Here is a 56961-nt window from a genome sequence, read left to right as displayed (position 1 = left end):
CCGGCGAATCCGGAAACGGTGGACGCGATGCGCGCGCTGGCGGATGCGCTGCCGGCTTAGTGAGCATCGTCAACGACGCTCGAACGCCAGCTTCACGCCCAGCCCGAGGAGGACCACACCGCTCACCCGGTGCATGCGGGTCAGGATGCGCGGATTGCGCCGGATCGACGTCGACAGCAGGCCGGCGAACAGCGCGACCGGCCCCTTGACGAGAAACGTCAGGCCGGCAAACGTCGTGCCGAGCACGAACAGCGACACCATCGGATGCGCGGCGCCCGCGGGCACGAACTGCGGCAGAAACGCAAGATAGAACAGCGCGATCTTCGGATTCGACACGTTGGACAGCGCGCCCTGCGCGAACGTGCGCAACCCGGACGCCGTCGCGTCGCGACCGCTCGCGAGCGTCAGCTCGCCGGACGAACGCAGCAGCGTGATGCCGAGGTACAGCAGGTACAGCGCGCCGATCATCTTCAATGCAGTGAACAGCCATTCGGATGCCTGAAGAAGCGCGCCCAGCCCGAGCGTCGCGAGCATCGTATGCACGAGCAGCCCGACGCTGACGCCCGCAGCGGTCACGAGGCCCGCCCGCGTGCCGCCGGATAGCGTGCGCGACATCACGAGCACCATGTCCTGGCCCGGTGTCAGAATGATCAGAAGGGAGGTGGCCATGAACGGCAACCAGGCTACGTGCGGCATCGGGATTCTCCTGAAAGCGGCACCGGGAGCGACGGACGGGAATCGCACATGCCTCCGGGGCCGGGCAGTCATCGGATTATCGGCAACTTGCCGTGGAGAATGGCTGCGAAATTGGCTACTTTCGATTTGCAAATTGGCGTTATTCTCCATCATCGACATCATTGGTAGCCAAAAATGCCAATCAAGCTGGACGCCATCGACCGGCGCATTTTGCGTGCGCTGCAACGAAACTCGAACCAGACGAATGCCGAGCTCGCGCAGCAGGCCGGCCTCTCGCCCACGCCCTGCCTGCGCCGCGTTCACCTGCTCGAGGAACAGGGCGTCATCGACGCATACGTCGCCCTGCTGAACCCGGCAGCCGTCGAGCTGCGATTCACGGCATTCGTGCGCGTCACGCTGGAACGCCAGGACAAGACCACCGTCGAACGCTTCGCGCGCGAGATGGAGCAGGCGCCCGAGGTGCTCGAATGCCACCTGATGGCCGGCAGCTACGACTATCTGCTGCGCGTCATCGCGAGGGATCTGGACGATTACCAGCGCTTTCAGATGGAGACGCTCACCCAGATCGAAGGCGTACGCAACGTCGAAACCGAGATTCCGCTGAAGCGCATCAAGCAGACGGTGCGTCTGCCGATCTAGGCATGTGGAAAGGCGACGACGTGCGTGCTGCCGTCATCGGATCGATGCGGCAGAACACTGCAATGACGTCCGTTCATACAAGATCCTGAAATGCCGTTCGCCACCCGGGGCCACACCGGTGGCTGCACCCGATTTTCTCCGGCACCTTCTTCATCGTTCTCGGCATTTCGTTCCTGGCGGCCGTCTCAGTCCTGCTTGGGATCGTTGCACTGGCGTTGCTTCCGCCTGTACGACGATCGTTTCGTGTACATCGGCGACGCTCCACCGTCGTCCTCACCGCGCTGTGCGTGATGAGCAGCTTCGTCGTCTTGATGGCGGCGATCGGGCGGCGGGCCGAGGCGAACATCAGAAAGGAAGAAGCCGCAAAGCATCCGGCGCTCGAGAAGAGCGCGCGTCTGCTGCGCATCGATATGCCACCCGGTACGCGGCTGTCGCTCTCGCGCGCCGGCGACACGAAATCGATCGAGAAAGCCGAGTTCCCGCACGCGGTCGATGTCTACGGCATTCCCGCCGTCGCAATGACGGTCGGGACGGAATTCGACGATGAAGCGCCGCACGACGAGACGCCTACCCGCATGAGCGAGCCACACCGCCTGCCCGCCGCCGCATCACGCCCTTCACCGACCGAATTTCTCCCGAAACATAGCGTTCAGACGCCGCGGCAAACATAGGCTCGGCCGAGGCCCATCAAAATGCGTCGTCGCGGCTCGAGCTTCGAGCCCCCGAAGCCCGGAAGTGGCCGCGGCCGAAGCACGTAGCTGCGATCCGTGCGCGGTTCTTGTCTCTTCAATACCGGCGAATGTCGAATTTGATTAGCAGAACTTTTGTTTTCCGGATGGACGGGCAGCACCTGTCATGAAAGAGACGCGAACGATTCGATGCGAACGTGAAATCGTGCGCAGACCGTGCAAAACACAACACGACTTTTACATTGAGCCTGGGAACACGAAATGAACAAGCATCAACGAGGGTTGGAACTTTCCGCACGACGCGCACCGAAGAAGTCGAAGGCCACGCTTGCCGTCGCGGTCGGTGCCGCCATGGTCGCATTCGCCGCTTCCGCGCCCGCGCGGGCCGACTACGTGCAGAACGGCACGTCGACAGAAACGTCGGGCGGCTGCGTCGGCAACATCGCGATCTCGGGAAGCGGCACGTATCCGGCGACCGCAACGGGTTGCGACAACGTGGCAATCGGCACCGCGGCGGTAGCGAACTCCGGTTCGTCGACCGGCGCCTATAGCGAAACCGTCGCGATCGGCCGCATGGCCGGCGCGACCGGCACGCAGGCAACTGCGGTCGGCGGCAATTCCACCGCCACCGGAGACCACGCAACGGCGCTCGGCGCGCTTACCCGCGCAACCGGTATCCAGGCGACGGCGGTCGGCGACGGCGCGATCGCCAACGGCGCCACCGCGTCGGCATTCGGTCAGGGTGCCTCGGCCGTCGACCAGGCAACGGCGGTCGGACAAGGCGCGAGCGCGACCGCGACGTTCTCGACGGCGGTCGGCAAAGGCAGCGTGGCGGCCGGCGGGACGGCCCTCGGCTTCCAGGCGAACGCCGGCGCCAACGATGCGGTCGCGCTCGGCATCGACAGCTCGGCGTCCGCAACCGGCAGCGTGGCCATCGCCCGCGCGACGGCATCCGCCGTGAACGCGGTCGCCATCGGCGAAGGCGCGAACGCCGCCGACGCGAACTCCGTCGCATTGGGCTCGAACGCAGCGACGCGCGCGTTCACGACCGTGAGCAGCGTAACGCTCGACGGCGTCAGCTACAGCGGCTTCGCGGGCACGCCGGTCGGTGTGGTCAGCGTCGGCAGCGCCGGCGCCGAGCGGCAGATCGTGAACGTCGCGGCCGGTGCAATCAGCGCAACCAGCACGGACGCCGTCAACGGTTCGCAGCTGTTCTCGATCGCAAGCCAAGTTTCGACGTTGACGACGGATCTCGCGGCGCTGACGACCACCGTCGGCAAGATCTCGTCGAGCGTCCCGAGCGGCACGGTGACGGACCCGACGGACACCGCGATTGGCACGAATACGTCGGTCACGGCGACGAACGGAACGGCGGTCGGCAACGGCTCGAACGTCTCGGGCGACAACGGTACGGCGGTCGGCGTGAATTCGACCGTCACCGCGACGAACGGCACGGCCATCGGCACGAATTCGAAGGTCACCGCCACGAACGGCACGGCCGTCGGCACCGGCTCGAATGTTTCCGGCACGGACTCCACCGCGATCGGCACGAACAGCCGCGCGAGCGCCAACAATGCCGTGGCGTTGGGCGCGAACTCGGTCGCGGATCGCGACAACACGGTCTCGATCGGCGCGCCGGGTGCAGAACGCCAGTTGACCAACGTGGCCGACGGCACTGCACCGACGGACGGTGTCAACGTGCGCCAGTTGAACGGCGCGATCAATTCGGTTCGCGAAGAAATGTCGAAGTACCGCAAGGACGCGAACGCTGGCACAGCGAGCGCGATCGCGATGGCCAACGTGCCGCAGGCCGTGCTGCCCGGCGAGAAGGTCGTTGCGCTCGGCGGCGGCACGTACGGCGGTCAAAGCGCGATGGCGGTCGGCCTGTCGGTCGCGACGACGAAATGGCTCGTCAAAGGCTCGATCACGACGGCGGTGTCGGGCCACGGCTCGTTCGGCGCCGGCGCGGGCGTCGGCTATCGCTGGTAGGCGACACCGAGCTGCGTAGCGTCGGCGGACGGCTTGCCGACGCTACGTATACAGCGACGCCTGCGGCAATTCCCCCGTCAACGCGAACCGGCCGACGTCGCGCAGCCGGTAGTCGAGCGGATCGTGCAGCGTATGCGTGCGCGCGTTGCGCCAGAAGCGGTCGAGGCCGAGCGATGCGGCCGTCGCGCGCGCGCCGCACGCATCGAACAGCGCCTCGCCGTTGTCGAGCGCCGCGCGCTGCGCGACGATCTTCGCGTCCGACACCGCGAGCGCCACTTCGGCACGTTCGTCGGCCGTCAGCGCGTCGCGCCGCGTCCATGCGCGCTGCAACGCGACGGCCGCGCGATCGGCCAGCGACGCCGCCGCAACCGCCTGCACACGCATGTCGCCGAAGCGCTGCAGCGTATAGGGATCGTCGCTCGCCTGCGCGACGCCCGAGTTAATCCACGGCCGGCCGTGCGCCAGCACGTATTCGCGCGCCTCGGCCAGCGCGCCTTCCGCAAGCCCGACGAACAGGTTCGTCAACACGAGCTGCGACACCAGCGTGCGCAGCGTCGCGCGCGGCGTCGGCGGCGTCTCGGACCGGTGCAGCACGTCGTCCGGCGCGAGCGTCACGCCGTCGAAGCGCACGCTGCCGCTGTCGGTCTGGCGCTGACCGACGGGATCCCAGTCTTCGTTGACCGTGATCCCGTCGCGATCGGTCGGCACGACGCCGAACACGGCTCGGCCCGTTTCCGGATCGTGCGCGGACACGGTCATCCGCTGCGAGCCGCGCGTGCCCGAGCAGAATCCCTTCACGCCGTCGAGCCGGTAGCCGCCGTCCGGCGTCGCGGTCGCCACCAGCCGCGTGTCGAGCGGGTTCACGGCATTGCCCCACCACCAGCGATGCGCGACCGTGCCGCGCAGATAGCGTTCGCGCTGCGCCGCACTGCCCCACACGTCGACGCTCACCACCTGCAGGACCTGGAACCCGACCAAATGCGCGAGCGCGCTGTCGACGCGCGCGATCCGCCGGATCGTGTCGTAGATCGCGGGCCACTCGGCTTCCTGTCCGCCGAATTCGCGCGGCACCGCGAGCGTCAGCAGGCCCGCGTCGGCGAGCCGCTGCTTCTCGTCGGCCGCATGACCGCCCGCGCGGTCGCGCGCCGCGGCCGTCGCACGCAGCGCGTCGATCGCACGCGCCAGCGCGTCGGCGTCGATCGCGCGTGCGTCGGAGTCCGGCGCCAGCGTCGCCGGGCCGCGAGGGTCGTTCATGCGACGGCTTCCTGTGCAACGATTGCGTGCGCAACTATATCGCTCGACAGCGGAACCAGCGCGCCGAGTCGACGGCCGGTCAGCCGCGACAGGATCTCGCGCCGCCAGTCGTCGTAGATCGCGCGGTATTCGGCGATGTCCGCACCGAACACGTGCGCGGTATGCGCGTATTCATCGTGCAGATAGCCGTCGAGCCGTTCCTGCATTTCCTCGTCGGCGGCGATCACGCGATCGATCAGCGCGTCGCGCTCGGCGGCCGGCAGCGCCTTCAACGTGTCGAACCACCACTGGACGATCTGCACGCGATGCCACTCCTCGTCCGGTCGAATCCGGTTCTCGCCGTGCTCGCGCATCGCACCGTCGGCGATGCGGCCGGTCTTGCGCTGGATCCACAGCTTCGCGAGGATGTGCAGTTCGTAATGCCATTCGAACGCGAGAAAACCCGCGACGTCGCGCACCGCGATGTCTCCAATGCGTTCCCAGTGCGCGGCGACGAGCCGCTCGACTTCCGGCAGCGGATCGCGGCCCGTCAGTTCGGTCACGCGTTCGCGACCGATCACGGCGTGCGCGCCGTCGTCGCCGAGCTGACGCGACAGGATCAGCTGGAAATGCGGGTCGTCGCGGAACAGCGTGTCGATCGCCTTCGCGACGACCTGCACGATGAACAGGTCGTGCGACGCCATCTTCGTGTAGTAGTCGGCGACGGCGGCCCGTTCATCTTCATCGCGAGGCTCGCGCGGCGGTGTCGCCAGCTTGTCCGGGAAGTCGGGGCGATGGCGTCGCGCGACATCCAGAAACAGCGCTTCCTCGAATTGTCCGTTCCATTCGCGCGGCGCGCCGATAGGTAGGGTCATGGGTATCGTTCTCTCAGGGTCTTCAATGAAAAGAGCCGGCGCTCGTGGCGCCGCTCAGGTACGCCGGGTCACGCGTCGGACCAGGCGGTCGCCCGTGATTTGCACGGCCGAAACGAGTGCGATCAGGATCACGATCACGGTCACCATCACGGTGGTGTCGAAGCGCTGGTAGCCGTAGCGGATCGCGAGATCGCCGAGCCCGCCCGCGCCGACGGCGCCGGCCATCGCGGTCGAGCCGATCAGCGCGACGACGGTGATCGTGAAGCCGCCGAGCATGCCGGGCAGCGCTTCCGGCAGCAGCACGTGCCACACGATGTGGCGACGTTTCGCGCCCATCGCGAGCGCGGCCTCGATCAGCCCGCGATCGACTTCGCGCAGGCTCACCTCGGCAATCCGCGCGAAGAACGGAATCGCGGCGATCGACAGCGGCACGACGGCCGCCCACACGCCGATGGTCGTGCCGATCAGCACGCGCGTGAACGGCAGCAGCGCGACGAGCAGGATGATGAACGGCGTCGAGCGGAACACGTTGACGAGCGCGCCGAGCACCGCGTTCACGCCGCGCCGCGCGTAGATGCCGCCCGACGCGGTCGTCACGAGGATCACCGCGAGCGGGATGCCGATCAGCGCGGCGATCGCGGCCGACGCGGCGACCATCGACAGCGTGTCGCGGATCGCGTCGAGCAGTTCGGGCCACCAGAGTTCAAACATAGCCGAGCACCTCCGCGTGGTTCGCATGGCGGCGTGCGCGTTCGAGCAGTGCCGCGACCGCGCCGCCGCGTGCCGGCGACTGCCCCGCGTCATCCGCGCGCGGCGATGCCGCGATCACGAGACGCCCCTGCGCATGGCCCTGGATCCGCTCGATCCCGCCATGCAGAAAGCGCACCGAACCACCGAGCGCCGCCGCGAGCGCGCCGACGTCCGGCTCGCCGTCGCTCTCGCCCGTATAGCGAACGTCGAGCACCACCTGCGCGCCGTCGGGCAGCGCGGCCTGCTCGGGCAACGGCCGCACGCGCGCGGCCAGTTCGGCCGGCAGGTCGTGCACGAGCGTGCTGAGCAGCGCCCGCGTCGCGCCGTGGCGCGGATCGCCGAACACGCGCCACACCGGGCCCGTTTCGACGACCTCGCCCTGCTCGATCACCGCGACCGTGTCGCAGACCGCGCGGATCACTTCCATCTCGTGCGTGATCAGCACGATCGTCAACCCGAGGCGGCGGTTGATGTCGGCGAGCAGCGAGAGGATCGATTGCGTCGTCTCGGGATCGAGCGCCGACGTCGCCTCGTCGCACAGCAGCACCTCGGGGTCGTGCACCAGCGCCCGCGCGATGCCGACGCGCTGCTTCTGGCCGCCCGACAGGCTCGCCGGATACGCGTCGCGCTTCGCGGCGAGCCCGACGAGGTCGAGCAGCGCCTCGGCCTTGCGCGTGCGCTCTGCCTTCGGCACGCCGGCGATCTTCAGCGGCAGCGCGACGTTCTCGAACACCGTCTTCGCCGACAGCAGGTTGAAATGCTGGAACACCATGCCGGTGCGACGCCGCAGCGCGACGAGCCCGTCCTCGTCGAGCGCGCCGACGTCGACGCCCTGCACGCGCACGCTGCCCGAACTCGGCCGCTCGAGGCCGTTCACGAGCCGCAGCAGCGTCGACTTGCCGGCGCCGCTGCGGCCGATGATCCCGAACACCTCGCCGCGCCGCACGTCGAGCGTCACGTCGCGCAGCGCCGCGGCCTGGCCGCGCGGCGTCGAGAACACCTTGCCGACGTGCGCGAGCGACACGGCGGCGCCGTCGGCGCGTGCGGCCGCTTCGTCAAGCGCCCCTTGTGCGTGCGCGCCTGCGCCGGCCCGCGCGGCCGAAGCCTCGATGAAACCCAGCGTATCGAACAATTGCGTCATCGCTTCGCTCCGTCACGTTCATGCATGCGCGGGATGCGCGGGTTCCGTCGCCGGCGCGGTGGTGGGCCGGTGCTGCGCGCCGGTGTGCCACGCAGGCAGCCGTGCGCCGGCGCCGAACAGCTTCTCGCGCAGCGTCGGCGCGGGATCGTAGTCTTCCTTGTAGACGCCGCGGTTCTGCAGTTCCGGCACGACCCAGTCGACGAAATCCTCGAACGACTCGGGCATCACGGTGCGCGTCAGATTGAAACCGTCGATGCCCGTCTCGTCGATCCACGACTGCAGTTCGTCCGCGACCTGCGACGGCGAACCGACGATCGGCGCATAGCGGCCGCCCAGCGACATCTGTTCGAGCATCCTGCGCACGGTCCACGTGCCGGTCGTGCTCTTGCGCGAGATCGCGTCGACGGCCGACTGGATCGAGTCGGTCTTCACGTACGAGATCGGCTCGTCGAGGCCGTACTTCGCGAAGTCGATGCCGGTCGAGCTCGCGAAATGCGCGAGGCCGGCTTCCGGGCTCGCGTAGCGCCGGTATTCGTCGAACTTCTCGCGCGCGAGACGTTCGGTCTCGGCGGTCACGACGCTCACGCCGGCGAAAATCCGGATCGATGCCGGGTCGCGCCCCTGCCGTGCGGCGGCCGCGCGAATGTCGAGCACGGCCGCGCGCGCGGCGGCCTTGCTCTGCCCGTTCACGAACACGCATTCCGCATGCCGCCCCGCGAATTCGACGCCGCGCGCCGACGAACCGGCCTGGTACAGCACCGGCGTGCGCTGCAGCGACGGCTCGCTCAGGTGGATCGCGTCGACCGAATAGAACGGCCCGTCGTGCTTCACGCGCCGCACCTTGCCCGGCTGCGCGAACACGCGCGCGTGCGCATCGCGGATCACCGCGTCGTCGTCCCAGCTCTGTTCCCACAGCTTGTAGACGACGTCCATGTAATCGTCCGCGCGTTCGTAGCGGTCGTCGTGGCCGATCTGCTGCGCGAGGCCCATCCCGCGCGCGGCGCTGTCGAGATAGCCGGTCACGATGTTCCAGCCGACGCGCCCCTTCGTCAGGTGGTCGAGCGTCGACATGCGGCGCGCGAACAGGTAAGGCGGCTCGTAGGTCAGGTTCGCGGTCACGCCGAAGCCGAGATGTTGCGTGACCTGCGCCATCGCGGGCACGAGCAGCAGCGGATCGTTGACGGGCACCTGGACCGATTCGCGCAGCGCGGCGTCCGGGCCGCCGCCGAACACGTCGTACACGCCGACGATGTCCGCGAGAAAGATCCCGTCGAACTTGCCGCGTTCGAGCGTCCGCGCGAGATCGGCCCAGTAGTCGAGATCGGTGTAGTGCGCGGAGCGGTCGCGCGGATGCGTCCACAGCCCGTGGTTGATGTGCCCGACGCAGTTCATGTTGAACGCGTTGAGCAGGATCTTCTTGCGGTTCGCCGTCGTCATGTCGCCTCCGTCACCACGCGATCGCGTACAGCGAGCCGAACGCGTTGTCGAGCGCCCGGCGCACCGCCGGCGAGTGCTGGTAGATCGCGATGAACTTGCGGATGCGCGCATCGTTCACGCTCTCCGGCCGCACGACCCACTGGATCGCGAAGTTCTTGTTCTCGGTGCCGTCGAACAGCAGCGCGCTGTTCGGGTCGGTCGTGCCGGCGAGCTTGATGAAGCTCGGGTAGCCCTGCGCGAGATCGACGTCGTCGAGCGAGCGCGCGAGCTGCGACGCTTCGAGCGGGATGATCTTCAGGTGTTTCGGATTCGACACGATGTCGTGCGTCGTCGCGCGGTAGTCGGCGCCCGGCTTCAGCGTGATGAGGCCCGCGCGCTGCAGCAGCAACAGCCCGCGCCCGCCGTTTACCGGATCGTTCGCGATCGCGACGCGCGCGCCGTCCTTCAGCTCGTCGAAGCGCTTCACCTTCTTCGAATAGAGACCGATCTTCATGATCGTGCCGGGCGCGATCGATACGAAGTTGTAGCCGCCCTGCTTCTTCGCGTTCTCGAGAAACGGGATGTGCTGGAAGTAATTGACGTCGATGTCCTTGTTCGCGAGCGCCGCGTTCGGCGTATTCCAGTCGGTGAACTCGACGATCCGCACGTCGAGGCCCTGCTCCTTCGCCTCCTTCGCGGCGATCTTCAGCGCATCGATCTGCGGGCTCGTCGAGATGCCGACCTTCAACGGCGCGGTATCGGCACGCGCGCCGTTCAGCATCACGACGCCGAGCAGCGCGGCGGCCAGCAGGCGGGTCACGCGGCCGGGGGAAAAACGGGTGGAAAAAACGGCATGCAGCATGGGAACCACTCTCCTGTCCAAAGACGGTATCGACGGATGAGCGACGCCGCGGCGAACGCGCGGGCGTTCTCCGGACGGTCGTCGTCGCATCGGAAAAGGATCAGCCGATGATAGAGAGCGTCGGGAAGGCGGTCTACGAAGCGATTGTGCGAAGAAAATCGCGTGCGGCGATATGGCGCGCAATCCGCCGCGCTGGCGGGCGCCCGGATGGCCAGTTGGCCGAAATCTCGGCCTGGCCGGCGGGCGAATTCCGAAATCTCGGCCAGCCTGCGGCTGAATCCTTTCCGCAGACGAAACAAATTCCTTATGAATCAATGCATTGCAAATATTTCGGCAGGCCGGATTTCTGGCACGGGGGTTGCGTAATAGAAGGCACACGATGCCGCGAAGCCATGCAGGCATTCCAACATCAGGAGACACGTCTTGCAGACCTCAATCCCTACCCCCACCCGTGCCGAGCCGATTGCCGAAGCCGGTCCCGCCGCGCGCGAGCGCTTCTGGCCTGAAGGCTGGTGGAAGCTGATGGAAATCCGCATCGGCATCATCCCGCTGCCGGTCTACGTGATCCTGTTCGGGCTGATCGTCGGCTTCGCGGTGACGGGCAAGGTGCCCGGCGAGATCTCGATGGCGATCGCCGTGCTCGCGTTCTTCGGCTTCACCTGCGCGGAACTCGGCAAGCGCCTGCCGCTCTTGCGCAACATCGGCGCGGCCGCGATCTTCGCGACCTTCGTGCCGTCGGCGCTCACCTATTACCACGTGCTGCCGAAGCCGGTGCTGAACCTCACCGTCGAGTTCACGAAGTCGACGAACTTCCTGTACCTGTTCATCGCGTCGATCATCGTCGGCAGCATCCTGAGCATGGACCGGCGCGTGCTGATCCAAGGCTTCGTGAAGATCTTCATTCCGCTCGCCGCCGGTTCGGTCGCGGCCGCGATCGTCGGCACGGCGGTCGGCACCGCGCTCGGCCTCGGCGCGCGCCACACGCTGCTGTACATCGTCGTGCCGATCATGGCGGGCGGCGTCGGCGAAGGCGCGATTCCGCTGTCGATCGGCTATTCGGAACTGATGCACCTGCCGCAGGGCGAGATGTTCGCGATGGTGCTGCCGCCGGTGATGCTCGGCAGCCTGACCGCGATCATCCTGTCGGGCGCGCTCGACATGCTCGGCAAGCGCCTGCCGCACCTGACCGGCAACGGCCGCCTGCAGGTCGGCGAAAGCGGCGACATGACGCCGGAAAGCGAGGAAATCCGCGGCCACGTCGACGTCACGCACATCGCGGGCGCCGGCATCACGGCGATCACGCTGTACCTCGTCGGCCTGATGGCGCACAAGCTGTTCGGCCTGCCCGCGCCGGTCGCGATGCTGTTCCTCGCGGTGCTGGTGAAGCTCGCGCGCGCGGTGTCGCCGCCGCTGCAGGAAGGCGCGTTCGTCGTCTACAAGTTCTTCTCGACCGCCGTGACGTATCCGCTGCTGTTCGCGATCGGCGTCGCGATGACGCCGTGGGACAAGCTGACCGCCGCCTTCACGATCGTCAACGTCGTCACGATCGTGTCGACCGTCGCGACGCTGATGGGCACCGGTTTCGTGGTCGGCCGCCTGCTGAAGATGTACCCTATCGACACCGCAATCGTGAACGCCTGCCACAGCGGGCAAGGCGGCACCGGCGACGTCGCGATCCTGACCGCCGCGAACCGGATGCAGCTGATGCCGTTCGCGCAGATCGCGACGCGCATCGGCGGCGCGATCGTCGTCACGGTGACGCTGATCCTGGTCGCGCACTTCGGATGACGCGCCGCTGCGCGCACCGTCGCGCAGGCTGCTTCGCACGCGCCGCCGCCGGCCCTGCCGGCGCGCGGCGCGCGTCGTTCGGGGCGTCGCTCCGAGGGCCGGTTGCGGACGACCGGTTGCGGGCTTCGATGAGGGCGAACGTGCAGAAGAGCTTCAAGGGAATCCCGTGGTGGGGGTGGGCGTCGGCCGCCGTGCTGTATGTCGGCGTGGCGGGCGCGGCCGTCGATTTCGCGTGGGAACGCGCGATCGACGCGCTCGAGGAAACCGGCGCGCATCGGCTCGACCTGTACGCGTCGAGCCTGAAGAGCGAACTCGGCCGCTTCGAGATCCTGCCCGGCCTGGTCGCCCGCCAGGACGGCGTGCGCACGCTGCTGCGCGCCGCGCCGCAAGACCGGCCCGCGCTCACGCACACCGTGAACACGTATCTCGAAGCCGTGAACCGCGACGCGGGCAGCGGTGCCGTCGACGTGATCGACCTGCAGGGCGAAGTGATCGCCGCCAGCAACTGGAACGAGACGATCAGCTTCGTCGGCACGAATGTGTCGTACCGGCCGTACTTCAAGGATGCCCTGGCACACGGCAGCGGCCGCTTCTTCGGGATCGGCACCAACACCGGCGTGCCGGGCGTCTACTTCGCGAGCGCGGTGCGCGACGACGGCGTGCCGATCGGCGCGACTGCCGTGAAGATCAGCGTCGACCCGCTCGAATCCGCATGGCGCGCGCCGGGGGTCGCCGCGATGGTGGTCGACGGCAACGGCGTGGTCGTGATCTCGACCGAGCCGGCGTGGAAATTCACCGCGCTGCGCCCGATCACCGCGCAGCAGCAGCGCGACATCCAGGCGTCGCGGCAATACGCGGGTCGCACGGTCGACGTGCTGCCGTATCGCCACATCGGCGACCGCAGCGCCGCCGCATGGTTCGGCACGTTCCCGGATCCGCGTCACGCCGGCCGCAGCACACGCTATCTCGTGATGTCGCGGCCCGCGCCGCAGGCCGGCGACTCGCTGATGGTGCTGCTCGACATCGCCGGCGCGCGGCGCCAGCAGCAAACCGCGTTCGTGTTCGTCACCGGCGCGTTCCTGATCGCCGCGCTGCTGGTCGGCTACGCGATCCAGCGCCGCCGGGCGATCGTCGCGCGGCTGAACGCGCAGGACGCGCTGCGCCGCGCGAACGACCGGCTCGAACTGACCGTCGCGCAGCGCACGGCCGCGCTGACGGCCGCGAACGAGCGCATGCAGCGCGAGATCGTCGAACGCGAACGCACCGAGCAGCGGCTGCGCGATTCGCAGCAGGAAGTCGTGCACGCGGGCAAGCTCGCGGTGCTCGGGCAGATGGCCGCGGGCCTCACGCACGAGCTGAACCAGCCGCTCGTCGCGATCCGCACGCTGTGCGACAACGCACGCACGTTCTTCGAGCGCGGCCAGCCGGCGCCGGCATACGCCAATCTCGAACGGATCGGCAAGCTGGTCGACGGCATGGCCGTGCTCACCGGCGAGCTGAAGACCTTCGCGCGCAAGCCCGATGTCGAGCGCGTCGCCGTGTCGCTGAACGAGGCCGTCGCGCACGCGCGGCTCATCTACGATGCGCGGATCCGCGACGAAGGCGTGCAGCTCGACGTGAACATCGCGCCCGGCACGACGGTATCCGCGGAATCGAGCCAGTTGCAACAGGTGATCGTGAACCTGCTCGGCAACGCGCTCGACGCGGTGCATGACGCGCCCGTGCGGCGCATCGTCATCGAAGCCGACGATGCGGATGCAGCCGGCCGCGTGCGCCTCACCGTCGCCGACAGCGGCGCCGGCATCGCGCCGGAGGTGCTGCCGCACCTGTTCGAGCCGTTCGTCACCACCAAGCCGCGCGGCCAGGGCCTCGGGCTCGGCCTCGCGATCACGTCGCGCATCGTCGAGGCGTTCGGCGCGAAGATCGCCGCGACGAACCGCGACGCCGGCGGCGCGCAGTTCACCATCGAATTCGCGGCGGTCACGCCGCAACAAAGGACAGAGCATGGAAGATGAGATTCGCGTGCTGGTCGTCGAGGACGATGAAAACGTCCGGATCGGCGTCGAGCAGGCCGTCGCGCTCGCGGGGTTCCCGGTCGACGCGTTCGCGTCGGCCGCCGACGCGCTCGCGCACGTCGCGCCCGGCGCGCCCGTCGTGATCGTGTCGGACGTGCGGATGCCGGGCATCGACGGGCTGCAGCTGCTCGAACGCGTGATGGCCGTCGATACGCAGATTCCGGTCGTGCTGATCAGCGGCCACGCCGACATTTCGACGGCCGTCGGCGCGATGCAGGACGGCGCATACGACTTCATCGAGAAGCCGTTCTCGTCGGACGTGATCGCCGGCCGCGTCGCGCGCGCGGTCGAGAAGCGCAGGCTCACGCTCGAGGTGCAGGGGCTGCGCGCGGCGCTCAACAACTGGCAGGGCATCGAGGCGTTCGTGCTCGGCAAGTCGCCCGCGATGGCCGAGGTGCGCAAGAAGATCCTGCGCCTCGCCGATACGTCGGTGTCGGTGCTCATCACCGGCGAGACGGGCACCGGCAAGGAACTGATCGCGCGCAGCCTGCACGACTTCGGCGGCCGGCGCGATGCGCATTTCGTCGCGCTGAATTGCGGCGGCCTGCCCGAGCAGGTGTTCGAGAGCGAGCTGTTCGGCCACGAGGCCGGCGCATTCACCGGCGCGATCAAGAAGCGCATCGGCAAGATCGAATGGGCGCACGGCGGCACGCTGTTCCTCGACGAGATCGAGACGATGCCGATTCCGCTGCAGATCAAGATGCTGCGCGTGCTGCAGGAACGCGTGGTGGAGCGGCTCGGCGCGAACGAGCTGATTCCGGTCGATTGCCGCGTCGTCGCCGCGTCGAAGGCCGATCTCGCCGAACTCGCGGCCGACGGGCGCTTCCGCGCGGACTTGCTGTATCGGCTCAACGTCGCGCAGATCGAGCTGCCGCCGCTGCGCGAGCGGCGCGAGGACGTGCCGCTGCTGTTCGAGCATTTCGTGCTCGCAGCCGCGCGGCGCTTCGGGCAGCCGGCGCCGGTCGTCACCGCTGCGCAGGTATCCGAACTGATGACCCATGCATGGCCCGGCAACGTGCGCGAACTGCAGAACGTGGCCGATCGCTTCGTGCTCGGGCTGACCGGCGACAGCCTGCTGTCGTCCGGCGGTGCGCCCGTCGCGGGCGACACGCTCGCGGAGCAGCTCGCATATTTCGAGCGGATGCTGATCGAGGACGCGCTGCAGCGTCACAACGGCAACGTGGCGGATGCGAGCGTCGCGCTCGGCATGCCGAAGAAGACGCTTTATCACAAGCTGCGCAACCTGCGGATTCCCGCGCGCGGCGACGCGGCGGCCGACGGCGGCGAATGACGCGAAAGGATACGCACGGCATGGATCGCATCGACATCACCGCACGCGGCCGCATCGACGGCCACCTGATCCGCGGTGTCACCCGCGCACACAAGACGTTCCGCCCGAGCGACTGGCCCGAACGACTCGCGGGCGTCATCACGCTGTTCGTCGGCGAGCGGCGGCCCGGCTATCCGTGCGCGCTGTCGCGGCTTGCGATGCCGGTCGTCGACGGCGGCGTCAAATGCCTGTTCGTGTCGGACGAATTGCGCGACGTATGCGCCGACGCGTTCGACTTCGCGATGCAGTTCGCCGCCGACAACGATCTTCCCGTCGAGCTTCAGACCGCGCCCGCGCTGGTGGTGCGGTAATGCGCGGGCCGCGTTCGGCGGCCTTCGCCGCGCTTTCATCCGCGCAATCAATCATCAGATGATTGAAAGCTTCGCCACATCCCCACGCTGCGACAAGGGTTTTCAGCCGAACCATCAATAAAATTGATCGTGACGATGAAAATTATGCGTTTTCCTTGCAGCTTGCCGTGAGGCATAGTTGCGACGTGATGACGCACCCATTGAGTTTTCAGTCATGAACATGCGAATCGAGCCGTCGGTGCTCGCGAACCCGGACCTGCAATTTGCGACGCTTTCGTCGGGCATCAGCCTGCCGTATGTCGAGCGGGGGAGCGGCGCGCCGATGGTGTTCGTGCACGGATCGTTGTGCGACTACCGTTACTGGGAGCCGCAACTCGCGTCGCTGTCGGCGCACTACCGCTGCATCGCTCCTAGCCTGAGCCACTACTGGCCGGCCGTCGAAGCCGGCATCCAGGACGAATTCAGCTGGCAGAACCATGTCGACGAACTCGCCGAATTCATCGACGCACTCGATCTCGGCCCCGTGCATCTCGTCGGCCACTCGCGTGGCGGCAGCGTCGCGTTCAACGTCGCCCGCCAGCATCCGCAACTCGTCGACACGCTGACGCTCGCCGATCCGGGCGGCCCGCTGCAGCAGCCGGGCGTGCGCGAAGCCGCGTTGCCGGCCGCCGCGATCGCACTGCGCACGAAGGCCGTGAACCTGATCGGGGAAGGCGAAGTGGAAGCCGGCCTCGAGATGTTCGTCGATTCGGTGAGCCTGCCCGGCGCCTGGAAGAAGAGCACGTCGCGCTTTCGCACGATGGCGATCGACAACGCGAGCACGCTGCCGAAGCAGCTTCAGGATCCGCTGCCCGCGTATTCGCAGCACTCGGCGTCGGACATCGCGTGCCGCACGCTGCTGATCGACGGCCAGCGCAGCCCGAAGATGTTCCGCAACAACGTCGACACGCTGTCGCAATGGATCGGCGATGCGCAACGGCAGACCGTCGCCGGTGCGTCGCACGGGATGAACGCGGCGAGCCCCGCAGTGTTCAACCGTTACGTGCACGAGTTCGTCGCCGCGTAACGCTCGCGGGCGGCATTCGCGCCGCCCGTTGCTTACTCCCCTTTCTCATTCGAAGCGCTGCGATGCGGGTTGCCTGCATCGCAGCGCTTCGTTCGCGTTCGCGTCACATGATCGGTTCGGGCTTGCGCGTCACCGCATCCGGCAACCCGAACACGCTGTCGAACGACCAGTTGTACGCGAACGTGAAGATCGGGAAGAACACGATCAGCACTGCGTCGTACAGGAACGCCTGCACCAGCGACACGTGGAGCCACCACGCGATCAGCGGGATCAGGAACGTCACGAGCGCGACCTGAAAACCGATCGCATGCACGACGCGCCGCGCGACGGTGCGCGTCGTTTCCGCGCGGCGCCGCTCCCACGCCTCGAACCCGAGGTTGTACAGAAAATTGACGATGACGCCCGTCGTCGAGATCATCACGCCGAGCAGGCCGCTCGTCGTCGCGCTCGCGCCGCTCAGCATGCCGAGCACCGACGATGCGACGAGGATGCCGAGCACTTCGAACATCACGACGTAGACTATGCGTCTCTTCCATCCTTGCATGACTCACCACCTTCATATCGAACGAGGTGGCGAGACTACAGCGGGCACTTCGCCCGCAAAAGTCAGGTCCTTTCAATTTTTCTGACAGGAGGCCGCCGATGCTGACCAGCGACCACATCGACATGCTGCTGACCGTCATCGACAAAGGCTCGTTCTCGGCGGCCGCGCGCGCGCTCGGCCGCACGCCGTCGGCGGTCAGCATGGCGATCGCGAACCTCGAGGCCGAGCTGGACCTCGTGCTGTTCGATCGCGGCACGCGCGAGCCCACGCCGACCGCCGCGATGGCCGCGCTGCTGCCCGATGCGCGGTCGATCGCCGAACGGTTGCAGGCGTTGCGCGCGCATGCGCAGCACTTGTCGGAAGGCGTCGAGGACACGCTGCGGCTCGGCCTCGCGGCGGAGCTCGACGGCGCGCCCGTTGCGCGCGCACTGACCGCCGTCGCCGCGAAATATCCGGCGCTCGCGATCAGCATCGTCACCGCGCCGCAGGACGCGATCGTCGACGCATTGCATCGCGGCGCGATCGATCTCTGCGTCGCGTACGGCGGGCTCGATCTTCATCCGCAGGAGCAGATCCACGCGCTGTGGACCGAGACGCTGATCGCCGTCGCCGCGCCCGGTCATCCGTCGATTGCCGAAGCCGCGCATCCCGAGGCGATCGAACGGCTGTCGGGGTTTCGGCAGATCGTTATCGCGGACCCAGAACGGCCGCTCACCGACGTGCGTCCCGTGATCGGCAACCGCACGTGGAAGGTGACCGACATGGCCACCGCGATCGCGCTCGTGAAGGCCGGACACGGCTGGGCGAACCTGCCCGAATCGCTGATCGGCCGGTATGTCGAAGACGGCGAACTGGCGCCGCTCGTGTTCGCAAACATCCGCAACGGGCTGCCGCTGCCCGTGTACCTGCGCCGGCCGAAGTACACGGGGCTCGGCAAGGCGGCCAGCGAACTGGTGCGGGCGCTGCGGGCGGAAAGCGACAGCAGGTAAGCGGTGCGGCGGCGAATGCCGCCGCAGCGTTGGTCAACGCCCGACGGCTCGACCGTTAGTTGCAGTTGCTTCGCGTCTTCCGGCAATCCCCCAATCCGACGTGGGACCTGCAACCGGAGCGACGCACCTGCGGCACCGCGACAAAAGGCCAACAAAAAAACCCGATCCGCGTTACCACGGATCGGGTTCTTCGATCGACCGCCCGTTACGGCAGCCCGTCGCCGGCCGGCATATCAACGCACGGCGACTTCCTGCTTGCCCGTCGCCGCATCGCCGACCGCCGTCGTCGCCGCGCCCCACCCGCCGCCCAGCGCGCGGATCAGGTTGACGGTCGACACGGCCTGCGCACCGGTCAGCTGGTTCGCCTGCAATTGCGACTGCAGCACCGACCGCTCGCTGTCGATCACGTCGAGATAGGCGACCTCACCTTCCTGATACTGCGTACGCGACAGCGTCGCCGCACGGCGCGACGCATTGACGGCCGCATCCTGCGCGCGAATCTGGTCGTCGAGCAGACGCAGATCGGCGAGATTGTCCTCGACCTCGCGGAACGCGACGAGCACCTGCTGCCGGTAGTTCGCGACCTGCTCGTCATACTGCGCGCGCGCCTGCTGCACGCCGGCCGCACGGCGCCCGCCGTCGAACAGCGGCAGCGTCAGCGCGGTGCCGGCGAACGGCCCGAGCAGGAACGTGCGGCTCGACCACAGGAACAGGTTGCCGAGCGTCGACGCTTCATAACCGAACGCACCCGTGATATCGAGCTTCGGGAAATACGCCGACTTCGCGAGGCCGATCCGCGCGTTCGCGGCCGCCATCGCGCGCTCGGCCGCCGACACGTCCGGGCGGCGTTCGAGCAGCGCGGACGGCAGGCCGGCGGGCACCTTCACCGCGACCGGCACGATCGGCGTCTCCTTGAACGCGAAGTCCGCGGGCGCCTTGCCGAGCAGGATCGCGAGCGCATGCTCGGACGCCGCGCGCCGGCGCGCGACGCCGACCGCATCGGCCTGCGCGGTCGCCAGTTCGTTCTTCGCGCGCGACACGTCGAGCTCGCTGATGTCGCCCTCGTTGAAGCGGCGCTGCACGAGCTTGAGCGCCTGGTCGCGCAGTTCGACCGTGCGACGGTACAGGTCCTGATCCGAGTCGAGCTGGCGCAGTTCGAAGTAGTTCTGCGCGACGTCCGCCTGCAGCGCGAGCTGCACCGAACGGAACAGCGCTTCGCTCTGCGCCTGGTCGGCGCGCGACGCCTCGACGTTGCGGCTCACGCGGCCGAACAGGTCTGCCTCGTACGACACCGTGCCCTGCGCGCGCCACAGCGTCGCCGTGGTCGGGCCCGTGCCCTGCGGCTGGAACTGCGACGCCGACGACAGCCCTTCGCGCGTCGGCCCGAATCCGGCGCCGACCTGCGGGAACCACTGCGAGCGCGCGGTGCGGGTCGCCGCACGCGCTTCCTCGACGCGCGCCGCCGCGGCCTTCAGGTTCTGGTTCGCGGCGAGCGCCTGCGATTCGAGCGAGTCGAGCACCGGATCGCCGAACACCTTCCACCATTCGCCGCGATGCTCGCCGTCCGCCGGTTCGGCGGTCTTCCACGTGCCGGCCTGTTCGCCGGCCGCGAGCGTCGGCGCTTCCTTGAACGCCGCGGGCGTCGACACGTCCGGGCGCTTGTAGTCGGGCCCCACCGCGCACGCGGCGAGCAGCGTCGCGAGCAAGGTGCTCGCGGCCGCCACCTTCGCGAAGCGCATCAGGCCATTCGAGTTGTGCATGTTGTCCATCTTTTTATCCTCAAGCATCCGAAGCCGGCACGCCTTGGCCCGGCACGCCATAGCCGGCGGAGTCCTTGCCGGCGACGTGGATCTTGCCGCCCGCCAGCGTGCGCAGCACGACGTAGAACACCGGCGTCAACATCAGCCCGAACAGCGTCACGCCGAGCATCCCGAAGAACACCGCGATACCCATCGCATGTCGCATCTCGGAGCCCGCGCCCGTCGACATGACGAGCGGCACGACGCCCATGATGAACGCGATCGACGTCATCAGGATCGGGCGCAGCCGCAGCCGGCTCGCCTCGATCGCGGCCTCGAGCGGCGTCCTGCCGTCGTGCTCCAGTTCGCGTGCGAATTCGACGATCAGGATCGCGTTCTTCGCCGACAACCCCACCAGCACCATCAAGCCGATCTGCGTGAAGATGTTGTTGTCGCCCTGCGTGAGCCACACGCCCGTCAGCGCCGACAGAATGCTCATCGGCACGATCAGGATCACCGCGAGCGGCAGCGTCAGGCTTTCATACAGCGCGGCGAGCACGAGGAACACGAGCAGCACGCTGATCGGGAACACCCACATCGCCGAATCGCCCGCGAGGATCTGCTGGTACGTGAGGTCGGTCCATTCGAACCGCACGCCGCGCGGCAGCGTTTCATGCGCGATGCGCTCGATCGCGGCCTGTGCCTGGCCCGACGAGAAGCCCGGCGCCGGGCCGCCGTTGATGTCGGCCGCCGTATAGCCGTTGTAGCGCACGACCATTTCCGGGCCGAACGTCGGCGTTACCGTGACGAGCGACGACAGCGGCACCATCTCGCCACGGTCGTTGCGCGTCTTCAGCTGCAGGATGTCGTCCGCGCGCTGACGGAACGGCGCATCGGCCTGCACGCGCACCTGGTACACGCGTCCGAAGCGGTTGAAGTCGTTCACGTACAGCGAGCCGAGATACACCTGCATCGTGTTGAATACGTCGGTGACCGGCACGCCGAGCTGCTTCGCCTTCACGCGGTCGAGATCGACGTTGAGCTGCGGCACATTGATCTGGTAGCTCGTGAACAACGGGCCGAGTTCCGGCGCCTGCTGCGCGCGCTTGATGAAGTCGTTGGTTGCATCCGACAGCTTCGCGTAGCCGACCGCACCGCGATCCTCGATCTGCATCTTGAACCCGCCGAGCGTGCCGAGGCCGAGCACCGGCGGCGGCGGAAACACCGCGACGAACGAGTCCTTGATCGCGCCGTACTGCTGGTTCAGCGCACCGGCGATCGCACCGGCCGACAGCGCCTTGCCGTGCCGCTCCGAGAACGGCTTGAGCGTGACGAACACGATGCCCGCGCTCGAGCTGTTGGTGAAGCCGTTCACCGACAGCCCCGGGAACGCGACCGCGCTTTCGACGCCCGGCTGCTTCAGCGCGATCGAGCCCATGTCGCGAATCACCTTCTCGGTGCGATCGAGCGACGCGCCGTTCGGCAACTGCGCGAACGCGATCAGGTATTCCTTGTCCTGCGCGGGCACGAAGCCGCCCGGCACGATCTTCGACACGAGCACGGTCGCGCCGACCAGCACGAGGTACACGCCGAGCATCAGCGTCTTGCGCGACAGCACGCCGCGCACGCCGCGGCCGTAGTTCTCCGCGCCGCGATGGAACACCTTGTTGAAGCGCCTGAAGAAGCCGCCGAGCACGCGGTTCATCGCGCGCGTGAGCCAGTCCTCCTTGTCGCCGTGGCCCTTCAGCAGGATCGCGGACAGCGCCGGCGACAGCGTCAGCGAGTTGAACGCCGAGATCACCGTCGAGATCGCGATCGTCATCGCGAACTGCTTGTAGAACTGGCCGGTCAGGCCCGACATGAACGCGAGCGGCACGAACACGGCGACGAGCGTCAGCGCGATCGCGATGATCGGCCCGCTCACTTCCTGCATCGCCTTGTAGGTCGCCTGCCGCGCGTTCATCCCGCTTTCGATGTTGCGCTCGACGTTCTCGACGACCACGATCGCATCGTCGACCACGATACCGATCGCGAGCACCATCCCGAACAGCGACAGCGCGTTGATCGAATAACCGAAGCCGAGCAGCAGCGAGAACGTGCCGATGATCGACACCGGCACCGCGATCAGCGGAATCAGCGATGCGCGCCAGGTCTGCAGGAACACGATCACGACGATCACGACCAGCGCGATCGCTTCGAGCAGCGTGTGCACCACGGCCTTGATCGACGAGCGCACGAACTGCGTCGGGTCATAGACGATCTTGTAGTCGACGCCGGCCGGCATGTCCTGCTTCAGCTCGGCCATCGTCTTGCGCACTTCGTCGGAGATCTGCAGCGAGTTCGCGCCCGGCGACTGGTTGATCGCCATCGCGACGGCGGGCTTGTTGTCGAGCAGCGAGCGCAGCCCGTATTCGGACGCATCCAGTTCGATGCGCGCGATGTCGCGCAGGTGCGTGACGCCGCCGTCCGGCGTCGTCTTCACGACGATGTCGCCGAACTCGTCTTCCGTCTGCAGACGGCCGCGCGCGTTCACCGACAACTGCAGCGGCGTGCCGGGCAGCGACGGCGACGCGCCGATCACGCCGGCCGCGACCTGCACGTTCTGCTCGCGGATCGCCTGCACGACGTCCTCGGCGGACAGCCCGCGCTGCGCGACCTTCTGCGGATCGAGCCACACGCGCATCGCATAGTCGCCCGAGCCCCACAGCTGCACCTGACCGACGCCCTGGATCCGCGACAGGCGATCCTTCACGTTGATCAGCGCGTAGTTGCGCAGGTAGGTCATGTCGTAGCGGTTGTCCGGCGAGATCAGGTGGACCACCATCGTCAGCGTCGGCGAGCTCTTCACCGTGGTGATGCCGAGCCGCTGCACGTCTTCCGGCAAACGCGGCAGCGCCTGGTTCACGCGGTTCTGCACGAGCTGCGTGGCCTTGTCCGGATCGGTGCCCAGCTTGAACGTGACGGTGATCGTCATGTTGCCGTCGCTGTTCGCCTGCGACTGCATGTAGAGCATGTCCTCGACGCCGTTGATCTGCTCCTCGAGCGGCGACGCGACCGTCTCGGCGATCACTTTCGGGTTGGCGCCGGGGTACTGCGCCTTCACGATCACGGAAGGCGGCACGACTTCCGGATACTCCGAAATCGGCAGCAGGAACATCGCGATCACCCCGCCGAGCAGGATGATCACCGATAGGACTCCTGCAAAGATCGGCCGGTCGATAAAGAATTTTGAAATGTTCATGTCTGGCTCTGTCTGGTTGAACGCGTAAACCGTAGCGGCGGGCCGCTTACGATTCCGCCTTCGCCGGTGCGGCCGGCTTCGCGTTATCCGCGAGCGGCGCGGACGGCGCATCGCCGCCCGTCATCGGGACCATGTGCGGCTTCACCTGCTCGCCCGGGCGCACGCGCTGCGTGCCGTTCACGATCACGCGATCGCCGGCGGACAGGCCGCTCACGATCACGCGCCGGTTGCCGTGCTGCAGGCCCTGCTGCACTTCGCGATACGACACGCGGCCCTGCTGGTCGACGACGAACACGAACTTCTTGTCCTGGTCGGTGTTGATCGCCGCGTCGTCGACGAGCAGCGCCTGGTGCGGCGCGCTGCCGCCCACCTTCACGCGTGCGTAGAGACCCGGGACGAGCGCGCCGTCCGCGTTGTCGAAACGCGCGCGCACGCGGATCGTGCCGGACGACGTGTCGAGCCGGTTGTCGACCGAGTCGATCTCGCCGCTGCGCGAGTAGCCGGTTTCATTCGCGAGACCCAGCTCGACCGGCACCTTGCGGCCGTTGCGCGCGCCGTTGATGTATTGCAGGTAGGTCTGCTCGTCCGCGTCGAACGATGCGTAGATCGGCGACACCGATACCAGCGTCGTCAGCGGCGCGGCCGACGCACCGGCCGACACGACGTTGCCGAGCGTGATTTCCGCGCGCGACACGCGGCCCGACACGGGGGCGGTGATGCGCGTGTAGCCGAGATTGATGCGCGCCGTTTCCAGCGCGGCTTCGGCGGCCTTCAGGTTCGCGCTCGCCTCGCGCGCGGCGTTCTGCTTCTCGTCGTAGTCGCGCTTCGCGATCGCGTTGTCGCCGATCAGCCGCTGCGCGCGCTGCCAGTCGCTCTGCGCGTAGCCGTTGCGGGCCTGCGCGGCGGCGAGCTGCGCGGCCGCGCGGTCGGTTTCGGCCTGATACGGGCGCGGGTCGATCACGAACAGCACGTCGCCCTTCTTCACGAGCGCACCGTCCTTGAAGTTCACCGCGACGATCGTGCCCGACACCTGCGGGCGCACGTCGACTTTCTCGACCGCCTCGAGGCGGCCCGAATAGCTTTGCCAATCGGTGACGGTCTGCGGCACGACAGTCGCGACGTCGACTTCCGGCAGCGGCGCCGCCGCTTTCTCGGGTGCGTTCGCGTTCACGCGCATCGCGCCGAACGTGCCGAGGCCGACGACGGCAAGCGTCACGATCGCCGCGGTCGCGATTCGGGAGCGGGAGGTGCGTAGGATGGCCATGTGGATCTCCAATAAGCGTGGATTGGTCTGGTTATTCGGAACGGTTCGGCTGGCGCGCCTGGAAGCGGCACTGGAAGAAGCGCACGGCCTCCTCGAGCGCGGCTTCGTGCGTCGCGAGCGACGCGTGCGTGACGTCCGGGTAGCGGATCACCTGCGTGAGCACGCCCGATGAAATCAGGCAGCTCGCATATTTCTCCGCTTCGACGTGCAGCACGTCGTTCTGCGCGGTGACGACGAGCGTCGGCGGCAGGCCCGCGAGGCGCACCGATTCGAGCGGCGCGGCATACGGGTGCATGCGCTGCGCCGCCTGCGGCAGATAGGCGCGATAACAGGCCGCGCATTCGCGCGCGGTGATGTCCGATGAAAGGCGTTCGGCGTCGCCGATGCGCGTCATGCTCGGGTCGAGCATCGGCCCGAACAGCGCCTGCGCGGCGATCGACACTTCACCGCGATCGCGCGCGATGAACGCGAGACAGTTCGCGAGCTGGCCGCCCGCGTCGTGCCCCGCGACGCCGATCTTCTTCGGATTGCCGCCGAACGCGCGGGCGCGCGTCGCGGCCCATACGGCGGCGCGATACGCATCCTCCGGCGCGGCCGGAAAAGGAAAGGCCGGCGCGAGCGAATAATCGACCGACACTACGAGAGCTGGTAAGCGTTCTGCTAAAAAGCGCGCGGCGAAGTCGGCGTCGTCGAGCGTGCCGCGCACGAAACCGCCGCCGTGGAAGTAAAGCACTACCGGCAGTCCGGTCTTGTCCGCACGCCGATAGAGGCGCAGCACGATGTCCTGCGCGTAGCCGGGAATTTCCACTTCCGCGACCGTCAATGCCGCGCCGGCTCTGGCTTCGGCGGGCAATGCGGCTTTCAGGAATTTGCTGAATTCAGAAGCGTCCATGACGATGCAGCATCCATTTCGAGATGGAACGAATTCTGGGTCCGGCAGACATTGGGATAAATGCCTATAATCCGGCAACACAATTCAACACCCCCGAACAATCCCAGGCTGCGCCGCCTACAAAGCGGCGCAGCCTTCTTGTTCCGGCGGCAAATTAGATTGCGGAGGTTGTGATGGACCGGCTTCAGGCCATGCAGGTGTTTACTCGCGTCGTCGATACAAGCAGCTTCACCAAGGCAGCAGAAACGCTCAGCCTGCCGCGGGCATCCGTCACGACGATCATCCAGAATCTCGAAGCATTTCTCGGCGTGCGCCTGATGCACCGGACCACGCGCCGCTTGTCGCTGACGCCTGACGGCGCCGCGTACTACGAACGCTGCGTGCGGATCCTCGCCGATGTCGAGGAAACCGAAGCAAGCTTCCAGAACAACAACCGGAAGCCGCACGGAAAGTTGCGTATCGACATGCCGGGCTCGATCGGGCGGCTGCTCGTGATTCCGTCGCTGTGCGAATTCCACACGCGCTATCCGGACATCGACCTGCAACTCGGCCTGTCCGACCGACCGGTCGACCTGCTGCAGGAAGGCGTCGACTGCGTGATCCGCGTCGGTGCGCTGCAGGACTCGTCGCTCGTCGCGCGCCGCGTCGGCCTGTTCGAATGCGTGTCGGTGGCGTCGCCCGCGTATCTCGAGAAGCACGGCGAGCCGCACGCGATCGAGGACCTGGGCGACCACCGGGCCGTCAACTACTTCTCGAGCCGCACGGGCCGCACGATCGACTGGACCTTCCTCACGGACGGCAAGGAAGTCGAGGTCAAGATGAACGCGATCGTGTCGGTCAACGACGCCGATGCGTACGTGACCTGCGGGCTCGAAGGCTTCGGCCTGATCCAGCCGCCGTTGTTCATGGTGCTGCCGCACCTGCGCGACGGCCGGCTCAAGGAAGTGCTGCCCGGCCTGAAACCGCTGCCGATGCCGATCTCGGTCGTGTATCCGCACAGCCGGCACCTGTCGCCAAAGGTGCGCGTGTTCGTCGACTGGATCGCCGAAGTGTTCGACCGCTGCCCGCTGCTGAGCGGCAAGGGCAGCCTCGACGCGACGTGCAGCAAGCGCACGTTCGAGGAAGCCGAGCGCGCGCCGGCGCTCGACACGCCGGTCATCAACGAGTGGGTCGCGTAATCGTCTGAACCGCGGCGCGCGGGCTGTCCGGCTCGCGCGCCGTCCCGCCTTCGTGCCGCTGCGGTGTCGCCTTCGTGCCACCTTCCTCGCCGCGCACCTCGCCTTTTCCGAATCCGCATCACACCTTTTCGCCGCGTGTGGCAATGGTCCGCGCACGTCATTGCGCGAGCAGTGGTACACCGCCGCGAGGCCCGCTGCAGGCGGCTGCGGGCGATTTCGACATCCCCCTGACGACGTTGCGAATCGCGATTGTTCCTCGATCACGACAAATCAATTCGCGTCTGCCGCATTTATCGCGTCGGGACAGATACCTAGAGTAAACCCTGTCGCGCACCTCGTTGCGCATCGAACAGCCCCGTTTGACGGGACCGGAGCGAGCGCTCAGGCGCCAACTCCGACTAACACAGGAGTTACGTCATGAACCGCCGCCATCTTCTCTCCGCCGTCGCCCTCGCACTCGCCGTGTCCGCACCGGCCTTCGCCGATACGACCACCGCGCACGCCGGCGACTACGGCAACACGTCGTGGTACACGCAGCACAACGGCCCGCGCACGCGCGCCGAAGTCAGCGCCGAAGTCGAACAGGCACGCCGCGACGGCACGCTGGCCTGGCTGCGCAAGGCGAATTCGTATCCGCAAGGGCTCGAACTCGCGCAAGGCCCGTATCGCTCGATGCCGGAAAGCAACCAGCTCGCAGGCGGGGCCCGCTGAACGTCGGTAAACGCGCAACGCCGCGCAGCGGATGATCCACCGCGCGGCGTCGCGATACCGCCGTCCAACATTCGATTAGTCAGTTAGTTGCAGGAGTCTGTGATGAACGACCACCTTCCTTCGCCGCTCGATCATTGGGACGACACCACGCCGGTGTGGACGCCGTTCCGTTCCGCGCCGCAATCGCATTGACTACTTCGCGCCGACGTCTCGTCGACAGCGTGCGCCCGTCAACGGCGCGGCACGCCGTCGCGCCATTCGCCCCAGTGCGTGACGATGTCCTGCACGAGCGGGTTGCCGGCGCGATACAGGTTTTCGGTCGCCGGCGCGAAACCGCCTTGATCCGCGTAGTTCAGCAGGTTGTCCGCGCTCGTCTGCCCCGCATACGGCCGGTCGAAATCGGAGCCCGTGCGCAGCACCGCGACGCGCGACAGGTCGACCCGCTTCACGCTCGCCGCGCGCTTGAGCGCTTCGTACGTCGCGTTGTCTTCCTGCGCAGTCATGCAGTAGGTGCCCTTGCCGTCGGTGAGGATCTTCGTCCACTGACGCGCGCGCTCGCCGATCAGCGTGCCCGAGAACCACGTATTGCCCGATGACGTGTCGCACTGGATCACCGTCGGCGGCCGGTTCGCCGGCGCATACGTGAACTTCGCGCGCGCGGCTTGGGCCTGCGCGCTGTCGGCGAGCACGACGTTGCGCGAGAGCGCATACGCCGCGTCCGTCAGCTGCGGGTTGAGCTGGAATACTTCGGTGCGGTAGTCGAGCGGCGGCTTGTCGTTCGGGCTCTTCGTATTGATACCGAGAAAGCCGGTGTTCCAGCCGGCCGGAATCTCGCGCGCATCGAGTTCCCACTGCAGGCTGAAGTCGACCAGATATTTCGACCAGGCGGCGGAACCGACCGTGCCTTGCGCGGGGTCGACGCCCGCGATGCCCGACACGAGGAAGTACGTGCGACGCAGGTCGAAGCGCTGCGAGAACGTGAGCGCCATGATCGTCGCGGAGGCGTTCGCGTAGCCCATGCCGGTCGTCACCACGCACACGTCCTGCTTGTTGCAGTGAACGGCCGGATAGTCGGGCGACAGGCCGGGCACGGTGATGTCGCGCCACGGGCCGAGCCGGTCGAGCCATGCCTGGCCCTCCGGACCGAACATCGTGATGATCATGACCTTGACCGGGCGGCCCTGTGCACCGGTCTCGGCGAATGCAGCATTGCCCGCATCGTTGCCCTGGTGATCCTGCGCGATCGACGGCGCGGTCGCACAGGCGGCAAGCGAGAATGCAGCGGCGGAAAGGATGGAGCGAGTCAGCATCGGCGTTCCTTGTTTCGGTGATGTTGGGTGAGAACGGCTCTCGGAGACTGCGCGAGGGAGTATAGAACGCGCGTGCGCGATGCGGAACCCGGCTACGAAACGGCCCGCGGCGTTCGATCACGCGGTTCGTGTGCGCGTGGTTCGAACGATATCCGACAAAAAATCAGGAATGCCATTCGATTGGGCGACGCGACATCGCCGCTATCGATCGTGACCGGCGACGGCATCCGATTCGCTAAACGCGCAGCATCCCCGCGACGCCATAACCGAGCACGACGAGCGCCGCCAGCACATGGCTTGCCACGAGCCATCGGGGCGACTTCACGATGCGCCCGATCGCGCTGCCGCCGAACGCGAACACGAGTTGTCCGGCGAGACTGCCGGCAAACACGCACGCGGCGCCGAGCAGCCAGTGCCGGTGCGCGCCGGCAGCGGCGGTGGCGGTGGCATAGCCATAAAACAGCAGGATGGTCAGCGGATTCGCGAGCGTGACGACGAACATCGACGTGAACGGGCGCGTGCCCGGCGGCGGGGCGGCGCCATCCAGCGTGCGGCGCCGATCCTTCAGCGCCTGCCACAGCATGCGTGCGCCCATGGCGAGCAACACGAGCGCGCCGACGAAGCGGAACAGCGGCAGGTACGACGCGAGCGTGCTCGCGAGCATCGCGCCGAGCGTGAACGCGACGAGCGCATAGCAGCCGTCGGCCGACGCCACGCCGACCGCCGCGCGCACGCCGCTCGCGGTGCCGGCGCGCATCCCGTGGTTCGCGATCATCAGCGCGACGGGCCCGACCGACAGCGCGATCGTCAGCCCGAACAGGAAATCGTTCATCGGTCGTCGATGCCTTCGAGAGAAGGCATCGATTCTAGCGACCGACAGTGATCCGCGATAAGGAAACGCGTCAGGCGACGTCGACGCGCGCGGGGCCGTCCACCATCTCGCCGATCACGGCCGCGCGATCGAAACCGTCGGCGCGGAAGCACGCGAGCACGTCGTCGACCGCGTCCGGCGCGCACGCGACCAGCAGGCCGCCGGATGTCTGCGGATCGGTCAGCAGCGCCTGCGCGACCGTCGGCAGCCCGTCGGCGAGCCGCACGTCGGCGCCATACGCCGCCCAGTTGCGGCCCGATGCGCCGGTGAACACGCCGTCGGCGACGAACGCCTCGACGCCCGCCAGCCACGGCAGCGACGCGTAATGCACGCGTGCGGTGAGATTCGCGCCGCGCGCGAGTTCGAGCGTGTGGCCGAGCAGCCCGAAGCCCGTGACGTCGGTCAACGCATGCACGCCCGGCAGCGCGGCGAGTTCGGCACCCGGCCGGTTCAGCTTGGTGGTCGTCGCAACCATCTGTGCGTAGCCTGCGTCGTCGAGCTGATTCTTCTTCAGCGCGGCCGACAGCACGCCGACGCCGAGCGGCTTGCCGAGCACGAGCACGTCGCCCGCGCGCGCGGCCGCGTTGCGCTTCACGCGCGACGGATGCACGACGCCGATCGCCGCGAGCCCGTAGATCGGCTCGACCGAATCGATCGAGTGGCCGCCCGCGACCGGAATGCCGGCATCCGCGCACACCGATTCGCCGCCGCGCAGCACGGCCGCGATCGTCTCGTGCGGCAGCACGTTGATCGGCATCCCGACCAGCGCGAGTGCGAGAATCGGCTTGCCGCCCATCGCGTAGACGTCGGACAGCGCGTTCGTTGCCGCGATGCGGCCGAAGTCGAACGGATCGTCGACGATCGGCATGAAGAAGTCCGTGGTCGCGACGATCGCCTGCTCGTCGTTCAGCCGGTAGACGGCCGCGTCGTCGGAGGTCTCGGTGCCGACCAGCAGGTCCGGGAACAGCGCCGGCGGCGTGGCCCGCTTCAGCAGTTCGGACAGCACGCCCGGCGCGATCTTGCAGCCGCAGCCGCCGCCGTGGGACAGGCTCGTGAGGCGCGGAACGGCGGGCGGGGTGAGGGGGGCTTCGGTCATCGTCGGCATCCGGTGAATAACAACGCTCCATTATCGACAATTCCGCGCGAGCGCGCCGGATACCCACATAATTGACGGCGCTCGCCGCTCCCCTTCCCGTCCGCGCCTTCGTTCATGGATCACCTGTTCATCGGTCTCGTGCTGTGCTCCGCGTTGCTGCACGCGATCTGGAATGCCTTCCTCCATGTCAGCGAAGACCGGCTCGTCCAGCTCGGCACGATGTCGCTGCCGTATCTCGCGTTCGGCATCGCCGGCGCCGTGCTGCTGCCCGCGCCGGCGCCCGCCGCCTGGCCATATGTCGCGGCGTCGGCGGTGCTCGAGGTCGCGTACTGCTTCACGCTGGCGCGCGCGTACCGCAACGGCGAGTTCGGGCAGATCTATCCGATCGCGCGCGGGATTTCGCCGCTGCTCGTGTCGGTGCTGGCGCTCGCGATGCTGCATGAGCGGCCGACGCCGTTCGGCTTCGCGGGCATCGCGCTCGTGTCGTTCGGCATCATGTCGCTCGCGCTGCGACGCGGCTTCCGGTTCTCCGGCGAAGGCGTGCCGTATGCGCTGCTCACGGGCGTGTTCATCGCCGCGTATTCGATCTGCGACGGAATCGGCTCGCGCGTGTCCGGCAGCGCGCTCGGCTACATCGCTTGGGTGTATCTGCTGTGGAGCGTGCCGCAGCTCGTGCTCGTCTGCGTGCTGCGCGGCGGCCCGCGCGCGGTGCTCGCGTCGCGCACCGCGCTCGCGCAGGGCGCGATCGCCGGCACGATCTCGCTCGCCGCATACGGGATCGTGATCCTCGCGTATCGATACCTGCCTGTTGCGACGGTGTCGGCGCTGCGCGAGACGAGCTCGATCTTCGCGGTCGCGATCGGCTGGTTCGTGATGCGCGAGCGGCCCGGCGCGCAGCGGCTCGCCGCGTGTGTGCTGGTGGTCGCGGGCGCGGTGTTGATTCGGCTGTAGCGCATGCCGACGATCGGTTCGCACCTCGGAGGCGATCGTTGGCTCACCTGTCGACGGCCCGCCCCGCAGCGCGCGCATGCCGCCGTGCCGTTCCCGTCAGACCGTCGCGACGACCCGGTCGAACGCCCGCTCGTCGATCGCCTCGGCCAGCGTCGCAAACGCCGTCGCGATCTCATCCTCCGGCACACACGCATAACCGAGCAGCAAGCCCGATGCCGCACGTTCGCGCTGCGCGTAATAGCCGGACAACGGCCGCACGACGATGTTGCGTTCGAGCGCGGCCTGCGCGACCGCGCGATCGTCGACACCGTCCGGCAGCCGCGTGACGAGATGCAGCCCCGCATCGCTGCCGAGCGCCTGCAGCGTGTCGCCGTAGCGGCGCGCGACCGCGTCGAGCAGCACCTCGCGGCGCTGCCCGTACAGCGTGCGCATCTTGCGGATATGCGACACGAAGTGCCCTTCCGCGATGAACTCCGCGAGCACCGCCTGCTGCAACAACTGACCTTCGCGATACAGCTCGGCGCTCGCGGTCGCGAAGCTCTCCGCGAGCGGCTCCGGCGCGACGAGATACCCGACCCGCAGCCCCGGGAACAGCGTCTTGCCGAAGCTGCCGACGTAGATCACCTGCCCGGCCGTATCGAGCCCCTGCAGCGACGCGAGCGGCCGGCTGCCGTAACGGAATTCGCTGTCGTAGTCGTCCTCGATGATCCAGCAGCCGTGCTGGCGCGCGTATTCGAGCAGCATCCGCCGCCGCGCGAGGCTCATCACCATCCCGAGCGGATACTGATGCGACGGCGTGACGAGCATCAGCTTCGGCGGCTCGGCGAGATCGGCGGCCGACGGCGCGATCCCTTCGTCGTCGACCGGAATCGGCCGCGTGGTGAGCCCCGACACGTTCAGCACGCTGCGCACGCCCCAGTAGCACGGATCCTCGGTCCAGATCGCGTCGCCCGGATCGGTCAGCAGCCGCACCGCGAGGTCGATCGACTGGTGGATCCCGGTCGTGATCACGATCTGCTCGGGCGTGCAGCGCACCGAGCGCGACGTGCGCAGATAGTCGGCCAGCGCCTCGCGCAACAGCGCGAGCCCGCCGCCCGGCGCGTAGGTCAGCAGGTCCGGACGCAGGCGCCGCCAATACTTGTTGTGCAGCCGCGTCCACACGCGCGCCGGAAATCGCGACACATCGGGCACGCCCGGCATGAACGCGCCGCCCTGGCGCTTCGACACGCCCGCGCCTTCGACGAGCCGCGTGCCGCGCGAGGACAGCCGCCGCGCGGAAGCAGGCACCACCGCCGGCCCGGCGCCCGCGTCGGCCGGCGCGCCGACGATCTCGTCCGGCGCGCTGTCGGCGACGAACGTGCCGCGCCCCGTCGCCGAGTTCACGTAGCCTTCGAGCGCAAGCTGTTCGTAAACCTGCGTGACCGTGTTGCGGGCGATCCCGAGCTCCGCCGCCAGCAGCCGCGACGACGGCACGCGCGTGCCGGCCGGCAGTTCGCGCGACAGGATCGCCTGCTGCAGCAGGCGGTGCAGCTGCCGGTAGATCGGCTGTTCGCCGCCGCGCACGAGGCGCTGCGCCAGCCAGTCCGACAACACGCTTGCGCGCATGATTGGCTCCTGAATATTTATTGAAATGGCTCTGATTGCCAGAGCCAAATGTGATTATAGTCGCCTCCATGGGCTGCCAACGCGGCCGATTTTTATCCCACCGGGCAAAACATCAAGGAGATGACCGTGAAGAATGCCGACCTGCAGGCCCGCAAGAACGCCGCCACCCCGCGCGGCGTCGGCGTAATGTGTGATTTCTACGCAGCCCGCGCCGAGAACGCGGAGCTGTGGGATGTCGAAGGCCGTCGCTTCATCGATTTCGCCGCCGGCATCGCGGTGCTGAACACGGGCCACCGCCACCCGAAGATCGTCAAGGCGATCGCGGATCAGCTGAACAGCTTCACGCACACCGCTTACCAGATCGTCCCGTACGCGTCGTACGTCGAGCTGGCCGAAAAGATCAACGAACGCGCGCCGGGCGACTTCCCGAAGAAGACCGCGTTCTTCACGACCGGCGCCGAAGCCGTCGAAAACGCGATCAAGATCGCGCGCGCGGCAACCGGCCGTCCGGGCGTCATCGCGTTCTCGGGCGGCTTCCACGGCCGCACGATGATGGGCATGGCGCTGACCGGCAAGGTCGCCCCGTACAAGCTGAACTTCGGCCCGTTCCCGGGCGACGTGTTCCACGCACCGTACCCGAACGCGCTGCACGGCGTGACGACGGCCGACTCGATCAAGGCGATCGAGATGCTGTTCAAGGCCGACATCGATCCGAAGCGCGTCGCCGCGATCATCTTCGAACCGGTCCAGGGCGAAGGCGGCTTCAATCCGGCGCCGGCCGAATTCGTGCGCGCGCTGCGCAAGATCTGTAACGAGCACGGCATCCTGCTGATCGCCGACGAGGTGCAGACGGGCTTCGCGCGTACCGGCAAGCTGTTCGCGATGCAGCACTACGACGTGCTGGCCGACCTGATCACGATGGCGAAGAGCCTCGCGGGCGGCATGCCGCTGTCGGGCGTCGTCGGCCGTGCCGACGTGATGGACGCGGCTGCCCCCGGCGGCCTCGGCGGCACGTACGCGGGCAACCCGCTGGCCGTCGCATCGGCGCACGCGGTGCTCGACATCATCGACGAAGAGAAGCTGTGCGAACGCGCGACGCAGCTCGGCGACGTGCTGAAGGCGAAGCTGAATTCGCTGCAGGCCGACGTGCCGCAGATCGCCGACGTGCGCGGCCCGGGCGCGATGATCGCGGTCGAGTTCCTGAAGCCGGGTTCGGGCGAGCCGGACGCGGAATTCACGAAGCGCGTGCAGGCGCGTGCGCTCGAGCGCGGGCTGCTGCTGCTCGTGTGCGGCGTGTACTCGAACGTCGTGCGCTTCCTGTTCCCGCTGACGATCCCGCAGGCCGTGTTCGACGAAGCGCTCGTGATCCTCGAGGAAGTGCTGAAGGAAACGGTCGGCGTGCCGGCCTGAGTTCCCGTCCGCTTCAATTGAATGCGCCGCCGCCGTCTTCGTGACGGCGGTGGCCGTTTCATCCGTCCATTTCAAAGCAGGCGATTCATATGAGCACTGTTCAGGAAACCCTGGCACTGAAAGATCCGTCGCTGTTCCGCCAGCAGGCGTACGTCAACGGCGAATGGCAAGGCGCGGCGAACGGCGAGTCGTTCGAAGTCCGCAACCCGGCAACCGGCGGCCTGCTCGGCACCGTGCCGGCGATGGGCACGGCCGAGACGCGTCACGCGATCGAAGCCGCGAACGCCGCATGGCCGGCGTGGCGCAAGAAGACCGCGAAGGAACGCGCGGCGATCCTGCGCAAGTGGCACGACCTGATGATGGAAAACGCCGACGACCTCGCGCTGATCCTGACCACCGAGCAGGGCAAGTCGCTGGCCGAGGCGAAGGGCGAGATCGGCTACGCGGCGTCGTTCCTCGAGTGGTTCGCGGAGGAAGGCAAGCGCGTGTACGGCGACACGATCCCGACGCCGGCGAGCGACAAGCGCATCGTCGTGACGAAGGAAGCGATCGGCGTGTGCGCGGCGATCACGCCGTGGAACTTCCCGGCGGCGATGATCACCCGCAAGGTCGGCCCGGCGCTCGCGGCAGGCTGCCCGATCGTCGTGAAGCCGGCTGAAGCGACGCCGTTCTCGGCCCTCGCGATGGCCGTGATGGCCGAGCGCGCGGGCGTGCCGGCCGGCGTGTTCAGCGTCGTCACGGGCGACCCGAAGGCGATCGGCGGCGAACTGACGTCGAACCCGATCGTGCGCAAGCTGTCGTTTACCGGCTCGACGCCGGTCGGCCGCCTGCTGATGTCGCAATGCGCGGCGACGGTCAAGAAAGTGTCGCTGGAGCTCGGCGGCAACGCGCCGTTCATCGTGTTCGACGACGCCGATCTCGATGCGGCCGTGCAGGGCGCGATCGCGTCGAAGTACCGCAACAGCGGCCAGACGTGCGTGTGCACGAACCGCTTCTACGTGCACGAAGCCGTGTACGACCAGTTCGCGCAGAAGCTCGCGGCGGCGGTCGGCCAGCTGAAGGTCGGTCGCGGCACGGAGCCGGGCGTCACGCAAGGCCCGCTGATCAACGAAGCGGCCGTGCTGAAGGTCGAGGCGCACATCGAGGACGCGCTCGCGAAGGGCGCGACCGTCGTGACGGGCGGCAAGCGCCACGCGCTCGGCCACGGCTTCTTCGAGCCGACCGTGCTGACGGGCGTCACGCCGGCGATGAAGGTCGCGAAGGAAGAGACGTTCGGGCCGCTCGCGCCGCTGTTCAAGTTCGGCAGCGACGACGAGGTGATCCGCCTCGCGAACGACACCGAGTTCGGTCTCGCCGCGTATTTCTACAGCCGCGACATCGGTCGCGTGTGGAAGGTCGCCGAGGCGCTCGAATACGGGATGGTCGGCGTCAACACGGGCCTGATCTCGAACGAAGTCGCGCCGTTCGGCGGCGTCAAGCAGTCGGGCCTCGGCCGCGAAGGCTCGCACTACGGCATCGACGATTACGTCGTGATCAAGTACCTCTGTCTCGCCGTCTGACGGTTCGGGGCCTGTCGCGTCCGTGACAGGCCCTGACCGCCCGGCCGGAACCGGGCGGTCCCGACGCGGGCCGGTGCCCCTCTCCGCCGCGCCCGCGTCACCTCCCTCCGCCGCCTTCAACGAAACACGTTCACCGCATCGACGAGCCGCGTCGCCTGCTGCTTCAGGCTTTCCGACGCCGCCGCGCTCTGCTCGACCAGCGCCGCGTTCTGCTGCGTGATGTTGTCCAGATGCACGACTGCCTGGTCGACCTGCGCGACGCCCGTGCTCTGTTCCGCCGTCGACGAGCTGATCTCCGCGATCAGGTCTGACACGCGCTTCACCTGCGTGACGATGTCCTCCATCGTCTTGCCCGCGCCGTCGACGATCCGTGCGCCCGACTCGACCCGCTCGACGCTCGCGCCGATCAGCGTCTTGATTTCCTTCGCCGCGTTCGCGCTGCGCTGCGCGAGCGCCCGCACTTCACCGGCGACGACCGCGAACCCGCGCCCCTGATCGCCCGCGCGCGCCGCCTCGACCGCCGCGTTCAGCGCGAGGATGTTGGTCTGGAACGCGATGCCGTCGATCACGCCGATGATGTCGGAAATCTTGCGCGAACTCGCCGTGATGTCGTTCATCGTCGTCACGACCTCGCTCACCGCCTGCCCGCCGCGCTCGGCCGCCTCGCTCGCGGAAACCGACAATTGGTTCGCCTGCAGCGCCGTCTCCGCATTGCTCGACACCGTGGCCGTCATCTCGGCCATCGACGCGGCCGTCTGCTGCACGCTGGTCGACGCCTGCTCGGTGCGCGCGCTCAGGTCGTTGTTGCCTTGCGCGATCTCGTTGCTCGCGCGCTGCACGTTGTGCACCTGCTCGCTGACGTCGTCGACGAGCCAGCGGAACATCAGTCCGAGCTGGTTGATCGTGCGCAGCGTCATGCCGATCTCGTCGACGCGGTTCATCGCCACGCCGGTGCGGCTCTCGCCGGTCGCGACGCGCAACGCCTGGTCACGCAGCTGCATCAGCGGCCGCGCGATCTGCGCATCGAGCCACAGGCCGGCGGCCACCGACACGCCGGCCGTCGCGGCGCCGAACGCCGCGAGCCCGCCGCCGGCCAGCCCGCATGCCCAGCCCGCGCCGACGACGGCCGGCGCCAGCACGCACAGCGTCGAATGCAGCCGCGCGCGCACCGACATCGTCTGAAACAGCGACGCGACGCGCATCAGCCCGGTCCGGACGATCAATCCCTTGTGGAAACGGCGATTGCCGGCCTTGCCTTCGCGGAACGCGCGATACAGCGCGTCGGCCGCCGCGATCTCGTCGCGCGTCGCCTTCGTGCGCACCGACATGTAGCCGGTCGGCTGCCCGTTGCGCATCACCGGCACCGTATTCGAACGGACCCAGTAGTGGTCGCCGTTCTTGCGGCGATTCTTTACCAGTGCGGTCCATGGTTCGCCGTTCTTCAGCGTCGCCCACATGTCGGCGAACGCCTCCTTCGGCATATCCGGATGCCGCACGATGTTGTGCGGCTGACCTTCGATTTCCTCGGGGGAAAATCCGCTCACCTGAATGAACGCGGCATTCGCGTATTTGATGTAACTGTCCGCGTCGGTGGTCGACATCAGCGTCGCGTCATCGGGGAATTCGAATTCGCGTTGCGTGACAGGCTGGTTATTGCGCATGGTGTGGAGTTCCCGGTTGCGAATCTTGTGTCCGCTTGTGGATTGGATCGAGACCGTACGCATCGCGGCTGTCCCGCATGCGTTCGGTCACACTTCTGCGCTTTCGGCAAATCCGGCGAAAACATTATGCCGGCTGCGGGTAAATATGCATTAATTTCGCATCATCTTGATTCAGCCGAAAACTTTGTTTATACGTGAATCAAAAACCCCGTTTTATCAAATACTTGGCCGTCAATTGTCAGATCAATGTAAACATATCCTCCGCCCGGATTAGTGAATAAATCCGGGTTCGGAAATGAGAATCCCTCTCGTTCGATACATTCGAATCGAATCGGAAAGCCGGGATTTAACTGGCTCGCCGCGACGGAACGCGCAGACGCCCGCGCCCCCCGCCGATTACCGAAACACGTTTACCGCATCGACGAGCCGCGTCGCCTGCTGCTTCAGGCTTTCCGACGCCGCCGCGCTCTGCTCGACCAGCGCTGCGTTCTGCTGCGTGATGTTGTCCAGATGCACGACCGCCTGGTCGACCTGCGCGACGCCAGTGCTCTGTTCCACCGTCGACGAGCTGATCTCCGCGATCAGGTCCGACACGCGTTTCACCTGCGTGACGATGTCCTCCATCGTTCTGCCCGCATCGTCGACCCGGCGCGCGCCCGACTCGACCCGCTCGACGCTCGCGCCGATCAGCGTCTTGATTTCCTTCGCCGCGTTCGCGCTGCGCTGCGCGAGCGCCCGCACTTCCCCGGCGACCACCGCGAAGCCTCGCCCCTGTTCGCCCGCGCGCGCCGCCTCGACCGCCGCGTTCAGCGCAAGGATGTTGGTCTGAAACGCGATGCCGTCGATCACGCCGATGATGTCGGAAATCTTGCGCGAACTCGCCGTGATGTCGTCCATCGTCGTGACGACCTCGCTCACCGCCTGCCCGCCGCGCTCGGCCGCTTCGCTCGCGGACACGGCGAGCCGGTTGGCCTGCAGCGCGGTCTCGGCATTGCTGTCGACGGTGGCCGTCATTTCGGCCATCGACGCGGCGGTTTCCTGCACGCTCGACGCGGCCTGTTCGGTGCGCGCGCTCAGGTCGTTGTTGCCTTGCGCGATCTCGTTGCTCGCGCGCTGCACGTTGTGCACCTGCTCGCTGACGTCGTCGACGAGCCAGCGGAACATCAGCCCGAGCTGGTTGATCGTGCGCAGCGTCATGCCGATCTCGTCGACGCGGTTCATCCGCACGCCGCGGCGGTTTTCGCCGGTCGCGACGTTCAGTGCCTGGTCGTGCAGCCGTTTCAGCGGACGCACGATCTGCGCATCGAGCCACAGGCCGGCCGCCACCGACACGCCGGCCGTCGCGGCGGCGAACGCCGCGAGCCCGCCGCCGGCCAGCCCGCATGCCCAGCCTGCACCGACGACGGCCGGCGCCAGCACGCACAGCGCCGAATGCACGCGCGCGCGCACCGACATCGTCTGCGGCAGCGACGCGATCCGCAACAGCCCGGTCCGGACGATCAACCCCTTGTGGAACCGGCGCTGGCCGGCCTTGCCTTCGCGGAACGCGCGATACAGCGCGTCGGTGGCCGCGATCTCGTCGCGCGGCGCCTTGGTGCGCACCGACAGGTAACCGTGCGGCACGCCGTCGCGCATCACCGGCACCGCGTTCGCGCGCACCCAGTAATGATCGCCGTTCCGGCGACGGTTCTTCACGAGCGCGGTCCACGGCTCACCGCTCTTCAACGTCGCCCACATGTCGGCGAACGCCTCCTTCGGCATATCGGGGTGCCGCACGACGTTGTGCGGCTGACCGACGAGTTCGTCGTTCGAGAAGCCGCTCACGTATTCGAACGTCGTGTTCGCGTACGTGATGATGCTGTCGGCATCGGTGGTCGACATCAGCGTGACGTCGTCGGGAAATTCGAATTCTTGTTGGGTGACAGGTTGGTTGTTGCGCATGCAAGGCTCCGAAAGGCGGATCCGTCTGCGGGATCCGCGCGGCGCGAAAATCACGCTCAGTAGCCGAAAAACGGTTTATCGCTTTACGACGGTCTTGTCCTTACTGTCGGCAATCACCGGGAAATCCTGAGTCCGAAAGCGCCGGAAAATTTGAATTCCGTCGTCGACATGATTTCGATCAAGTAATGCCGCGATAATTGCATCCAGCGCTTTGCGGATACGGCCCGATGCTTTGCTGGATTACGTCAGGCGACGCATCGGTTCACATAACCATTGCGCACAGCGAAACGATTCAGCCTGCTCGGCTCCATTCGACCGGCATTTGAATTCGATGAAAAAATCCAGCAATCAATGGAATCGGAATCGGTCGTGCCGGAATGCGGCGGCGGACATGCCGCTCGGCGCGAGATCCTCCGTCATCCGTACGCGCGCGAACGCAACCCGCGCGTAGAATTTCCGCTCGCTCAACACCGCCTGCTCGGAGAACGACATTGCAGAACGCGTCGCAGCCGCCGGCCTCGCCGAAGATCCTCGTCAGCATGTGCGTGCTCGGTCACCCCGTCCGTTACAACGGCTCGGCGAAGACCGCCGCGCATGAAACGCTCGCACGATGGCAGCGCGAAGGGCGCCTGGTGCCCGTGTGTCCGGAACTGGCAGGGGGATTGAGCGTGCCGCGTCCGCCCGCCGAAATCGCGGACGGGGAATCAGGGCAACGCGTTCTGTCGGGCGTCGCGCGCATCGTCGACGTGCACGGCACCGACGTGACGGCGCCGTTCATCAATGGCGCGCGCACTGCGCTCGCGCTGGCACGCGCGCACGACTGCCGCTACGCGATCCTGGCGGACGGCAGCCCCTCGTGCGGAAGCAGTTTCATTTACGACGGGAGTTTTGCGGGCCGACGGCATGCCGGCGCCGGCGTGACGGCGGCGCTGCTGCGCCAGCATGGCGTCGAGGTGTTCGCGGACACCGAAATCGACGCGCTCGTCGCACGCCTCGCGCAACGATCGCAGGCCGAATGACGATGTGGCCGGCACCATGATCGCGTGCCAGCCACATGTTTTGCGAGGGAAACCGGTGAAGCGGCGTGAACCTCGCCGCTCCCCCGGATGACGCGATCAGACGCGCTCGATCGCGATCGCGATGCCCTGGCCGACGCCGATGCACATCGTGCACAGCGCGAAGCGGCCGTTGGTGCGATGCAGCTGATACATCGCGGTCGTCACGAGGCGCGCGCCCGACGCGCCGAGCGGATGGCCGAGCGCGATCGCGCCGCCGTTCGGGTTCACGCGAGGATCGTCGTCGGCGACGCCCAGCATGCGCAGCACCGCGAGGCCCTGCGACGCGAACGCTTCGTTCAGCTCGATCACGTCGAACTGGTCGATCGTCATGCCGAGCCGGGCGAGCAGCTTCTGCGTGGCCGGCGCGGGGCCGATGCCCATCACGCGCGGCGCGACGCCGGCCGTCGCGATGCCGAGCACGCGCGCGCGCGGCGTCAGGCCGAAGCGCTTCGCCGTGGCTTCGTTCGCGAGCAGCAGCGCGGCAGCGCCGTCGTTGACGCCCGACGCATTGCCGGCCGTCACCGAGCCGTCCGGACGCACGACGCCCTTCAGCTTCGCGAGCGTCTCGAGCGACGTTTCGCGCGGATGCTCGTCACGCGAAAAGACAACCGGATCGCCCTTCTTCTGCGGAATCGTGACCGGCACGATTTCCTCGGCGAGCGTGCCGTCCTGCTGCGCACGCGCGGCCTTCTGCTGGCTGCGCAGCGCGAACAGGTCCTGGTCGGCGCGGCTGATGTTGTAGTCGACCGCGACGTTCTCGGCCGTTTCCGGCATCGAATCGACGCCATGCAGCTGTTTCATCAGCGGATTGACGAAGCGCCAGCCGATCGTCGTGTCGTAGATGTCGGCCTGGCGCGCGAACGCGCTGGCGGCCTTGCCCATCACGAACGGCGCGCGCGTCATGCTTTCGACGCCGCCGGCCACCATCAGCGCGGCCTCGCCCGACTTGATCGCGCGCGCGGCCACGCCGACCGCATCCATCCCGGAACCGCACAGGCGGTTGATCGTCGAACCCGGCACGCCCTCCGGCAGACCCGCGAGCAGCGCGGACATGCGCGCGACGTTGCGGTTGTCCTCGCCGGCCTGGTTCGCGCAGCCGTAGATCACGTCGTCGATCGCCGTCCAGTCGACGTCGCGGTTGCGCTCGACGAGCGCCTTGAGCGGCACCGCGCCGAGGTCGTCGGCACGCACGCCGGACAGCGCGCCGCCGTAACGGCCGATCGGGGTACGAATCGCATCACACAGAAAAGCTTCGGTCATCAGTGTCTCCGGTCTCATGCAAGGCTGGGAAGTTAATGAAACGCGCCCCTTGCATTGCCCGCCGGGATGCGCTTAAATGTTCTATATACGAACATAAGATCGTGTATCGAACGTTCAACGCATCATAGGGAGTGCGGGGACGACCTGTCAAGCGCCCGGTCCGCGGTGCGGTTGGCGTGTCAGGCCCCATGCGCTATCTTCTCGGCTGCACGACAATCCGACCGTTCATGACAACCGAAGACATCCAGACGAAACCGGGCGACTCCTATGTGCAGTCGTTCGCGCGCGGCCTCGCGGTGATCCGCGCATTCGACGCCCAGCGCCCGGAGCAGACGCTCACCGAGGTCGCCTCGGCCACCGGGCTCACGCGCGCCGGCGCGCGCCGGATCCTGCTGACGCTGCAGACGCTCGGCTATGTCGAGGCCGACGGCCGGCTGTTCCGGCTCACGCCGAAGATCCTCGAACTCGGCTTCGCGTATCTCACGTCGATGCCGTTCTGGAGTCTCGCCGATCCGGTGATGGAGCAGCTGTCCGCGCAGATCCACGAAAGCTGCTCGGCCGCCGTGCTCGACCGCACCGAGATCGTCTACGTGCTGCGCGTGCCGACCCACAAGATCATGACGATCAACCTGTCGATCGGCAGCCGCCTGCCCGCGTACTGCACGTCGATGGGCCGTGTGCTGCTGTCCGCGCTCGACGACGCGGCGCTCGACGAAACGCTCGCGCAGAGCGGCATCCGCGCGCACACGCCGCGCACGATCACCGACATCGGCGAGCTGAAGGCGACGATCGCGCAGGTGCGCCAGCAAGGCTGGGCCGTGGTCGACCAGGAACTCGAAGTGGGCTTGATGTCGATCTCGGCGCCGATCCGCAACCGGCGCGGGCAGGTGATCGCCGCGATGAACATCAGCGGCAACGCGCAGCGGCATACCGCGAAGCAGATGGTGAAGGAGTTTCTCGGGCCGCTGCAGCAGGCCGCGCAGACGGTGTCGGAACTGGTGGCACGGCGCGGGTAAGTGCACCGCGAGATGGCCGGATCGGCGCGACGGCCATGCGCGGACACAAAAAAAGCGGGGGGCGCGTGGCCGCCCGTTCAATGCTTCGACTCTCCTGTAACGCTCGCTCAATTCGACAAGCACGACATTGCGCGGCGCCGCTCAGGCACCGTGCCCACCACTCACGCCCCGAGCAGCATCCCCGTGCGCACCGGCACCGTCCCCGTCACGCGGCCGAGCGGCGCACCGGCCGTCACGAAGCGGATCGCGCGGCGCATGTAGAACACGCCGTCGGTGCCGCTCGACACCGTCGTGATCGCATCGGTCAGCGGATCGACGATGTCGAACAACGGATCGCCCGCGCGAATCGTCGCACCGATCGCCGCGCGGTGCACGAGAATCCCGCTCACCGGCGCGTAGAACTGCTCGCTGCCCGCGAGCGGCGTGGCCGGCGCGGCGAGCGGCGGCAGCGGCGCGCGCTCGCCACGCACCGCGCCGCACCACACCAGATAGTCGACGAGCGCATCGGCGTCGCGCGCCGCGTATTCGTGCGTCACGTCGCGCTGGCCGCGGCACTCGACGGTCACGGCCACCGTGCCCGCGGCCATCGGCGTGCGTTCCGGCAGATGCTGCCGCAACTGCGTCCACAGCAGGTGATGCGCATCGTCGAACGCGTGGCCGCCGGAATCCTCGGCGAGCAGCGACACCGCCGCGCCGAGATAGCGCGCGAGCGGCTCGACCTGCGGCCATGCCGCGTCGCTCGTGTACACGTGCATCACCGCTTCGAGCGAGCAATGCAGGTCGATCACGACGTCTGCGTCGTGCGACAGCTTCAGCAACGCAAGCTGCAACGCGTCGAATTCGGTGCGCGGCGCGATCTCGTCGAGCGCCGCGCCGACGCATTCGCGCACGATCGCGCGATTGCGTTCGGGATCCGCGCCGAGCCGGTCGCGCGCCCGCGCGGCGATGTCGGCGAGCGGCAGGAAGCCGCGATTGAAATTGCGTCCGCTCGCGAGATCGAACCGGCCGATGAATTGCCCGAGCAGATGGTGATTGAGCCCGATCGGGTTCGCGACCGGCACCAGCACGACCTCGGCCGCGAGCCGGCCGGCCGCGTCAAGCTGTGCGAGTCGCTGCTTGAGCGCGACGGCGGCGAGCATCGCGGGCGTCTCGTCCGCGTGCAGCGCGGCCTGCAGGTAGATCTTGCGGCCGGCGTCGGCCGGCCCGAAATGAAAGCTCGTCAGCGTGCGCTGCGTGCCGATCGACGGCGACAGGAGCGGCGTGGTGCGAATCTGCATCGAGGATCCCGAATGAAAAATGCGTACGAAACGGCGCGTTCGGCTCAGTCGCCGTAGGGGTTGAAATCGAAGTACTGCTTCGCGATCCGCTCGTACGTGCCGTCCTTCAGCATCGACGCGATCGCGCCGTCGATCGACGCCTTGAGCGCCGTGTCCGACTGGCGCATTCCGATGCCGACACCGCGATCGCCCAGGTCGAGCGGCGCGCCGACGAACGCGAAGCCCTTGCCCTTCGGCTGGCGCAGGAATCCGTAGTCGGCTTCCACCGTGCCGAGCAGCGCGGCGTCGAGCCGGCCGTTGACGAGATCGGCGAACACGTCGTCCTGGCTCTTGTACGGCACCACGCCGACGCCGGCCGGCGCCCAGTGCGCAAGCGCCCACGATTCGAACTGCGTGCCCGACTGCACGCCGACGCGCTTGCCGGCCAGCGACGCGGCCGTGCTGCCGAGCCCGCGCTCGGGCCGCGCGACGAGTCGCGACTTGAAGCGGAACAGTTTCGACGAGAACAGGATCTGCTTCTCGCGCTTCTCGGTGATCGCCATCGACGACAAAATCGCGTCGATCTTGCGCGCCTGCAGCGCCGGGATCATCCCGGAGAATTCCAACTCGACCCACTGGCAGCGCAATTGCGCACGGCGGCAGATCTCGTTGCCGAGATCGACGTCGAAACCCTTCAGGCTGCCGTCGGGCGCCTTCGCGTCCATCGGCGGATAGGTCGGATCGATGCCGAGGCGCACCACATGCGCATCGAGCGCGTGCGCGGACGGCGCCGCGAAACCGATGCACAGGGAAGCCAGCGGAACGAGGAAGCGGCGGAAGCGAGGGAGGCGTGGCACGCGTTTCATGATCGGCGGAAGGCGGGAAGTGGAACAACCGGGATGGGCCGGACTGCCTGCGATCGTAGTGCGCGCGCGTCGCCGCCGGAACGCGCGGCTGTCTTATCATGATCAGTATTTCCGATCACCGGCCTCGCGCTCGACCATGGCGTTCACGCTGTCCCAGCTCCGCATCTTCCAGGCCGTCGTCGAACACGGCAGCCTGCGCGCCGCCGCACGCGCGCTGGATCTCGCGCAGAGCGGCGTCACGCAGCAACTGCAGAGCCTCGAAGCGACGCTCGGCGCGACGCTGTTCACGCGCACCAATCGCGGGATCGTGCCGACGGCCGTCGGCCAGCGGCTGCTCGCGCGCTCGGGCGCGATCCTCGGCGAATGCGAACAGGTCGAGCACGAGATCCGTCAGCTGAGCGGCGCCTACGAAGGCACCGTCACGCTGGGCCTCGTGACCGAACCGCTGATCGATGCGTTCGCGCCGGTGCTGACCGCGTTCCGCGCGCGCTTCCCGAAGGTCGACGTGCACTTGCGCACCGGCACGTCGCGGATGATGATCGGCTGGCTGCGCGAGAGCGCCGTGGATTTCGCGATCGCGCTCGTCGCGAAGCAGACCGACACGACCGATCTCGCGGTCACGCCGCTGCATGCGTCGGCGCCGGTGGTCGTGTGCCGCAACGGCCATCCGCGGCAGCACGCGCAATCGCTTGCCGAGCTGGCCGACTACGCGTGGGTGTCGACGCGTTCGCCGAACCTGAGCGCCGATCCGGTCGTCAACCGGCTGCTCGCGTATTTCGACGCGCACGGCCAGCCCGCGCCGACGATCATCGCAACCGTGGAAGGGATGTTCGAAACGCTGCAGCTCGTCACGCAGACGGATTGCCTCGCGCTCGAATCCGAAGCCGTGACGCGGCACGGGCCGTTCGCGGGCGCGCTCGCGAAGGTGCGCGTGCGCGAGCAGGCTGAATCGCAGGAAGTCTGCCTGCTGCAGCGCGCGGCAGTGCCGTTGACGCCCGCCGCGCAGGAACTGGCGACGATGCTCGCGTCGTACCTGAGGACCGTGCGCGGGCGGTAATCCAGACGCGGATCGCCGCCCGCGGCGCCGCCCGTCAGTCCATCGATTCGCGCGCCGTCTCGCGCAGCATCGCGACCGCGATCAGCGACAGCACCACGCACACGGCCACGTAGCCGGCCGGCGCGAGCTTGGTGCCCGTCGTCTTCACGAGCCAGGTCGCGATCAGCTGCGCGGTGCCGCCGAAGATCGTCACCGCGAGCGCATACGCGATCGAGATGCCCGTTGCGCGCACGTGGCGCGGCAGCGATTCGCACATCAGCGCCATTTCGGATGCCGAACCGAGCGAATAGAACAGCAGCATCAGCGCGGTCAGCGGCAGGATCACCGACAGCGTCGGATGATGGTTCATCAGCCAGAACGCCGGGAACAGCAGCAGGACCAGCACGCCGCGTCCGACGAAGATCGGCATGCGCCGGCTGCCGAGACGATCCGACAGCCAGCCGAACAGCGGGCATGTCACCAGCATCACGCAGCCCGAAGCGACGCCGACGAACATCGACAGCTTCATCGGCAGCCCGAGCGTATGGATCGCATAGGTCGGCATGTAGAAAGTGAGGATGTAGGTCGACACCGTGCCGCCCATCACCGTCAGCATCAGCAGCAGCACCGTGCGCGTATGCTGCGAGAACAGCTCGCGCAGCACGCCGCGTTCGATCCCGTGATGGCTGTCGCCGGGCGCATCGTCCGCGAGCCGGCGGCGCAGATACATGCCCACCGGCGCGATCAGCACGCCCACGAGGAACGGCAGGCGCCAGCCCCAGCCCTCGAGCGCGTCCTTCGTCAGCGTGTTCGACAGCAGCGCCGCGAAGCCCGATCCCATCAGCGCCGCGCCGCCTTGCGTCGCCAGCTGCCAGCTCGCGCGGAACGCGCGGTGCGACGTGCCGCCCTGCTCGATCAGCGTGGAAGTCGCCGCGCCGAATTCACCGCCCTGCGAAAAGCCCTGCATCAGCCGTGCGCAGACGACCAGCAGCGGCGCGGCCACACCGACCTGCGCGTAGGTCGGCGCGATCGCGATCAGGCCGGTGCCGAGCGCCATCAGCATGATCGTCAGGTTCAGCGCGGCCTTGCGGCCCTTGCGATCCGCATAGACGCCGAGCACGACGCTGCCGAGCGGCCGCGTGAAGAAGCCCGCGGCGAACGTCGCGACCGACAGCAGCAGCGACGTGGTCGGATCGCTCGACGGGAAGAACAGCTTGCCGATCAGCACCGCGAAAAAGCCGTACACGGTGAAATCGAAGAACTCCAGCCAGTTGCCGATCACGGCCGCCGCGATCGCGCCGCGCTTCGTGACGGCCGGTGCGCCGCGCGTATCGGCTTCGGCAGCCGCCGCCGACGCGGGGTGCAGCGCGAGATGGTCTTTCTGCATCGTTCGTTTCTCCTCTCAATGCGGCCGGAAGCGCCGGCCGCGCGCCGCCGCCGGGGCTACTGCCCGAGGTACCGCTCGACGAGGCGCGTCCAGAACGCCGCGCCGATCGGCAGGTTGCGATCGTTGAAGTCGTACTTCGGGTTGTGCACCATGCAGCCGTCCTCGCCTTCGCCGTTGCCGAGCCGCACGAACGAGCCCGGCCGCTGCTGCAGCATGAACGCGAAATCCTCGCTGCCCATCAGCAGGTCGGCCTGCTCGACCACGTGCGCGTCGCCGACCAGCTCGCGCGCGACCTGCGCGGCGAAATCCGTTTCGGCATCCGTATTGACGACGACCGGATAGCCTTCGATGTACTCGACATGTGCGGTCGCGCCGTAACTCGCGGCCTGCGCTTCGGCGAGCTCGACGATGCGGCGCTTGAGCAGCGCGCGCACGTCGGGGCTGAACGACCGCACGCTGAGTTCGAGGCGCGCGCCGTTCGGGATCACGTTGTTCGCGGTGCCCGCGTGCATCGAGCCGACCGTGACGACCGCCGGTTGCGACGGGTCGACGTTGCGCGCGACGATCGTCTGCAGCGCCATCACGATGCTCGCCGCGACGACCACCGGATCGACCGTCAGGTGCGGCCGCGCCGCATGGCCGCCGACGCCCTCGATCGAGATGATCGCCTTGTCGCCGGCCGACATGAACGGGCCGCGCCGCGTGAGGAACACGCCGGGCGCCGCGCCCGGATGGTTGTGCATGCCGAACACCGCATCGCACGGAAAGCGGTCGAACAGGCCGTCGTCGATCATCTTCTTCGCGCCGCTGTCGACGCCGTGCTCTTCCGCCGGCTGGAAATACAGATGCACGGTGCCGGAGAAGTTGCGCGTCTTCGCGAGGTGTTCCGCGGCGCCGAGCAGCATCGTCGTGTGGCCGTCGTGGCCGCATGCGTGCATCTTGCCGTGCGTGCCGCTCGCGTATGGCAGGCCGGTCGCCTCGAGGATCGGCAGCGCGTCCATGTCCGCACGGATGCCGATGCTGCGCGTGCCGTCGCCGACGCGCAGCGTGCCGACCACGCCCGTCTCGCCGACCCCGCGCGTCACCTGCCAGCCCCATTGCTCGAGCTTGTCCGCGACGAGCGCGGCCGTCTCGTGCTCCTCGTATGCGAGTTCCGGGTGATGGTGAATGTGATGGCGAATCTCGCGCAGCCCGCCGGCGGCGGGCATCAGATCCTCGATTTCGGTGAATCGGACGTCGGTGGTCATCAAGCGGCTCCTGCTGATCGTCAGCGTGTCAGCCGCACGCGAACGGTTGCGTGCGGGAAAGCGAGCCACTATAGCGAGCCGATATCCGTTGAATAAGATGCGGAATTTTTCACCGCGATAAATTTATTTAATCAGGGTTTGTACCAGTGCGAGTGAGACCCTATGCTTGCACCGTTCGCAGACAGACTTGCTCCATCCGGCTATAAACACGCTATTCGGCGTCGGCAGCGTCACCCCACTTGGCGAGGAGCTGATGAACAACCCGATTCGCGGCCACATCATCGTCGACGTCAACGCATGACGCCACTGGCAACACGCGATGTTTCTTTTTCAGGCCCGCGGCTCGTGCGTCGAGACCGCCCGTGCCACTTCATCCAGGAGACCTAATGACCGCAGCAGACAACACGCCCGTCAGCCGCTTCCCCGTGCCGGCACTCGAAGACCTGCCCGACGACATTCGCGAACGGATCGCGGCCGTCCAGGAAAAATCGGGCTTCGTCCCGAACGTATTCCTCACGCTCGCGCATCGCCCGGACGAGTTTCGCGCGTTCATGGCGTACCACGACGCGCTGATGGACAAGTCGGGCAACCTCACCAAGGCCGAACGCGAAATGATCGTCGTGGCCACCAGCAGCGTGAACCAGTGTCAGTACTGCGTGATCGCGCACGGCGCGATCCTGCGCATTCGCGCGAAGGATCCGCTGATCGCCGATCAGGTCGCGACCAACTATCGCAAGGCCGACATCACCGCCCGACAGAAGGCGATGCTCGACTTCGCGATGAAGGTTTCGCAAACCGCGCACCTGGTGGGCGAAGCGGACTTCGATACGCTGACGTCGCATGGCTTCACCGACGAGGACGCCTGGGACATCGCGGCGATCTCGGCGTTCTTCGGGATGTCGAACCGCCTCGCGAACGTGACGAACATGCGGCCCAATGCGGAGTTCTACGCGCTAGGGCGCTGAAGGCCGCCGGCAACGACGATCGCGGTCGACGACCGGCGCGGCGCTCAAGCGAACCCGCGATGCCCCGGCTTACCCGACCTTCTTCAACGCCTGCAGCCCATCCGGGAGCTTCGCGTCCGGGAACATCGTCGACAGCGTCGCATCGCGCCACCGCGCCGCCTCCTCCGCGCGCTGCGCTTCCGCCTGCTCGCACACGAACAGCGCATCGCCGCCGAGCAGCAGACGCATCGGCACGTCGTCGCGACGCGACAGCTCGACGATCAGCGCCGCGATCCGTGCGGGATCGCCGACCTCGTGGCCGCCATACGCGCCGAGCAATTCGAGAATCTTCCCGACCGACGGCTGATAGTCGGGCAGCAAGCCGTCGACCTCGCGCTTCGCCTGCGCCGCCCATTCGGTGCGCATCCCGCCCGGCTCCAGCGTGCACACGCGCACGCCGAACGGCGCGACTTCCTTCGACAGCACGTCGCTGAACCCGCCGACGGCCCACTTCGCGGCCTGATACGCGGACAGGCCGGCCGTCGCCGTGCGCCCGCCGACCGACGACACCTGGAAGATGTGGCCCGCGCGCTGCGCGCGCATCGTCGGCAGCACCGCGCGCGTCATGTTGACCACGCCGAACAGGTTCGTTTCGATCTGGTCGCGGAAATCGTCGGCGGCCATCTGCTCGAACGGCGCCGTATGGCCGTAGCCCGCGTTGTTCACCAGCACGTCGATGCGGCCGAACGCGTCACGCGCATCCGCCACCGCATGCGCGGCCGCGGCGGCGTCGGTCACGTCGAGTTCGATCGGCAGCAGCCGGTCGCCGTACCGCTCCTCCAGATCCGCGAGCCGCGCGGGATCGCGCGCACCGGCCACCAGACGATCGCCCGCCGCCAGCACCGCTTCCGCGATCGCACGCCCCAGGCCGCGCGCGGCCCCTGTTACCAGCCAGACTTTCGACATTTTCCACTCCTCGACAAGGTTGAAACCACAAAATGAATGATTACTCACTCATTAATATGGGCGCTGACACGATGGTTTTCACCGTGCGTCGCCCTGCCTGAAACCGCCTTCCGTCGCGGCGGACGCGCCCGAGCCGAACGCGCCGCCGATCACCCGCCTCCCGCTGTCCGCCGCGCAGTCCGTCCGGCGGGCCGTTCGCTCAGACAGCGTGCAGCACGGCCCATAGCGCACGAAACCCGGCCTCCCGGTATCCGTCGGCCAGCGCCGGATCGCGCGCGATCGATTCCATTGCCGTCTCCGCGATCGACGTGAACAGCGCCGCGCAGAACGCGTGCGCATCGTCGGCCTTCAGCCCGCCCGCCGCGGCAACCTGCGCGCGCAGCAGCGAACTGATCGCGCCGAACCCTTCGGCCCCGGCCGCGCGATGCGCGTCGTCGATGCGGCCGCTCACGCCGAGTTGCTGCAACGCGCGGCGCCCGTCCGGGTTCGCGACGCCCCACGACACGTAGCCGTTCCACGCATGCCGCATCGCCTGTTCGGCCGGCGCATGCTCCGGAAACCCGGTCATCATCGCCTCGCGCATCTCGGCCTTCAGGCTCAGGTACAGCGCATTCAGCAACGCATCCTTGGTCTCGAAATAGGTAAACACCGTGCCTTCCGCGACGCCTGCGAGCCGCGCGATGCGCGCGGTGGTCGCGCTCGCGCCGTCCTCCGCGAGCGCGCGGGCGGCGGCGGCGAGGATGGCGTCGTGCTTGTCGGGACTGCGCGGTCGGGCCACGTTCGATTCCTTTAATGAGTGAGCGCTCAATCATAATCACGACATGCAAGCAATGCAAGTGCTGTTACAACGCGGGAACACATACGCAATCGATCAAAAGCGTGCACTATTAGCGTTTTCACGTACTGGCGCGCCAACGCACCGGCGCCCGGCGCTTCGACGTTCGTTCCACGCTCACACCGCTTCAGACCGCGATCCACTCATGACGAATAAGCCCAACCAGACCGAAGCCGACCAGCCCGTCGACATGATCATCTTCGGCGGCGGCGGCGACCTGGCCGCCCGCAAGCTGTTGCCCGCGCTGTACATGGCGCACCTGCACTGCAACCTGCCGCCGGAGACGCGCATCATCGCGGTCGGCCGGCGCGACTGGGGCATCGACGGCTATCGCAAGTTCATGGACGAGCAATCGCGTCCGTTCATCGACGACAAGGCGTTCGACGCCGACGCGTGGGCCCGCTTCCTCGACCTGTTCAAGTACGTACTGATCGACGTGAACGCGCCGGAAGACTACGCGCGCCTCGCCGACGCGGCGCGCGGCGATGCGATCCGCGTGTTCTACCTGTCGACATCGCCGGAGCTGTTCACGACGATCTGCGACAACCTGTCGGCCGCGCACCTCGTCGACGCGCGCTCGCGCGTCGTCCTCGAAAAGCCGCTCGGCCACGATCTCGCGTCGGCGCAGGCGATCAACGACGCGGTCGGCAAGCATTTCGCGGAATCGCAGATCTACCGGATCGACCATTACCTCGGCAAGGAAACCGTGCAGAACCTGATGGTGCTGCGCTTCGGCAACCCGATCTTCGGGCCGCTGTGGCAGGCGCCGAGCATCCGCAGCGTGCAGATCACGGTGGCGGAGACGGTCGGCGTCGGCAGCCGCGCGGGCTTCTACGACCATACCGGCGCGCTGCGCGACATGGTGCAGAACCACCTGCTGCAACTGCTGTGCATCGTCGCGATGGAGCCACCGGTGTCGCTCGACCCGGACGCGGTGCGCGACGAGAAGCTGAAGGTGCTGCGCTCGCTGCGGCCGATGGCGCTGTCGGACGTCGCGCGCGACACGGTGCGCGGCCAGTACACGGCCGGCGCGGTCGACGGTCAGCCGGTCAAGGGCTATCTCGAGGAAGACAACGTGCCGGCGGACAGCCACGCGGAGACCTTCGTCGCGCTGCGCGCGCACATCAACAACTGGCGCTGGGCGAACGTGCCGTTCTTCCTGCGCACCGGCAAGCGGCTGCAGCGCCGCCAGTCGGAAATCGTGATCGAGTTCGCGGACATGCCGTTCTCGATCATCCCGAGCGGCCCGCGCCACTACAGCAACCGCCTCGTGATCCAGCTCCAGCCGGAAGAGTCGATCCAGTTGCAGATGCTCGCGAAGGAGCCGGGCAGCGGGATGAAGATGGTGCCGGTGAGCCTGAACCTCGACCTGCAGCAGGCGATTCCGGAACGGCGCGCGGAAGCGTACGAGCGGTTGCTGATCGACGTGATCCGCGGCCGTCTCACGCACTTCATGCGCCGCGACGAACTCGAGGCCGCGTGGTCGTGGGTCGAGCCGATCCTCGACGGCTGGAAGCAGCTCGGCGATCGCCCGCGGCTCTATACCGCGGGCACGTTCGGACCGGCGGCATCGTCGGCGCTGCTGGCGCGCGACAACATGTCGTGGTCCGAGGAAGCGTAAGCGCTGCACGACGGCGTGCCCGCGGCGCAAGCGCCGTGCGGCACGCCGGATCACACCCGGCCCACCGCCGCCCCCCGCTTCCCTTCCGGCGCGCCGCCGTTACAGCGGCCCCATCCAGGCAGCCTTGCGCCGCGTCGGCGCATCGCTGCCGCTGCTCCCGCCGCCCAGCACCTCGATCATGTAATCGACGAACGACGCGATCCGCGACGAGATCGCGGTGTTCCGGTAATACACCGCGTTAATCGGCTGTTCGACTTCGAGCGTCTGCCGCGCGAGCACCTGCACGAGCCGGCCGGCCTCGCGATCGTGCGCGGTCATGAAATCCGACAGGCACACCATGCCCGCCCCCTCCAGCGCGAGCTGCCGCAGCGTCTCGCCGCTCGACGACCAGATGGCGGGCTCGATGCGGCTCGGCTCGCCGTCCGCGCCGAGGATCGGCCACACGTTCAGCGATTCCGGCTGCGTGAAGCCGAGCAGCGTGTGCTTGGCGAGATCCTCGACCTTGCGCGGCTGGCCGTGCGCTTCGATGTACGCGGGGCTCGCGAGGATGCGCAGCCGGCTGTTGCCGATCCGCCGGCTGTGCAGCGTCGAATCCTTCAGGCGGCCGATCCGGATCGCGACGTCGGTGCGCCGCTCGAGCAGGTCGATGATCCCCTCGTTGCTGTTCAGCTCCAGCTCGACCTTCGGGAAGCGTTCGCGGTAGCCGCGCACGAGCGGCACGATCACGTGCAGCATGAACGGCGTCGCGGCATCGACGCGCAGCCGCCCCGACGGCATCTCGCGCCGCGCGAGCATCTGCTCCTCGGCGTTCTCGACCGATTCGATGATCGCGCGCGCATCCTGCAGGAACGCGCGTCCTTCTTCGGTCAGTTCGAGCCGGCGCGTGGTCCGGCGCAGCAGCGTGGTCTTCAGCTTCTCCTCGAGCCGCGCAAGCGTGCGGCTCGCCGCCGACACGGTGACGTCGAGCTGCTGCGCGGCGGCGGTGATCGACCCGGTGTCGACCACGGCGGCAAAGGCCTGGAGTTCGTCGAGCGTGATTTTCATTGTTGACCTGAAATCAAAACAATTTGGTTTATAGACCAGTTTTTCCGCAAAAGTAAAGGCGGCACACTGCGATCCATTCTTACTGGAACCTGGATCCCGCCATGCCACTCGCCCTGCTTGCGCTGACCATCAGCGCCTTTGCCATCGGCACGACCGAATTCGTGATCGTCGGGCTGATTCCGACGATCGGCGCCGATCTCGGCGTCAGCCTGCCGTCGGCCGGCCTGCTCGTCAGCCTCTACGCGCTGAGCGTCGCGATCGGCGCGCCGCTCCTCACCGCGCTCACCGGCCGCGTGCCGCGCAAGACGCTGCTCGCCGCGCTGATGGCGCTGTTCACCATCGGCAACCTCGTCGCCTGGCAGGCGCCGGGCTACGAATCGCTGATCGTCGCGCGCGTGCTCACCGGCCTCGCGCACGGCGTGTTCTTCTCGGTCGGCTCGATCATCGCGACCACGCTCGTGCCGAAGGACAAGGCCGCCAGCGCGATCGCGACGATGTTCAGCGGCATGACCGTCGCGTTCGTCGCCGGCATTCCGCTCGGCACGTTCATCGGCCAGCACTTCGGCTGGCGCGCGACGTTCCTGATCGTCGCGCTGTTCGGCCTCGTCGCGTTCCTTGGCGCGGTTGCCTTCGTGCCGCGCGGTCTTCCGCGGACGCCGCCGGCGCCGCTCGCCCGCCAGTTCCGCGTGCTGGCCCAGCCGCGCCTGCTGCTCGTCTATGCGATGACGGCGGTCGGCTACGGCGGCTCGCTGATCGCGTTCACCTACATGGCACCGCTGCTCGAACAGATCGCCGGCTTCACGCCGTCGCAGGTCAGCCTCGTGCTCGTCGGCTACGGCGTGTCGGTCGCGTTCGGCAACGTGTGGGGCGGCAAGCTCGCCGACCGCGTCGGCCCGGTCAAGGCGCTCAAGCAGATCTTCCTGCTGCTCGCGATCGTGTTGCTCGCGCTGACCTTCACGGTGCACGTGAAGTGGCTCGCGGTGCTGACGATGCTCGCGTGGGGCGCCGTCGCATTCGGCAACGTGCCGGGCCTGCAGGTGTACGTCGTCAAGCAGGCGCGCCACTTCGCGCCGGACGCCACCGACGTCGCATCGGGCTTCAACATCGCCGCGTTCAACCTCGGCGTCGCCGGCGGCTCGTCGCTCGGCGGCCTGATCGTCGCGAACGTCGGCCTCGGCCATACGCCGTGGATCGCCGCCGTCGTCACGCTCGGCGCGTTCGCGCTGACCGCGCTGAGCGGCCGCCTCGACCGCGGCCAGGGCCTGCCCGAACGCACGGCCGAACCCGTCGAACTCGCCCATTGAACGTCACTTGTTTGCAGGAGCCGCCCAGCATGAACGCATCGACCCGACGTCCGCCGTTCGCCGGCAAGACTTTCGAAGTCCGTTACGACGGCCTCACCGCCCTCAACGCATATGACGAGGACGGCCTCCACATGCGCTACGAGATCACCGAAGGCGCGTACGCCGGCGCGACGGGCGAAGTCGCCTTCACGTGGCAGCACGTCGCCGGCGAGACCTACGCGATCTCGTGGCAGGAAGCCGACCGCGCGACGGTCGTGCACCTCGACGATTTCGCCGCCGGCACGTCGCGCGCGTTCTTCACCGCGTCGTCGCTGGACTTCTACCGGCTCGCAGGCAGCCTGCGCGCCATCTGAACGGAGACGCCCGACCATGTCCACTTCACTCGACAAGCTCGCCGACGGCGGCTTCAGCATCGGCGTCGAACTGCCGCTCGACAACGACTGGTCGCCGGCCGGCGACGCGAAGCGCCAGCATGACGGCCGCCGCCCCGGCGTGCCCGACCTGGAAATCCACGCGGAGCTCGCGCAACTGGCCGACACGCTCGGCTTCCGCGCGCTCTGGGTGCGCGACGTGCCGGTGTACGACCCGTCGTTCGGCGACGCCGCGCAAGTGTTCGAGACCTTCTCGTATCTCGGCTACCTCGCCGGCATCACGCGCGACATCCTGCTCGGCACGGCGGCCGTCGTGCTGCCGCTGCGCGAACCGCTGCTCACGCTGAAATCGGCCGCGACGATCCAGGAACTCAGCCGGGGACGCCTGCTGCTCGGCGTCGCGAGCGGCGACCGGCCGGTCGAATATCCGCTGTTCGGCCGCGACTTCGCGTCGCGCGGCGCGAACTTCCGCGACCAGATCGCGCTGCTGCGCGACGGCGCGCGTGCGCATCTGCCGCCCGGCCTCGACGTGCTGCCCGCCGCGCGCTCGCCGGTGCCGCTGCTCGTCGCCGGTCTCGCGCAGCAAACGCCCGCCTGGATCGGCGAGCACATGGACGGCTGCCTCGCATATCCGGGCACGCCGGCCGATCACGTGCAGCGCGTCGCGAACTGGCGCGCGGTGGCCGGCAACAAGCCGTACGTGAGCTTCATCCATCTCGACCTCGCGGACGATCCGCACGAGCCGCTGCAACGGCACCGCTTCGGCGCGCGCGCCGGACGCATCGCGCTGACGGAGGAACTCGCGGCGATGCGCGACGCCGGCGTGCAACACATCGGCCTGCATTTCCGCCGCAACCGCCGCCCGCTCGACGAGACGATGGCCGAGATCGCGTCGGACGTGCTGCCGGCATTCCATGCGAATGCCGCT

Annotated in this window: 49 protein-coding genes (2 of these 49 running past the window's edge); 23 read left to right on the top strand and 26 right to left on the bottom strand. The window is 67.6% G+C overall.

What is annotated here, in order from left to right:
- On the top strand, nucleotides 1-60 hold the end of the coding sequence (locus HWX22_RS05140; protein ID WP_175908494.1) for a helix-turn-helix transcriptional regulator. 786 nt of this gene lie to the left of the window's left edge; the window shows 60 of its 846 coding nt (coding positions 787-846); its start codon lies off the left edge, out of view; it ends in the stop codon at nucleotides 58-60.
- 9 nt (nucleotides 61-69) lie between these two features.
- On the opposite strand, the gene HWX22_RS05135 is transcribed toward HWX22_RS05140, so the two are convergent.
- Nucleotides 70-696: a LysE family translocator gene (locus HWX22_RS05135; protein WP_175908495.1), complete on the bottom strand. Its 627-nt coding sequence runs from the start codon at nucleotides 694-696 to the stop codon at nucleotides 70-72.
- Between the two features lie 174 nt (nucleotides 697-870).
- Between HWX22_RS05135 and HWX22_RS05130 the strand changes: the two genes are divergently transcribed.
- The 3 genes from HWX22_RS05130 to HWX22_RS05120 all read left to right on the top strand — a co-directional run bounded on the left by HWX22_RS05130 (nucleotide 871) and on the right by HWX22_RS05120 (nucleotide 4013).
- Entirely contained in the window at nucleotides 871-1335 is a 465-nt protein-coding gene (locus tag HWX22_RS05130; protein WP_175908496.1) for an Lrp/AsnC family transcriptional regulator, read from the top strand.
- Between the two features lie 290 nt (nucleotides 1336-1625).
- Nucleotides 1626-2006: a hypothetical protein gene (locus HWX22_RS05125; RefSeq protein ID WP_175908497.1), complete on the top strand. Its 381-nt coding sequence runs from the start codon at nucleotides 1626-1628 to the stop codon at nucleotides 2004-2006.
- A gap of 279 nt (nucleotides 2007-2285) precedes the next feature.
- Nucleotides 2286-4013 carry a YadA family autotransporter adhesin gene (locus HWX22_RS05120; protein ID WP_175908498.1) on the top strand — a complete coding sequence of 576 codons (1728 nt, stop codon included), beginning with the start codon at nucleotides 2286-2288 and terminating at the stop codon, nucleotides 4011-4013.
- A gap of 42 nt (nucleotides 4014-4055) precedes the next feature.
- On the opposite strand, the gene HWX22_RS05115 is transcribed toward HWX22_RS05120, so the two are convergent.
- The 6 genes from HWX22_RS05115 to HWX22_RS05090 are packed head-to-tail and all read right to left on the bottom strand — an operon-like array spanning nucleotide 4056 to nucleotide 10290.
- Nucleotides 4056-5267 carry an acyl-CoA dehydrogenase family protein gene (locus HWX22_RS05115; RefSeq protein ID WP_175915149.1) on the bottom strand — a complete coding sequence of 404 codons (1212 nt, stop codon included), beginning with the start codon at nucleotides 5265-5267 and terminating at the stop codon, nucleotides 4056-4058.
- Complete coding sequence (locus tag HWX22_RS05110) at nucleotides 5264-6121, bottom strand: hypothetical protein (RefSeq protein ID WP_175915148.1); 858 nt, start codon at nucleotides 6119-6121, stop codon at nucleotides 5264-5266. Before HWX22_RS05110 ends, HWX22_RS05115 begins: the two co-directional genes overlap by 4 nt.
- A gap of 54 nt (nucleotides 6122-6175) precedes the next feature.
- A complete protein-coding gene (locus HWX22_RS05105) occupies nucleotides 6176-6832 on the bottom strand; it encodes a methionine ABC transporter permease (protein ID WP_175908501.1) in 657 nt (218 codons plus the stop codon).
- Nucleotides 6825-8012: an ATP-binding cassette domain-containing protein gene (locus HWX22_RS05100; protein ID WP_175908502.1), complete on the bottom strand. Its 1188-nt coding sequence runs from the start codon at nucleotides 8010-8012 to the stop codon at nucleotides 6825-6827. The genes HWX22_RS05105 and HWX22_RS05100 overlap by 8 nt, the downstream gene beginning before the upstream one ends.
- An 18-nt stretch (nucleotides 8013-8030) precedes the next feature.
- A complete protein-coding gene (locus HWX22_RS05095; RefSeq protein WP_175915147.1) occupies nucleotides 8031-9449 on the bottom strand; it encodes an LLM class flavin-dependent oxidoreductase in 1419 nt (472 codons plus the stop codon).
- A 10-nt stretch (nucleotides 9450-9459) separates the two neighbouring features.
- A complete protein-coding gene (locus HWX22_RS05090) occupies nucleotides 9460-10290 on the bottom strand; it encodes a MetQ/NlpA family ABC transporter substrate-binding protein (protein WP_059814903.1) in 831 nt (276 codons plus the stop codon).
- A 423-nt stretch (nucleotides 10291-10713) separates the two neighbouring features.
- Between HWX22_RS05090 and HWX22_RS05085 the strand changes: the two genes are divergently transcribed.
- From HWX22_RS05085 to HWX22_RS05065, 5 genes are all read left to right on the top strand, one after another.
- Nucleotides 10714-12078: a 2-hydroxycarboxylate transporter family protein gene (locus HWX22_RS05085; RefSeq protein ID WP_059528443.1), complete on the top strand. Its 1365-nt coding sequence runs from the start codon at nucleotides 10714-10716 to the stop codon at nucleotides 12076-12078.
- A 128-nt stretch (nucleotides 12079-12206) separates the two neighbouring features.
- Nucleotides 12207-14093, top strand: a complete 1887-nt coding sequence (locus tag HWX22_RS05080; RefSeq protein WP_059692307.1) for an ATP-binding protein — start codon at nucleotides 12207-12209, stop codon at nucleotides 14091-14093.
- Nucleotides 14083-15444, top strand: coding sequence for a sigma-54 dependent transcriptional regulator (locus HWX22_RS05075; protein ID WP_175908505.1), 1362 nt, complete (start codon nucleotides 14083-14085; stop codon nucleotides 15442-15444). The genes HWX22_RS05080 and HWX22_RS05075 overlap by 11 nt, the downstream gene beginning before the upstream one ends.
- Nucleotides 15445-15464: 20 nt before the next feature.
- Nucleotides 15465-15794 (top strand): DUF3579 domain-containing protein, encoded by a 330-nt coding sequence (locus HWX22_RS05070; protein ID WP_175908506.1) that lies wholly within the window; start codon nucleotides 15465-15467, stop codon nucleotides 15792-15794.
- Between the two features lie 214 nt (nucleotides 15795-16008).
- A complete protein-coding gene (locus tag HWX22_RS05065; protein WP_059814915.1) occupies nucleotides 16009-16860 on the top strand; it encodes an alpha/beta hydrolase in 852 nt (283 codons plus the stop codon).
- A gap of 103 nt (nucleotides 16861-16963) precedes the next feature.
- Here the strand turns inward: HWX22_RS05065 and HWX22_RS05060 are convergent, their stop codons facing one another.
- A complete protein-coding gene (locus HWX22_RS05060) occupies nucleotides 16964-17404 on the bottom strand; it encodes a PACE efflux transporter (RefSeq protein WP_175915146.1) in 441 nt (146 codons plus the stop codon).
- A 98-nt stretch (nucleotides 17405-17502) separates the two neighbouring features.
- Here HWX22_RS05060 and HWX22_RS05055 point away from each other — a divergent pair, with 98 nt between their 5' ends.
- A complete protein-coding gene (locus HWX22_RS05055) occupies nucleotides 17503-18393 on the top strand; it encodes a LysR family transcriptional regulator (RefSeq protein WP_059814918.1) in 891 nt (296 codons plus the stop codon).
- 233 nt (nucleotides 18394-18626) lie between these two features.
- On the opposite strand, the gene opcM is transcribed toward HWX22_RS05055, so the two are convergent.
- Genes opcM through HWX22_RS05035 form a run of 4 tightly spaced genes read right to left on the bottom strand, consistent with a single transcriptional unit; the run spans nucleotide 18627 to nucleotide 25529 of the window.
- A complete protein-coding gene (gene opcM, locus HWX22_RS05050) occupies nucleotides 18627-20162 on the bottom strand; it encodes a multidrug efflux transporter outer membrane subunit OpcM (RefSeq protein ID WP_175908507.1) in 1536 nt (511 codons plus the stop codon).
- A gap of 10 nt (nucleotides 20163-20172) precedes the next feature.
- The gene (ceoB, locus tag HWX22_RS05045; protein ID WP_059528481.1) at nucleotides 20173-23373 is read right to left on the bottom strand and encodes a multidrug efflux RND transporter permease subunit CeoB; all 3201 of its coding nucleotides are present in this window, start codon (nucleotides 23371-23373) and stop codon (nucleotides 20173-20175) included.
- 46 nt (nucleotides 23374-23419) lie between these two features.
- Nucleotides 23420-24637 carry a multidrug efflux RND transporter periplasmic adaptor subunit CeoA gene (gene ceoA / locus HWX22_RS05040; protein WP_059528484.1) on the bottom strand — a complete coding sequence of 406 codons (1218 nt, stop codon included), beginning with the start codon at nucleotides 24635-24637 and terminating at the stop codon, nucleotides 23420-23422.
- A gap of 31 nt (nucleotides 24638-24668) precedes the next feature.
- On the bottom strand, nucleotides 24669-25529 hold the full coding sequence (locus HWX22_RS05035) for an alpha/beta hydrolase (RefSeq protein WP_175915145.1): 861 nt from the start codon (nucleotides 25527-25529) through the stop codon (nucleotides 24669-24671).
- Between the two features lie 173 nt (nucleotides 25530-25702).
- Between HWX22_RS05035 and ceoR the strand changes: the two genes are divergently transcribed.
- Both ceoR and HWX22_RS05025 read left to right on the top strand, forming a co-directional pair.
- A complete protein-coding gene (gene ceoR / locus HWX22_RS05030; protein WP_059692278.1) occupies nucleotides 25703-26707 on the top strand; it encodes a putative multidrug efflux transcriptional regulator CeoR in 1005 nt (334 codons plus the stop codon).
- A gap of 417 nt (nucleotides 26708-27124) precedes the next feature.
- Nucleotides 27125-27418, top strand: a complete 294-nt coding sequence (locus HWX22_RS05025; protein ID WP_059528494.1) for a DUF4148 domain-containing protein — start codon at nucleotides 27125-27127, stop codon at nucleotides 27416-27418.
- A 230-nt stretch (nucleotides 27419-27648) separates the two neighbouring features.
- Here HWX22_RS05025 and HWX22_RS05020 read toward each other — a convergent pair whose 3' ends face one another.
- The 3 genes from HWX22_RS05020 to selD all read right to left on the bottom strand — a co-directional run bounded on the left by HWX22_RS05020 (nucleotide 27649) and on the right by selD (nucleotide 30695).
- Nucleotides 27649-28728 carry a purine nucleoside permease gene (locus HWX22_RS05020; protein ID WP_059528497.1) on the bottom strand — a complete coding sequence of 360 codons (1080 nt, stop codon included), beginning with the start codon at nucleotides 28726-28728 and terminating at the stop codon, nucleotides 27649-27651.
- Between the two features lie 235 nt (nucleotides 28729-28963).
- Nucleotides 28964-29560 (bottom strand): LysE family transporter, encoded by a 597-nt coding sequence (locus tag HWX22_RS05015; RefSeq protein ID WP_059814928.1) that lies wholly within the window; start codon nucleotides 29558-29560, stop codon nucleotides 28964-28966.
- A 70-nt stretch (nucleotides 29561-29630) separates the two neighbouring features.
- Nucleotides 29631-30695 carry a selenide, water dikinase SelD gene (gene selD / locus HWX22_RS05010; RefSeq protein ID WP_175908508.1) on the bottom strand — a complete coding sequence of 355 codons (1065 nt, stop codon included), beginning with the start codon at nucleotides 30693-30695 and terminating at the stop codon, nucleotides 29631-29633.
- Nucleotides 30696-30809: 114 nt separating this feature from the next.
- Here selD and HWX22_RS05005 point away from each other — a divergent pair, with 114 nt between their 5' ends.
- Nucleotides 30810-31646 (top strand): DMT family transporter, encoded by an 837-nt coding sequence (locus HWX22_RS05005; protein ID WP_175908509.1) that lies wholly within the window; start codon nucleotides 30810-30812, stop codon nucleotides 31644-31646.
- 96 nt (nucleotides 31647-31742) lie between these two features.
- On the opposite strand, the gene HWX22_RS05000 is transcribed toward HWX22_RS05005, so the two are convergent.
- Nucleotides 31743-33251 carry a PLP-dependent aminotransferase family protein gene (locus HWX22_RS05000; protein WP_175908510.1) on the bottom strand — a complete coding sequence of 503 codons (1509 nt, stop codon included), beginning with the start codon at nucleotides 33249-33251 and terminating at the stop codon, nucleotides 31743-31745.
- A 120-nt stretch (nucleotides 33252-33371) separates the two neighbouring features.
- Between HWX22_RS05000 and HWX22_RS04995 the strand changes: the two genes are divergently transcribed.
- Complete coding sequence (locus tag HWX22_RS04995) at nucleotides 33372-34661, top strand: 4-aminobutyrate--2-oxoglutarate transaminase (protein ID WP_059528511.1); 1290 nt, start codon at nucleotides 33372-33374, stop codon at nucleotides 34659-34661.
- A gap of 89 nt (nucleotides 34662-34750) precedes the next feature.
- The gene (gene gabD / locus HWX22_RS04990; protein ID WP_175915144.1) at nucleotides 34751-36220 is read left to right on the top strand and encodes an NADP-dependent succinate-semialdehyde dehydrogenase; all 1470 of its coding nucleotides are present in this window, start codon (nucleotides 34751-34753) and stop codon (nucleotides 36218-36220) included.
- Between the two features lie 116 nt (nucleotides 36221-36336).
- On the opposite strand, the gene HWX22_RS04985 is transcribed toward gabD, so the two are convergent.
- Together HWX22_RS04985 and HWX22_RS04980 are read right to left on the bottom strand one after the other, a co-directional pair.
- The gene (locus tag HWX22_RS04985; RefSeq protein ID WP_175915143.1) at nucleotides 36337-37881 is read right to left on the bottom strand and encodes a PAS domain-containing methyl-accepting chemotaxis protein; all 1545 of its coding nucleotides are present in this window, start codon (nucleotides 37879-37881) and stop codon (nucleotides 36337-36339) included.
- 396 nt (nucleotides 37882-38277) lie between these two features.
- Nucleotides 38278-39822, bottom strand: coding sequence for a PAS domain-containing methyl-accepting chemotaxis protein (locus HWX22_RS04980; RefSeq protein ID WP_175915142.1), 1545 nt, complete (start codon nucleotides 39820-39822; stop codon nucleotides 38278-38280).
- 491 nt (nucleotides 39823-40313) lie between these two features.
- Here HWX22_RS04980 and HWX22_RS04975 point away from each other — a divergent pair, with 491 nt between their 5' ends.
- Entirely contained in the window at nucleotides 40314-40841 is a 528-nt protein-coding gene (locus HWX22_RS04975; protein WP_175915141.1) for a DUF523 domain-containing protein, read from the top strand.
- Between the two features lie 96 nt (nucleotides 40842-40937).
- Here the strand turns inward: HWX22_RS04975 and pcaF are convergent, their stop codons facing one another.
- Nucleotides 40938-42140, bottom strand: a complete 1203-nt coding sequence (gene pcaF / locus HWX22_RS04970; protein ID WP_059599074.1) for a 3-oxoadipyl-CoA thiolase — start codon at nucleotides 42138-42140, stop codon at nucleotides 40938-40940.
- A gap of 227 nt (nucleotides 42141-42367) precedes the next feature.
- Between pcaF and HWX22_RS04965 the strand changes: the two genes are divergently transcribed.
- On the top strand, nucleotides 42368-43156 hold the full coding sequence (locus HWX22_RS04965) for an IclR family transcriptional regulator (RefSeq protein ID WP_059528522.1): 789 nt from the start codon (nucleotides 42368-42370) through the stop codon (nucleotides 43154-43156).
- 161 nt (nucleotides 43157-43317) lie between these two features.
- Here HWX22_RS04965 and HWX22_RS04960 read toward each other — a convergent pair whose 3' ends face one another.
- Nucleotides 43318-44433: a succinylglutamate desuccinylase/aspartoacylase family protein gene (locus HWX22_RS04960; RefSeq protein WP_175915140.1), complete on the bottom strand. Its 1116-nt coding sequence runs from the start codon at nucleotides 44431-44433 to the stop codon at nucleotides 43318-43320.
- Nucleotides 44434-44477: 44 nt separating this feature from the next.
- Nucleotides 44478-45230 (bottom strand): transporter substrate-binding domain-containing protein, encoded by a 753-nt coding sequence (locus HWX22_RS04955; protein ID WP_236873269.1) that lies wholly within the window; start codon nucleotides 45228-45230, stop codon nucleotides 44478-44480.
- 184 nt (nucleotides 45231-45414) lie between these two features.
- Between HWX22_RS04955 and HWX22_RS04950 the strand changes: the two genes are divergently transcribed.
- A complete protein-coding gene (locus tag HWX22_RS04950; protein WP_175915139.1) occupies nucleotides 45415-46335 on the top strand; it encodes a LysR substrate-binding domain-containing protein in 921 nt (306 codons plus the stop codon).
- A 34-nt stretch (nucleotides 46336-46369) separates the two neighbouring features.
- Here HWX22_RS04950 and HWX22_RS04945 read toward each other — a convergent pair whose 3' ends face one another.
- Together HWX22_RS04945 and HWX22_RS04940 are read right to left on the bottom strand one after the other, a co-directional pair.
- Nucleotides 46370-47701 (bottom strand): MFS transporter, encoded by a 1332-nt coding sequence (locus tag HWX22_RS04945; protein ID WP_175915138.1) that lies wholly within the window; start codon nucleotides 47699-47701, stop codon nucleotides 46370-46372.
- A gap of 56 nt (nucleotides 47702-47757) precedes the next feature.
- Entirely contained in the window at nucleotides 47758-48948 is a 1191-nt protein-coding gene (locus HWX22_RS04940; protein WP_175915137.1) for a M20 aminoacylase family protein, read from the bottom strand.
- Between the two features lie 386 nt (nucleotides 48949-49334).
- Between HWX22_RS04940 and HWX22_RS04935 the strand changes: the two genes are divergently transcribed.
- The gene (locus HWX22_RS04935; protein ID WP_175915136.1) at nucleotides 49335-49913 is read left to right on the top strand and encodes a peroxidase-related enzyme; all 579 of its coding nucleotides are present in this window, start codon (nucleotides 49335-49337) and stop codon (nucleotides 49911-49913) included.
- Between the two features lie 69 nt (nucleotides 49914-49982).
- Here the strand turns inward: HWX22_RS04935 and HWX22_RS04930 are convergent, their stop codons facing one another.
- Nucleotides 49983-50858, bottom strand: coding sequence for an SDR family NAD(P)-dependent oxidoreductase (locus HWX22_RS04930; protein WP_175915135.1), 876 nt, complete (start codon nucleotides 50856-50858; stop codon nucleotides 49983-49985).
- A 199-nt stretch (nucleotides 50859-51057) separates the two neighbouring features.
- On the bottom strand, nucleotides 51058-51636 hold the full coding sequence (locus tag HWX22_RS04925; protein ID WP_059814978.1) for a TetR/AcrR family transcriptional regulator: 579 nt from the start codon (nucleotides 51634-51636) through the stop codon (nucleotides 51058-51060).
- 202 nt (nucleotides 51637-51838) lie between these two features.
- Here HWX22_RS04925 and zwf point away from each other — a divergent pair, with 202 nt between their 5' ends.
- The gene (gene zwf, locus HWX22_RS04920) at nucleotides 51839-53314 is read left to right on the top strand and encodes a glucose-6-phosphate dehydrogenase (RefSeq protein WP_059528548.1); all 1476 of its coding nucleotides are present in this window, start codon (nucleotides 51839-51841) and stop codon (nucleotides 53312-53314) included.
- A 99-nt stretch (nucleotides 53315-53413) separates the two neighbouring features.
- On the opposite strand, the gene HWX22_RS04915 is transcribed toward zwf, so the two are convergent.
- Nucleotides 53414-54358 carry a LysR family transcriptional regulator gene (locus HWX22_RS04915; RefSeq protein ID WP_175915134.1) on the bottom strand — a complete coding sequence of 315 codons (945 nt, stop codon included), beginning with the start codon at nucleotides 54356-54358 and terminating at the stop codon, nucleotides 53414-53416.
- 101 nt (nucleotides 54359-54459) lie between these two features.
- Between HWX22_RS04915 and HWX22_RS04910 the strand changes: the two genes are divergently transcribed.
- The 3 genes in view from HWX22_RS04910 to HWX22_RS04900 are tightly spaced (at most 29 nt apart) and all read left to right on the top strand, a layout consistent with a single transcriptional unit that may run on beyond the window.
- Nucleotides 54460-55662, top strand: a complete 1203-nt coding sequence (locus HWX22_RS04910) for an MFS transporter (RefSeq protein WP_059528553.1) — start codon at nucleotides 54460-54462, stop codon at nucleotides 55660-55662.
- A 29-nt stretch (nucleotides 55663-55691) separates the two neighbouring features.
- Nucleotides 55692-56015, top strand: coding sequence for a hypothetical protein (locus HWX22_RS04905; protein ID WP_059689337.1), 324 nt, complete (start codon nucleotides 55692-55694; stop codon nucleotides 56013-56015).
- A gap of 16 nt (nucleotides 56016-56031) precedes the next feature.
- On the top strand, nucleotides 56032-56961 hold the 5' portion of the coding sequence (locus HWX22_RS04900) for an LLM class oxidoreductase (protein WP_175915133.1). Its footprint extends 27 nt past the window's final position; the window shows 930 of its 957 coding nt (coding positions 1-930); it begins with the start codon at nucleotides 56032-56034; the stop codon falls past the right edge of the window.

It is taken from the genome of Burkholderia sp. BCC1638 (genome assembly GCF_902833195.1).
In the GTDB taxonomy this organism is placed as follows: Bacteria; Pseudomonadota; Gammaproteobacteria; order Burkholderiales; family Burkholderiaceae; genus Burkholderia; species Burkholderia diffusa.
Note: the sequence above shows the minus strand (reverse complement) of the source record. Positions and strands in the feature narration are given on the sequence as shown.

Bases quoted from the DNA above. Each gene is read 5' to 3' on its own strand.
- HWX22_RS04965 (WP_059528522.1), top strand. From the start codon at position 42,368: ATGACAACCGAAGACATCCAGACGAAACCGGGCGACTCCTATGTGCAG.
- HWX22_RS05075 (WP_175908505.1), top strand. From the start codon at position 14,083: ATGGAAGATGAGATTCGCGTGCTGGTCGTCGAGGACGATGAAAACGTC.
- zwf (WP_059528548.1), top strand. From the start codon at position 51,839: ATGACGAATAAGCCCAACCAGACCGAAGCCGACCAGCCCGTCGACATG.
- HWX22_RS05115 (WP_175915149.1), bottom strand. From the start codon at position 5,267: ATGAACGACCCTCGCGGCCCGGCGACGCTGGCGCCGGACTCCGACGCA.
- HWX22_RS05000 (WP_175908510.1), bottom strand. From the start codon at position 33,251: ATGCGCGCAAGCGTGTTGTCGGACTGGCTGGCGCAGCGCCTCGTGCGC.
- HWX22_RS05035 (WP_175915145.1), bottom strand. From the start codon at position 25,529: ATGGACGCTTCTGAATTCAGCAAATTCCTGAAAGCCGCATTGCCCGCC.
- HWX22_RS05005 (WP_175908509.1), top strand. From the start codon at position 30,810: ATGGATCACCTGTTCATCGGTCTCGTGCTGTGCTCCGCGTTGCTGCAC.
- opcM (WP_175908507.1), bottom strand. From the start codon at position 20,162: ATGGACAACATGCACAACTCGAATGGCCTGATGCGCTTCGCGAAGGTG.
- HWX22_RS04950 (WP_175915139.1), top strand. From the start codon at position 45,415: ATGGCGTTCACGCTGTCCCAGCTCCGCATCTTCCAGGCCGTCGTCGAA.
- HWX22_RS05020 (WP_059528497.1), bottom strand. From the start codon at position 28,728: ATGCTGACTCGCTCCATCCTTTCCGCCGCTGCATTCTCGCTTGCCGCC.
- HWX22_RS05070 (WP_175908506.1), top strand. From the start codon at position 15,465: ATGGATCGCATCGACATCACCGCACGCGGCCGCATCGACGGCCACCTG.
- HWX22_RS05060 (WP_175915146.1), bottom strand. From the start codon at position 17,404: ATGCAAGGATGGAAGAGACGCATAGTCTACGTCGTGATGTTCGAAGTG.
- gabD (WP_175915144.1), top strand. From the start codon at position 34,751: ATGAGCACTGTTCAGGAAACCCTGGCACTGAAAGATCCGTCGCTGTTC.
- ceoA (WP_059528484.1), bottom strand. From the start codon at position 24,637: ATGGCCATCCTACGCACCTCCCGCTCCCGAATCGCGACCGCGGCGATC.
- HWX22_RS04960 (WP_175915140.1), bottom strand. From the start codon at position 44,433: ATGCAGATTCGCACCACGCCGCTCCTGTCGCCGTCGATCGGCACGCAG.
- HWX22_RS05125 (WP_175908497.1), top strand. From the start codon at position 1,626: ATGAGCAGCTTCGTCGTCTTGATGGCGGCGATCGGGCGGCGGGCCGAG.
- HWX22_RS05110 (WP_175915148.1), bottom strand. From the start codon at position 6,121: ATGACCCTACCTATCGGCGCGCCGCGCGAATGGAACGGACAATTCGAG.
- HWX22_RS05105 (WP_175908501.1), bottom strand. From the start codon at position 6,832: ATGTTTGAACTCTGGTGGCCCGAACTGCTCGACGCGATCCGCGACACG.
- HWX22_RS04980 (WP_175915142.1), bottom strand. From the start codon at position 39,822: ATGCGCAACAACCAACCTGTCACCCAACAAGAATTCGAATTTCCCGAC.
- pcaF (WP_059599074.1), bottom strand. From the start codon at position 42,140: ATGACCGAAGCTTTTCTGTGTGATGCGATTCGTACCCCGATCGGCCGT.
- HWX22_RS05095 (WP_175915147.1), bottom strand. From the start codon at position 9,449: ATGACGACGGCGAACCGCAAGAAGATCCTGCTCAACGCGTTCAACATG.
- HWX22_RS05080 (WP_059692307.1), top strand. From the start codon at position 12,207: ATGAGGGCGAACGTGCAGAAGAGCTTCAAGGGAATCCCGTGGTGGGGG.
- selD (WP_175908508.1), bottom strand. From the start codon at position 30,695: ATGACCGAAGCCCCCCTCACCCCGCCCGCCGTTCCGCGCCTCACGAGC.
- HWX22_RS05120 (WP_175908498.1), top strand. From the start codon at position 2,286: ATGAACAAGCATCAACGAGGGTTGGAACTTTCCGCACGACGCGCACCG.
- HWX22_RS05100 (WP_175908502.1), bottom strand. From the start codon at position 8,012: ATGACGCAATTGTTCGATACGCTGGGTTTCATCGAGGCTTCGGCCGCG.
- ceoR (WP_059692278.1), top strand. From the start codon at position 25,703: ATGGACCGGCTTCAGGCCATGCAGGTGTTTACTCGCGTCGTCGATACA.
- ceoB (WP_059528481.1), bottom strand. From the start codon at position 23,373: ATGAACATTTCAAAATTCTTTATCGACCGGCCGATCTTTGCAGGAGTC.
- HWX22_RS04905 (WP_059689337.1), top strand. From the start codon at position 55,692: ATGAACGCATCGACCCGACGTCCGCCGTTCGCCGGCAAGACTTTCGAA.
- HWX22_RS04940 (WP_175915137.1), bottom strand. From the start codon at position 48,948: ATGACCACCGACGTCCGATTCACCGAAATCGAGGATCTGATGCCCGCC.
- HWX22_RS04915 (WP_175915134.1), bottom strand. From the start codon at position 54,358: ATGAAAATCACGCTCGACGAACTCCAGGCCTTTGCCGCCGTGGTCGAC.
- HWX22_RS05130 (WP_175908496.1), top strand. From the start codon at position 871: ATGCCAATCAAGCTGGACGCCATCGACCGGCGCATTTTGCGTGCGCTG.
- HWX22_RS05015 (WP_059814928.1), bottom strand. From the start codon at position 29,560: ATGAACGATTTCCTGTTCGGGCTGACGATCGCGCTGTCGGTCGGGCCC.
- HWX22_RS05065 (WP_059814915.1), top strand. From the start codon at position 16,009: ATGAACATGCGAATCGAGCCGTCGGTGCTCGCGAACCCGGACCTGCAA.
- HWX22_RS04910 (WP_059528553.1), top strand. From the start codon at position 54,460: ATGCCACTCGCCCTGCTTGCGCTGACCATCAGCGCCTTTGCCATCGGC.
- HWX22_RS05055 (WP_059814918.1), top strand. From the start codon at position 17,503: ATGCTGACCAGCGACCACATCGACATGCTGCTGACCGTCATCGACAAA.
- HWX22_RS04985 (WP_175915143.1), bottom strand. From the start codon at position 37,881: ATGCGCAATAACCAGCCTGTCACGCAACGCGAATTCGAATTCCCCGAT.
- HWX22_RS04995 (WP_059528511.1), top strand. From the start codon at position 33,372: ATGACCGTGAAGAATGCCGACCTGCAGGCCCGCAAGAACGCCGCCACC.
- HWX22_RS05135 (WP_175908495.1), bottom strand. From the start codon at position 696: ATGCCGCACGTAGCCTGGTTGCCGTTCATGGCCACCTCCCTTCTGATC.
- HWX22_RS04945 (WP_175915138.1), bottom strand. From the start codon at position 47,701: ATGCAGAAAGACCATCTCGCGCTGCACCCCGCGTCGGCGGCGGCTGCC.
- HWX22_RS05090 (WP_059814903.1), bottom strand. From the start codon at position 10,290: ATGCTGCATGCCGTTTTTTCCACCCGTTTTTCCCCCGGCCGCGTGACC.
- HWX22_RS04930 (WP_175915135.1), bottom strand. From the start codon at position 50,858: ATGTCGAAAGTCTGGCTGGTAACAGGGGCCGCGCGCGGCCTGGGGCGT.
- HWX22_RS04935 (WP_175915136.1), top strand. From the start codon at position 49,335: ATGACCGCAGCAGACAACACGCCCGTCAGCCGCTTCCCCGTGCCGGCA.
- HWX22_RS05025 (WP_059528494.1), top strand. From the start codon at position 27,125: ATGAACCGCCGCCATCTTCTCTCCGCCGTCGCCCTCGCACTCGCCGTG.